General features: G+C 60.8%; 38 protein-coding genes, 2 tRNA genes and 2 pseudogenes (1 of these 42 cut by a window edge). 16 read left to right on the forward strand and 26 right to left on the reverse strand.

Annotated elements, in window-relative coordinates:
- A protein-coding gene (gene metG, locus RID11_RS14860) for a methionine--tRNA ligase (RefSeq protein WP_350140557.1) crosses the window boundary here: on the forward strand, window positions 1-622 show its 3' end. It extends 1,091 nt beyond the left edge of the window; 622 of the gene's 1,713 nt are visible here — the last part of the coding sequence; its start codon lies off the left edge, out of view; the stop codon is at window positions 620-622.
- 92 nt (window positions 623-714) lie between these two features.
- Here metG and RID11_RS14865 read toward each other — a convergent pair whose 3' ends face one another.
- From RID11_RS14865 to dapF, 3 genes are read right to left on the reverse strand one after another with little or no spacing between them, the layout of a single operon-like run.
- A complete protein-coding gene (locus tag RID11_RS14865; RefSeq protein ID WP_350140558.1) occupies window positions 715-1,335 on the reverse strand; it encodes an FMN-binding negative transcriptional regulator in 621 nt (206 codons plus the stop codon).
- Between the two features lie 13 nt (window positions 1,336-1,348).
- A complete protein-coding gene (mtaB, locus tag RID11_RS14870; RefSeq protein WP_350140560.1) occupies window positions 1,349-2,608 on the reverse strand; it encodes a tRNA (N(6)-L-threonylcarbamoyladenosine(37)-C(2))-methylthiotransferase MtaB in 1,260 nt (419 codons plus the stop codon).
- Window positions 2,605-3,438, reverse strand: coding sequence for a diaminopimelate epimerase (gene dapF, locus RID11_RS14875; RefSeq protein WP_350140562.1), 834 nt, complete (start codon window positions 3,436-3,438; stop codon window positions 2,605-2,607). The genes mtaB and dapF overlap by 4 nt, the downstream gene beginning before the upstream one ends.
- A 108-nt stretch (window positions 3,439-3,546) precedes the next feature.
- Here dapF and RID11_RS14880 point away from each other — a divergent pair.
- The 5 genes from RID11_RS14880 (at window position 3,547) to RID11_RS14900 (ending at window position 9,082) form a co-directional block, all read left to right on the forward strand.
- Window positions 3,547-3,622 (forward strand) — tRNA-Lys (locus RID11_RS14880).
- A gap of 770 nt (window positions 3,623-4,392) precedes the next feature.
- Window positions 4,393-5,136, forward strand: coding sequence for a biliverdin-producing heme oxygenase (locus RID11_RS14885; RefSeq protein WP_350140564.1), 744 nt, complete (start codon window positions 4,393-4,395; stop codon window positions 5,134-5,136).
- Window positions 5,133-7,427: an ATP-binding protein gene (locus RID11_RS14890; RefSeq protein WP_350140566.1), complete on the forward strand. Its 2,295-nt coding sequence runs from the start codon at window positions 5,133-5,135 to the stop codon at window positions 7,425-7,427. The genes RID11_RS14885 and RID11_RS14890 overlap by 4 nt, the downstream gene beginning before the upstream one ends.
- Window positions 7,411-8,019, forward strand: coding sequence for a response regulator transcription factor (locus RID11_RS14895; protein WP_350140568.1), 609 nt, complete (start codon window positions 7,411-7,413; stop codon window positions 8,017-8,019). Before RID11_RS14890 ends, RID11_RS14895 begins: the two co-directional genes overlap by 17 nt.
- A 145-nt stretch (window positions 8,020-8,164) precedes the next feature.
- Window positions 8,165-9,082 carry a cobalamin B12-binding domain-containing protein gene (locus tag RID11_RS14900; protein ID WP_350140570.1) on the forward strand — a complete coding sequence of 306 codons (918 nt, stop codon included), beginning with the start codon at window positions 8,165-8,167 and terminating at the stop codon, window positions 9,080-9,082.
- 364 nt (window positions 9,083-9,446) lie between these two features.
- Here RID11_RS14900 and RID11_RS14905 read toward each other — a convergent pair whose 3' ends face one another.
- The 6 genes from RID11_RS14905 to RID11_RS14930 all read right to left on the reverse strand — a co-directional run bounded on the left by RID11_RS14905 (window position 9,447) and on the right by RID11_RS14930 (window position 15,046).
- Window positions 9,447-10,262: a phosphodiesterase gene (locus tag RID11_RS14905; protein ID WP_350140572.1), complete on the reverse strand. Its 816-nt coding sequence runs from the start codon at window positions 10,260-10,262 to the stop codon at window positions 9,447-9,449.
- A complete protein-coding gene (locus tag RID11_RS14910) occupies window positions 10,262-11,293 on the reverse strand; it encodes an ABC transporter ATP-binding protein (protein ID WP_350140574.1) in 1,032 nt (343 codons plus the stop codon). The genes RID11_RS14905 and RID11_RS14910 overlap by 1 nt, the downstream gene beginning before the upstream one ends.
- Window positions 11,290-12,078: an ABC transporter permease gene (locus RID11_RS14915; RefSeq protein WP_350140577.1), complete on the reverse strand. Its 789-nt coding sequence runs from the start codon at window positions 12,076-12,078 to the stop codon at window positions 11,290-11,292. Before RID11_RS14915 ends, RID11_RS14910 begins: the two co-directional genes overlap by 4 nt.
- 4 nt (window positions 12,079-12,082) lie before the next feature.
- Complete coding sequence (locus RID11_RS14920) at window positions 12,083-12,886, reverse strand: ABC transporter permease (RefSeq protein WP_350140579.1); 804 nt, start codon at window positions 12,884-12,886, stop codon at window positions 12,083-12,085.
- 62 nt (window positions 12,887-12,948) lie between these two features.
- A complete protein-coding gene (locus RID11_RS14925; protein WP_350140581.1) occupies window positions 12,949-13,944 on the reverse strand; it encodes an ABC transporter substrate-binding protein in 996 nt (331 codons plus the stop codon).
- Window positions 13,945-13,948: 4 nt separating this feature from the next.
- On the reverse strand, window positions 13,949-15,046 hold the full coding sequence (locus RID11_RS14930; RefSeq protein WP_350140583.1) for a LacI family DNA-binding transcriptional regulator: 1,098 nt from the start codon (window positions 15,044-15,046) through the stop codon (window positions 13,949-13,951).
- Window positions 15,047-15,169: 123 nt separating this feature from the next.
- Here RID11_RS14930 and RID11_RS14935 point away from each other — a divergent pair, with 123 nt between their 5' ends.
- From RID11_RS14935 to RID11_RS14945, 3 genes are all read left to right on the forward strand, one after another.
- On the forward strand, window positions 15,170-15,433 hold the full coding sequence (locus RID11_RS14935; protein ID WP_350140585.1) for a LysR substrate-binding domain-containing protein: 264 nt from the start codon (window positions 15,170-15,172) through the stop codon (window positions 15,431-15,433).
- Window positions 15,434-15,919: 486 nt separating this feature from the next.
- Window positions 15,920-17,251, forward strand: a complete 1,332-nt coding sequence (locus RID11_RS14940; protein ID WP_350140587.1) for an MATE family efflux transporter — start codon at window positions 15,920-15,922, stop codon at window positions 17,249-17,251.
- 135 nt (window positions 17,252-17,386) lie between these two features.
- Window positions 17,387-18,010, forward strand: coding sequence for a cyclic nucleotide-binding domain-containing protein (locus RID11_RS14945; protein ID WP_350140589.1), 624 nt, complete (start codon window positions 17,387-17,389; stop codon window positions 18,008-18,010).
- 234 nt (window positions 18,011-18,244) lie between these two features.
- Here RID11_RS14945 and RID11_RS14950 read toward each other — a convergent pair whose 3' ends face one another.
- Window positions 18,245-18,532, reverse strand: a complete 288-nt coding sequence (locus RID11_RS14950) for a hypothetical protein (RefSeq protein ID WP_350140591.1) — start codon at window positions 18,530-18,532, stop codon at window positions 18,245-18,247.
- Window positions 18,533-18,844: 312 nt separating this feature from the next.
- Between RID11_RS14950 and RID11_RS14955 the strand changes: the two genes are divergently transcribed.
- Window positions 18,845-19,477: a DUF2306 domain-containing protein gene (locus RID11_RS14955; RefSeq protein WP_350140593.1), complete on the forward strand. Its 633-nt coding sequence runs from the start codon at window positions 18,845-18,847 to the stop codon at window positions 19,475-19,477.
- A gap of 111 nt (window positions 19,478-19,588) precedes the next feature.
- Here the strand turns inward: RID11_RS14955 and RID11_RS14960 are convergent, their stop codons facing one another.
- From RID11_RS14960 to RID11_RS14985, 6 genes are all read right to left on the reverse strand, one after another.
- Entirely contained in the window at window positions 19,589-21,388 is a 1,800-nt protein-coding gene (locus RID11_RS14960; RefSeq protein WP_350140595.1) for a CHASE2 domain-containing protein, read from the reverse strand.
- Window positions 21,389-21,450: 62 nt separating this feature from the next.
- Window positions 21,451-22,011 (reverse strand): FecR domain-containing protein, encoded by a 561-nt coding sequence (locus RID11_RS14965; RefSeq protein ID WP_350140597.1) that lies wholly within the window; start codon window positions 22,009-22,011, stop codon window positions 21,451-21,453.
- Between the two features lie 642 nt (window positions 22,012-22,653).
- Entirely contained in the window at window positions 22,654-23,685 is a 1,032-nt protein-coding gene (locus tag RID11_RS14970; protein WP_350140599.1) for a glycosyltransferase family 2 protein, read from the reverse strand.
- A gap of 35 nt (window positions 23,686-23,720) precedes the next feature.
- Window positions 23,721-24,704: a UDP-glucose 4-epimerase GalE gene (galE, locus tag RID11_RS14975; protein ID WP_350140601.1), complete on the reverse strand. Its 984-nt coding sequence runs from the start codon at window positions 24,702-24,704 to the stop codon at window positions 23,721-23,723.
- Between the two features lie 21 nt (window positions 24,705-24,725).
- Window positions 24,726-25,619 carry a UTP--glucose-1-phosphate uridylyltransferase GalU gene (gene galU, locus RID11_RS14980; protein ID WP_350140603.1) on the reverse strand — a complete coding sequence of 298 codons (894 nt, stop codon included), beginning with the start codon at window positions 25,617-25,619 and terminating at the stop codon, window positions 24,726-24,728.
- Window positions 25,620-25,751: 132 nt separating this feature from the next.
- Entirely contained in the window at window positions 25,752-26,990 is a 1,239-nt protein-coding gene (locus tag RID11_RS14985; RefSeq protein WP_350140604.1) for a urate hydroxylase PuuD, read from the reverse strand.
- Between the two features lie 110 nt (window positions 26,991-27,100).
- Here RID11_RS14985 and RID11_RS14990 point away from each other — a divergent pair, with 110 nt between their 5' ends.
- The gene (locus RID11_RS14990; RefSeq protein ID WP_350140606.1) at window positions 27,101-28,006 is read left to right on the forward strand and encodes a LysR family transcriptional regulator; all 906 of its coding nucleotides are present in this window, start codon (window positions 27,101-27,103) and stop codon (window positions 28,004-28,006) included.
- Between the two features lie 242 nt (window positions 28,007-28,248).
- Here the strand turns inward: RID11_RS14990 and uraH are convergent, their stop codons facing one another.
- On the reverse strand, window positions 28,249-28,602 hold the full coding sequence (uraH, locus tag RID11_RS14995; RefSeq protein ID WP_350140607.1) for a hydroxyisourate hydrolase: 354 nt from the start codon (window positions 28,600-28,602) through the stop codon (window positions 28,249-28,251).
- A 171-nt stretch (window positions 28,603-28,773) separates the two neighbouring features.
- On the opposite strand from uraH, the gene puuE reads away from it, so the two are divergent.
- Together puuE and RID11_RS15005 are read left to right on the forward strand one after the other, a co-directional pair.
- A complete protein-coding gene (gene puuE, locus RID11_RS15000; RefSeq protein ID WP_350140609.1) occupies window positions 28,774-30,189 on the forward strand; it encodes an allantoinase PuuE in 1,416 nt (471 codons plus the stop codon).
- Window positions 30,186-30,686, forward strand: a complete 501-nt coding sequence (locus RID11_RS15005; RefSeq protein WP_350140611.1) for an ureidoglycolate lyase — start codon at window positions 30,186-30,188, stop codon at window positions 30,684-30,686. Before puuE ends, RID11_RS15005 begins: the two co-directional genes overlap by 4 nt.
- A 247-nt stretch (window positions 30,687-30,933) precedes the next feature.
- Here RID11_RS15005 and RID11_RS15010 read toward each other — a convergent pair whose 3' ends face one another.
- On the reverse strand, window positions 30,934-31,770 hold the full coding sequence (locus tag RID11_RS15010) for a bifunctional allantoicase/(S)-ureidoglycine aminohydrolase (protein WP_350140613.1): 837 nt from the start codon (window positions 31,768-31,770) through the stop codon (window positions 30,934-30,936).
- A 212-nt stretch (window positions 31,771-31,982) separates the two neighbouring features.
- On the opposite strand from RID11_RS15010, the gene RID11_RS15015 reads away from it, so the two are divergent.
- Together RID11_RS15015 and RID11_RS15020 are read left to right on the forward strand one after the other, a co-directional pair.
- Window positions 31,983-32,058 (forward strand) — tRNA-Thr (locus tag RID11_RS15015).
- Between the two features lie 250 nt (window positions 32,059-32,308).
- Window positions 32,309-33,014: pseudogene (locus tag RID11_RS15020) on the forward strand (IS6 family transposase).
- A gap of 231 nt (window positions 33,015-33,245) precedes the next feature.
- On the opposite strand, the gene RID11_RS15025 reads toward RID11_RS15020, so the two are convergent.
- The 7 genes from RID11_RS15025 to RID11_RS15055 are packed head-to-tail and all read right to left on the reverse strand — an operon-like array spanning window position 33,246 to window position 39,881.
- Window positions 33,246-34,259 (reverse strand): TRAP transporter substrate-binding protein, encoded by a 1,014-nt coding sequence (locus RID11_RS15025; protein ID WP_350140615.1) that lies wholly within the window; start codon window positions 34,257-34,259, stop codon window positions 33,246-33,248.
- 28 nt (window positions 34,260-34,287) lie between these two features.
- Window positions 34,288-35,574: a TRAP transporter large permease gene (locus RID11_RS15030; protein WP_350140617.1), complete on the reverse strand. Its 1,287-nt coding sequence runs from the start codon at window positions 35,572-35,574 to the stop codon at window positions 34,288-34,290.
- A complete protein-coding gene (locus RID11_RS15035; protein ID WP_350140619.1) occupies window positions 35,571-36,158 on the reverse strand; it encodes a TRAP transporter small permease in 588 nt (195 codons plus the stop codon). The genes RID11_RS15030 and RID11_RS15035 overlap by 4 nt, the downstream gene beginning before the upstream one ends.
- A gap of 14 nt (window positions 36,159-36,172) precedes the next feature.
- On the reverse strand, window positions 36,173-37,033 hold the full coding sequence (locus RID11_RS15040) for an HpcH/HpaI aldolase/citrate lyase family protein (RefSeq protein ID WP_350140621.1): 861 nt from the start codon (window positions 37,031-37,033) through the stop codon (window positions 36,173-36,175).
- Complete coding sequence (locus RID11_RS15045; RefSeq protein ID WP_350140623.1) at window positions 37,033-37,497, reverse strand: MaoC family dehydratase; 465 nt, start codon at window positions 37,495-37,497, stop codon at window positions 37,033-37,035. Before RID11_RS15045 ends, RID11_RS15040 begins: the two co-directional genes overlap by 1 nt.
- Window positions 37,498-37,508: 11 nt before the next feature.
- Window positions 37,509-38,675, reverse strand: coding sequence for an acyl-CoA dehydrogenase family protein (locus tag RID11_RS15050; RefSeq protein WP_350140625.1), 1,167 nt, complete (start codon window positions 38,673-38,675; stop codon window positions 37,509-37,511).
- Window positions 38,676-39,881: a CaiB/BaiF CoA transferase family protein gene (locus RID11_RS15055; RefSeq protein ID WP_350140627.1), complete on the reverse strand. Its 1,206-nt coding sequence runs from the start codon at window positions 39,879-39,881 to the stop codon at window positions 38,676-38,678. It abuts the gene before it with no gap.
- Between the two features lie 190 nt (window positions 39,882-40,071).
- Between RID11_RS15055 and RID11_RS15060 the strand changes: the two genes are divergently transcribed.
- A complete protein-coding gene (locus RID11_RS15060; protein ID WP_350140629.1) occupies window positions 40,072-40,884 on the forward strand; it encodes an IclR family transcriptional regulator in 813 nt (270 codons plus the stop codon).
- A gap of 84 nt (window positions 40,885-40,968) precedes the next feature.
- Here the strand turns inward: RID11_RS15060 and RID11_RS15065 are convergent.
- Window positions 40,969-41,187 (reverse strand): annotated as a pseudogene (locus tag RID11_RS15065) (gamma-glutamyltransferase); the annotation flags it as partial.
- Window positions 41,188-41,197 lie beyond the last annotated feature (10 nt).

Genomic DNA, 41,197 nt, shown 5'->3' on the forward strand with positions numbered 1-41,197 from the left:
CGATTACTGGCGCTGGTGGCTGTTGAGCCATGCGCCCGAAAGCTCGGACGCCGAATTCACCTGGGAGAATTTTCAGACCTCGGTGAACAAGGATCTGGCCGATGTCCTGGGCAATTTCGTCAGCCGCGTGACCAAATTCTGCCGCTCCAAATTCGGTGAAGAGGTGCCAGCGGACGGCGAGTATGGCGCGCAGGAAATGGCGCTGATCGACCGTCTGACAAACCGCATCCGCGACTATGAAGGCCATATGCAGGCCATGGAGGTGCGCAAATCCGCCACCGCCCTTCGCGCGATTTGGGTCGAGGGCAACGAGTACCTGCAAGAGGCGGCACCGTGGTCCACCTTCAAGCAAGACCCCGAGCGCGCCGCCATGCAGATCCGCCTGGCACTCAACCTCATTCGCCTCTACGCGGTGCTGTCTGCCCCCTTCATCCCCGATGCCGCCGCCACGATGCTGTCGGCGATGAAGACCGACGATGCCTCTTGGCCCGATCAGGTGCCCGGCGCGCTGGAGATACTCACCCCCGGCCATACCTTCGAGGTGCCCGAGGTGCTTTTCTCCAAGATCACCGATGATCAGCGCGAAGACTGGCAGGCCCGGTTCTCCGGCACGCGGGACTGAGCGGCGAGGGGTGGTGTTTGACCTCAAGCTGCCGTTGAGATGAACCGCGCATCGTCGGTCCGTTCATGCCACGGTTCGAACAGGCAGAGCCTTCAGGCCGGCGGGGTCCGCATCAGGCGGGCAAGCGTCGCCACCTCCTGCCCCTGACCCGCCGCCTCCAGCGGATCGGCGGCGCGCAGGCGCACGTCCTCGGGTTTGTTCTGGCCCAGCTTCCAGGTGCCCGCGATCTCGTCCACCCGCATCTCGCAGGGCACGATCTGCCGCATCATCCGCTCCAGCACCTCGGGCGTCATCTTCTCCGCCCGCCACTCCGGCTTGGGTGCCAGCCGCGACTCGAACCCGGCCGACTGCCGGTCGAGCAGATCGCGCATCCGCTCCTGCGGCTGCAAGCGCACCTGCCCCACCAGATGCACGGCGACGTAATTCCAGGTCGGCACCTGATCCTCGACGCCGTACCAATCAGGCGAGACGTAGGAATGCGGCCCCTGCACCGCGAGCCGCGCAGGCAGCGGATCGGACATGAGCCGCGCGATGGGGTTGGAGCGCACGAGGTGAAACTCGGCCCGCGTGCCGTCCTCCGACAACAGGAAAGGGATATGGCTGATCAGCGGCGCATCCCCGGTGGCCACCGCCAGAAGGCCAAAGCCCTGCGCGCGCGCAAAGGCGATGTTGCGCGGCGCGTCGGCCTGACGAAAGGCGGGATTGGGATGCATCGCAACTGACCTCTCAGACGGCAGTAAGCTGCGTGCCGGTATGGCCGGTCACGGTCGCACTGACGATCGCACCCTCGGGACGGTCGCTGTCAAAGGCGACCTCGGTGAACTGCTCGGTCCGGCCCATGCGCGGGTTCTCCATCAGCACGGCATGGCGACGGCCCTGCTGCGCGACCAGATGCGCCGCCACGCGCGCCTCACCCGCCGCCCGCAGCCGTGCCGCCCGGTCCTTGATCGCCCGCCCGTCCACCTGCGGCATCCGCGCGGCAGGGGTGCCGGGGCGGGGCGAATAGGGGAACACGTGCAGCCAGGTGAGGTGACAGTCCTCCACCAGCCGCAGCGAGTTCCCGAACGCCGCCTCACTCTCAGTCGGAAACCCGGCGATGATATCGGCGCCAAATGTCATCTCGGGGCGCAGGTGCCGTGCCTCTTCGGCGAAACGGATCGCATCGTCACGCAGATGCCGCCGCTTCATCCGCTTGAGGATCAGGTCGTCACCATGCTGCAGACTCAGATGCAGATGCGGCATCAGGCGCGGCTCGGTGGCGATGGCCTGCATCAGATTGTCATCCACCTCTATGGAATCGATCGAGGAAATCCGCAGGCGCGGCAAATCCGGCACCAGCTTCAGAATGCGCATCACCAGATCGCCGAGTTTCGGCTGCGACGGCAGATCCGCGCCCCAGCTTGTCAGGTCCACGCCCGTGAGCACCACCTCGTTATAACCCGTGCCCACCAGCCGCTTGATCTGATCGACCACGACGCCCGCAGGCACCGAGCGCGAATTGCCCCGACCATACGGGATGATGCAGAAGGTGCAGCGATGATCACAGCCGTTCTGCACCTGAACATAGGCGCGGGAGCGGGTGCCGAATCCGTCGATCAGATGCCCCGCCGTCTCGGTCACCGACATGATGTCGTTGACCTGCACGCGCTCGGCGTCGCCGATGAAATCGGCGGCAAGACGTCCCCATGTCTCGCCCTGCATCTTCTCGGTATTGCCGATGACGGCATCGACCTCTTCCATCGCGGCAAAACTCTCGGGCTCGGTCTGCGCCGCGCAGCCGGTCACGATCAGGCGCGCGCCCGGATGCGCGCGGCGCAACCGGCGAATTTCCTGCCGCGCCTTGCGCACCGCCTCGGACGTGACCGCACAGGTGTTGACGACGACGGCGTTCTCCAGCCCAGCCTGCCCGGCGAGATCCTTCATCGCCTCGGTCTCATAGGCGTTCAGCCGACAGCCCAGGGTGGTGAATCGCGGCGCGCCGGTCATTGGAACCCCGCCAGGAAGTCGGGCGTCAGATGGCCGCTCGCGACATGCGCCGTCTGGCCGGTCATCCAGACGCCATCCTCCCGCCAGTCGACGTCGAGCGTGCCGCCATCAAGGGTGATCCGCACATGCCGCCCGGTCAGCCCTCGCCGCGCAGCGGCAACGGCCACGGCGCAAGACGACGAGCCCGACGCGAGCGTGACCCCCACACCCCGCTCCCACACCCGCATGCGCAGATGATCGGGGGCGATCACGCTCGCCACCTGCACATTGGTGCGCTCGGGATAAAGCGGGTGATGCTCATAGCGCGGCCCGAACCGGTCAAGCTGCACGGCACAGGCATCCTCGACGAAAAACGTGCAATGCGGGTTGCCCATGCCGGTGGCGGTAGGGCCGCCCTCTATGGGCAGTTCCAGTGTCTCCATCGCCTCCGCCAGCGGGATCTCGCCCCAGCCCAGCTGTGGCTGCCCCATATTGACCGAGGTCAGCCCACCCCCCGCATCGACCGCCTGCAACACCCCGCGCGCCGTGCTCAGCGTCAGCGCGGTCTTGCCGGTCTCCTCCATCAGATGCCGCGCGATGCATCGGGTGGCATTGCCACAGGCAGCCGAGGTGGAGCCATCGGCATTGTAAAAGGTCAGATGCGCATCCGCCTCGCCCGCCCCGACTACCGCAAGCTGATCGAATCCGATACCGCGATGCCGGTCCGCAATCCCCGCCACCAGCGCCGGAGAAAGCGCAATATCACCGGCACGGGCATCGAGCACGACAAAGTCGTTGCCCAACCCGTGCATCTTCATGAAAGCCAGCCCTGTTTCGCGCATATCGGTCATGCCCGGGCATATAAACCCGCGCGCCGGATGAATCCATACGATCCTTTGATCAAGCGTCACTTTCGGGGTTGACCCCCCGCCCCGCTCTTTCTAGATACCGCCCCTAGTGGGCCGTTAGCTCAGTTGGTAGAGCAACTGACTTTTAATCAGTGGGTCGCAGGTTCGAATCCTGCACGGCTCACCACTGCATAAAGCGCTGATAATAAAGGATATTATCGGTTAAGAACTCCTGCAAAATGCCGGTTACAACACCGCCTTCAAGCCCTTTTTTGCTACAGTATTTGCTACAAGTGCAAACAATCGGCACGATAGCCCAACCCTGAATCAGCCAACTTTTGTAGCTCTGAACTGAAAAGGTTAAAGGGTTTTAACCTTTCACTGAGTCGGCTTTAACTTTTCAGACTTTAGGCCCACTCGACTGCATCGACCGCCGCCAGGCATCGAGCACTTTTTCGGCATAGAGCGGGTCATCAGAATCGATGGATGACGGCTCGGGACTTGATGAAATCGCGCTCAAGAATTGTGAACTTGTCTGATTTCCAAACTTCTTGCTCTTCACGGATTTCGTCGCTGCTGATCTCAGAGCGGCGGCGCTCAGGCGTTGTTTTGCAAGTTTTCGATCATTGAGTTGAACGCTTCTGTTAGACTATCCATCATCCAGATGTTTTTGGGCAAACCCGTAGCTTTTCGCATCCGGCGAAGTTCGATGTCCCGCATGCGGCGCACTTCAACTTTCTGAGCGGGCGTTAGGGCGGGAGGCCTGCCACCGACCCCGCCCCGCATCCGAGCGGCCTCCAGCCCCTCCTTTGATGGCCCTCAGCGTGATGAGCGAGGAGGACAGGCTTCAAAGCGTTGGATACAGAAGCTGATCAGCGCGAGCCGTAAGGTGCTCGTTTGCTGGAGACAAGACTTATGACCGCTGGGTCGACACTTGCTACACGTTATCAAACGTGGATGTTGGATTCCTGCCATTCAATTTTTGGGATGCGTGAATTTCATGCTACGGTCTTCCAAGAAATGGTATTCTCAATATTGGAGCGACGCGTGTTTACAGCCAAGGGTTCACCTCGGAATATCTCGTTGCGCGACCAACTGCGCGCGGCTACGCATCAACAACACGAGCGGTTACACGAGCACCCTTGTTTTCTGGCGCTGTTCAACGAGAGTCTCTGCATCGGTGATTACCGGGATCTGATCTTACGGCTTTACGGGTTTTACCAGCCGCTTGACCGGGCGATTGGGCGCGCGATTTCATGTGGAGCGGCCTGCACGGCCGGTTACGATTACGCGGAACGAGCCGGGTATCTGGCGCAAGACCTGGCCGATCTGGGATGGAGCGCCGAGGCCATCGAAGAGAGTCCACGATGCAACGAGGCCTTTGATATCGTGTCTCCGGCGTCGCTGGGCGGAATACTGTACGTGATTGAGGGTGCCACACTCGGGGGCGCACGCATCGACCGCGCCGCGCGTCGGTTGCTTGCGCGTGAAGATCAGGCCGGTCGGCGGTTCTGGTCATGGTGCCGCACTGTGGGTGGCCACCGTTGGCCCATGACCAACAGATACCTCGAGGATCTGGAGGCCGACGGGGCCGCCGTCAGTGACCTTAGGGAGGGTGCCCGTGACACGTTCCGGCTGCTGGCCGACTGGCTTGCGCCGCTGGACCATTCAACCCCTCTTGCCGTTGCGAGGGTGCCGTGACGCTGGATACTGTCAACCTGGAAACCTGCGATCAGGAGCCGATCCACCTGATCGGCGCGGTCCAGCCGCATGGTGCCCTGATTGCAATCGACGCGGACCGCTTCACCGTCGAATTCGCGAGCAGGAATACGGCGGCGTTCATCGGGGTGGGGCCCGAGCGGATCCTCGGAAATGACATCGCCAAGCTTATCGGTGCGGCGAATACACGGCAATTGCGGAACCTGAGGCTTGGCCCCTCCAATCCGGAACTTATCAGCCCGTGGTTCATCAGTTTCTCCGGGCCGGATGGCTCGCAGATAGATCTGGAATGCCTGCCACACCGGAGCAACGGTCATATCATCCTCGAACTGATGCATCCCGAGCCGGCTCCGGCGCGCATCTGGGAGGACGAATATCTGCGCCGGGAGTTCATTTCGGAACTTGTCAAGCCGGGTGCGCTCGAGGAGCTTGCGAATGCGAGCGCGCGGATCATCCGCGATGTGACCGGGTTTGACCGGGTGATGATCTACAGGTTTGCAGAGGACAAGCATGGCGAGGTCATCGCCGAGAGTACCAACCGCCCCGACAGCTTTCTCGGACTGCACTATCCCGCGTCCGACATTCCCGATCCGGCGCGGCGGCATTTTCTGCTGAATGTCGTGCGGGCGATACCCGACATCAACAGCGTGCCGGTGCCGATCATCAGCCGCAAGGGAGGCGTCGCCGACGCTGAATCCGCGTCTCCACTGGATCTCACGTTTTCCAAGCTTCGCGCCGTCGCCCCGGTACATGTCAAGTACCTCAACAACATGGGCGTGGCGGCAAGTCTTTCCATTTCGCTGGTCACAAACAACCAGCTCTGGGGTCTGGTCGCCTGCCACCATTACGAGCCGCGCGAGATCTCGTCGAGCCGGTTGCGGTTTGCCGAACTCCTGGGGGGCACCACTTCTGCGTTGCTGCAAAGTATAGAGAGCACCGACCAGCTCCAGAAGAGCATCACTGCCGAGAAGACAGCCTTTCGCATAGAGCAAATGGCGCGTGGCGGCACGTCGCTGGGGTCACTCATAAACGACTGGGCTCCGGCGCTGATGCAATTGATCGGCGCGCAGGGGATGTTGGTTTTTCTCGGCGATGGCGTCGTCGCATTCGGAGCGGTGCCGGACGAGCCTCTGGATTTTTCCGGTCTTTGCAAGCTGCAGGCGGACGGCGTAGCAACGACCGCGCAGCTCTCGGACCATATCGACATGGACACAGAGCAGGTGACAGTGGCCGCCGGCGCCGCGCTTCTTGACCTGTCCGAAGATGGCCGGGATTTTCTGGTTTTTCTGCGCAGCGATTTCGAGCAGACGATCCGCTGGGCCGGCAAGCCTGACAAGGTCGAGACGACCACGGAAGACGGGGTCACGCGACTGTCGCCGCGTGGCTCTTTTGCGCTTTGGCGCGAGGAGCGACGCGGCCAGAGCCGTCCCTTTTCGGCGATAGATCGTGATGTGCTGCGCATCCTGCGCCGGGCGCTTTTTGCCCTGAACAGCCTGGAACACGAGCGCGCCGCGCGCGAGGCACAAAGGACTGCGGAAGAGAAGGAAACCCGCATGCGGCACGCGCTTCTCGATGCCTCGCGCGCCAGCTCGATGGGCGAGCTTGCCTCGGCAATCGCGCATGAATTGAACCAGCCCCTGTCGGCGATTTCCAATTACATCAGCGCGTGCCGCCAGGAGTTGAGGAACTCCGACGTCGAAATCCCGGACCGGGTGGCGCAGCTCATCGACGAAGCCGTCGCCGAAACCACACGGGCCGGCGACCTGATGCGCCGCATGCGCAACTTCATATCCGCTGGCGATTTGAACGCCGAGTATATCGATCTGAACAGGGCCATCCAACAGGGCATCGACCTTGCGCTCGCTTATGTCGATCTGCCGAGACTTCAGGTCAATCTGCTGCTGGATCAGGGCATCCCACGGGTTCTTGCAGACCCGGTGCAGATCGGTCAGGTCATGCTTAACCTGGCCCGCAACAGCATCGCGGCGATGCAAGGGGCAAAGGTCCAGAAACTGACCGTCGAAGTGATAAGATCGGACAGGTCGGTCAAGGTGTATGTCCGCGATACAGGGCACGGAATTCCAATGGAACAGTACAAGTACCTGTTCGAACCGTTCAACACATCTACCACGCAGGGCATGGGTATAGGTCTCTCTTTGTGCCGGTCGATCATCGAGGCGCATGAGGGCCGGATTTGGTCTGAACCCGTAAAAACCGGTTCAGTATTCGTGTTCCAACTACCAATCGAGGGGGGCCATGGCGAACACGCCTGATCAGGGATTTTCGGTCTATGTCGTTGAAGACGACGAGTCCGTGCGGAAATCCTTCTGCGCGCTATTGAATGCGCATGGCTATGCGACGGTGTCTTGCGAGTCGGCGGAAGGCTTCCTCAAGGAGTTCGACCCGGACCAGAAGGCGTGCATGCTCCTAGACGTTCGGCTACCGGGAATAAGTGGCGTTCAATTGCAGGCACAGCTTGCCGAAATGGGCATGGACATTCCGATCATCGTCGTCACCGCGCATGGCGACGTTCCCATCGCGGTCCAAGTCATGCGGAACGGGGCTATTGACTTTATCGAGAAGCCGACAGAGGTGGGCCGGCTTCTCGAAGCGATCGAAATGGCCGGGGGCCTGCTGGCCAACCGGGTCCCCTCCGAGCTTCCCAAGAAAATCATTGCCGACCGCTTGGCGAAACTGACCGACCGGGAGAAAGAAGTTCTCCGCCATATGCTCGAGGGAAAGCTGAACAAGGAAATCGCCGCGGAGCTTGGTGTAAGCCGACGGACCATCGAGGTCCACCGCTGGCGTATCCGAGAGAAAATGCAGGTGCGCGGCATTGCCGAATTGATCAGGATGCTAGGCTAATTCCAGCGCCGGGCCATGTACGCATAAGTACGTAGTGGTAATTCCCAACTATCCCACCGACGCACTATCACCCTACGCTCAATTGTCTCGATCACGAATTTGAGACACCTCGATTGGTCTGGCCTTGGGCCGTCGAAGGGGAGGAATGCCGATCCTCGAGGCGATATGGATGTCGGGAGGGGAACGCTTGTATACTGCAGCACCACTATTGATTTACGCGGGCACCGGGAACGATGACTCGGCCCCGTGCGACACCGCTCATATCAAAGGCAAGCCGCCTTTGCACCTGCTAGCCGGGCTGGCCCATGAAGTCGTGCGACGCATTGCCTATCGGGAAAAAGACGCCGTTGCGCTGCCACACGCCCCTTCCACAGAGGAGGTCGAGGAGCTCTGCATTGCGCTGCTTTTGAACGACGACGCGGCATCGGCGGAGGAGATCATATGCAGCCTCGCGAAAGACACCACGACGGAAGTGATCTACCTTAAATACCTCGCAGCCGCCGCGCGCATGCTCGGGGATTGGTGGACCGAGGACCGGGTGAGTTTCACCGACGTGACAGCAGCGACCGGGCGCATTTTCGAACTGCTGCGGAGAATCACCATCGCCGCGCATCCCGGCTCAAACAGGCAGGATCTCACTGTCGTCTTTGCCTCTGTCCCGGGCGAACACCATACGCTCGGCATCCGTATGGCAGCAGACCTGTTTCGTGATGACGGATGGGAGATCGCGCTCAAGATCGGTTTGAGCGAAGCGGAACTGGTTGCTGAGATCAAGAAACTGCCGCGCTGCATCGTCGGGTTATCCATTGGCGGGCGGCACTCCCTGGGCCGGCTTGCCGGACTTGTAAAGGCGCTGCACACGCATTGCCCCCAAGCCGGCATAGTCGTGAGTGGGCAAGACGTAGACGAGCTCAGACCGCGCCTGTCCGCGATGGGCCTTGACCGTGTCGCAGGTGAAATAAACGAGGCGAAAGAACATATCTCGGCCTTGTGGGACCGCGAAATGGCGAGAAATGCCTTTTGCACGCATAACGGCGGAGAGCCTGAAGATCGTCGCTCCTGAAGGAGCGGAAGGGTTCGGGATCAAACGCTCGATACTGCCGATCAGCGTGAACATACGGCGCGCAGTTCAACCATCATGGTATCAGTCCCGTCACGCAAGTCCAACCAGCCCCCGAAAGTCAGAGCTTTCGGGTCAGCAAGTGGTCACATATGGAACGGCCACAAATGACCGGTCTGGCGAAGTTGCATCGTAGTGACCTCCAATTTCTCCAGTGACCACCTATGGCCAATCACATGCAAACAGGGACGGCGGAATCCGACATTCGCCGCACGCGCAAGCCTTCGTGCCAGTTTTTGCAAGAGCGGACTTTTGGAACGCCGGTGACCGTCTGCACCGACTACTGCCTTTCCTCGCTCCGAAGCGGTCAATCCTGAAATGGCCATGGACCGGGGAACAGGCCCGTGGGAATGATATCCGAGACCAATCCCGCTCTGGGCAGCTCAAGCCAGTGATGGACCGTGACGGCACCGGGCTCAAGCACCAGGTGCGGGTCCCGCCTGGCCCGATGATCGGTCAGGACCGCATGGCAGGTCGCTGGGGAGATCTGGCAAGTCACGCGTCCGATCTGGCCGGTCACCGCCCTATGGACGTGGCCGGACATCATGCGAACCGACCCGGGATGCGCCTCAAGCCGTGCGATCACCGCTGCGCCGTTACGCAAATTGTCCGCATCCATCGCGGGAATCCCTGCGTGCATGAACGGGTGGTGCGTGGCCACGATGGCGGGTTGGTCGCCCAGGGCGGAAAGCGTGGAATCGAGAAATCCCATACCTTCATCGCAAAGTACTCCGTGATGGGCACCTTCCAGGAGCGTGTCGAGCCCGATCACCGAGAACGGGCCGAAGTTCCGCACCCAGTTCACCGGACCTTCACCGGGCATCCAGGGCGCATCTGCAAACGCCTTGCGCATCGGAGCGCGCTGATCATGGTTGCCAGGAACGGCGCACCACGGCAGTGCCAGGTCGTCCATGATCGAGAGGAAATGAGCGTATTCCTCGGGCGTACCGTGGTCGGTCAAATCGCCCGTGACGATGGCACAGGCGATCCCCTCCCACAGCGGCAGCTTCGCGTTGATTGTCTCGACCGCTCGGCGCAGCGCCTCGGCTGTGTCGGAGCGTCCGTAGGCCAGCGCGCCGGGTGCGACGATATGCGTGTCGGTGATCTGGACGAACCCGGGCATCACGTGGCCCTTTCCACGGGCAGGACCAACAGCGCCTCTGCAGGGATGGACAGACGCACCTCGTCTCCCGGCTTGGGTGCGCTGAACCCCGGATGCAACATGAAGAGAGGCTTGGCCATCGCACCGGACAAAGCGACGCGATAGTGCGTGCCGAGGAAGGTCACGGTCTCGACCCGGGCCGTGATCGGGCCCTGCATGTCTATCCGGATATCCTCGGCCCGGACCAGCACCTGCTGGCCATCGCCCGCTTGGGGCAGGTCAAGAACGCCGCCCGGAAGATGCAGTTGCGCGCGCTCGATGCGCCCCTCCAGCGGCATCGCATCGCCGACGAAGCGCGCGACAAAGCCGGTGACCGGATTGCGATAGAGCGCCTCGGGCGTGCCGATCTGGGCGATCTGGCCCTGGCTCATGACCGCCACGCGGTCTGCGATCGCCATCGCCTCGTCCTGATCATGGGTGACGAAGATCGCCGTGATCCCGAACTGGCGCAAAAGCAGCGCCAACTCGTCACGCAAGTGGTTGCGCAGCGCGGCGTCCAGCGCCGACAGCGGCTCGTCCAGCAGCAAAACCCGGGGGCGCGGCGCCATCGCGCGGGCCAGCGCGACGCGCTGCTTCTGGCCACCGGACAGGGCGGTGATCGCGCGGTCGGCACAAGGCTCGAGACGACACAGCGCGATGACCTCGTCAACCCGCGCGGCAATCTCTGCCCTTGGAAGCCTCTGCATCTTCAGCCCGTAGCCGATATTGCCGCGCACCGACATGTTGGGAAACAGCGCGTAGGACTGGAACACCATGCCAATCCTGCGGCTTTCGACCGATTGATGGCTCACGTCCTCACCATCGAAAACAATGGAGGCCCCCGGGTCCGGCACCTCAAGCCCGGCGATGATGCGCAGCAGCGTGGACTTGCCACAGCCGGACGGCCCGAGCAGCGAGAGGATTTCGCCCTTGGCGATCTCCAGATCGGTGGGCAGCAGCGCCCTTGTGCCGCCGGGAAAGGTCTTGGCGATATTGCCGAGTGTCAAAGTCATTGCATGATCCTTTGTGCGCGGGCGCTGGCCCATTGCATGGCCATCAGAAGCGGGACGATCATCACGAAAAAGACCAGCGTATAGGCCGAGGCTATTTCGAGCCGCATCGAGGCATAGCTGTCGGCAAGCCCGACAGGCAGCGTCTTGAGATAGGGGGTGTGCAGCATCCAGGTCAGGTTGAATTCGCCGATAGATAGGGTCACCACGGTGAGCGCACCGGCAAGAATGCCGGGCATGGCGTTCGGCACGACGATGTCGATGAAACGCCGCGCTGGGCTGGCCCCCAGAGAGGCAGCGCCTTCCTCGAGCGTCTTCAGGTCGATAGCGGCCAGGACCGACAGGACAGAACGCACCATGAAGGGCATCGTGTAGAGGACGTGTCCGACGAGGATGAAGGTCCAGCTGGTCCGGAAGCCCTGAACGGTCCCATAAAGCTGCAACAGGGCCAGCGCCAGCGCGAGGCCTGGAATGGCCAGCGGGAGCGAGATGAATTCCTCCAGCACCCGAGAGACCCGGCCGGGATTGCGCGCCAGCACGTAGGCGGCCGGAACCCCGAGCGCGAGCGTGACGACAAGGCACGCCAGCGCCAGCCAGATCGACAGGAAGATGCTGCCGGAATAAAGATCCCAGACCTGGCCGATCCATTTCAGCGTCAGGCCCGAGGACAGGCCGCGGAAATAATTCACCGTGAGACCAGCCAGGATGGACTGGATGATCGGGATCAGGAGGAAGGCGCAGGCCAGCAGCGTGACGGCAAGCGGGATGTGGCGGGTGATGCGTCTCATCCTGTCAGCCCCCGGCCGCCACGGTGCCGCCGGAGAAGCTGCGCGCGATCAGCAGCATCGCCCAGGTCACCAGCCCCAGCACCACCGACAGGGCCGAGGCCATGGCGATATTCGCCGACAGGGTGAACTCTGTGTAGATCACCATGGGCAGCACATCGATATCCGTGGCCAAGGTGAAGGCGGTGCCGAAGGCCCCCATGGCGGTGGCGAAGGCGATGGCCCCGGCCGCGATCAGCGCCGGCGAAAGGCCGGGCAGTAGCACGTCGACCACGATCCGCCAGGGCGGCGCCCCAAGCGTGCGCGCGGCCTCTTCCAGCGCCGGGTCGATCTTTTCCGCCGCGGCCATGACGGTCAGCAGAACGCGCGGGATCGAGAAATAGAGGTAGCCCAGGAATAGCCCGATGATCGAATAGGCGAAAACCCAGTATCCCGGCAGAAGCTGGTTCACGAGGCCCTGACGCCCGCCCAGCAGGATGATCATGAAGCCCACCACGACGCCGGGAAACGCCAGGGGCAACGTCAGGATAGACAACAGCACATTGCGCCCGGCAAAGCGGTTGCGCACCAGGTAGAGACCGGCGGTCGTGGATATCGCCAGCGCCGCTGCGGTGACGGCAAGAGAGACGACGACTGTCTGCACCAGCGTCGACAGGTAGCGCGGGGTCTGAAGGATCTGAAGGTAGATGCCCCAGCCTGCCTCACTTTCGCCCGAGGCCAGAATCAGCCGCCCAAGCGGGATCGCCAGGAACGCCAGGGTGAAGATGGCGAGGGGAAGCAGGCAGAGGAATATGAAGTGCCTCTGGGACATTCTCGGCTCCGATGCAGGGAGGTGCCGGGCAGGAGCGTGCCTGCCCGGCGTGTCGTGCGGGGTTACTCGACTTCGTTCAGGTAGCGCTCGCCAAAGGTGGCCTGGGCGCGCTCCATCTCAGCATAGTCCACGGCCACGGCGCGCTCGTAGTCGGAGGCTGGCAGGAACTTCTCGGCCACCTCGGCGGGCAGATCGACCGGTCGGGCCGGCTGAAGATAGGCATTGGTCCAGATCGCCTGGCCCTCATCCGACAGGATGAAATCCAGGACGCGCTTGCCGGCTTCTGCGTTCGGCGCGCCGGCCACAAGGCTCATGACGTAAGGCACGCGAACGGAGCCTTCGCAGGGCAGCACGAACTCGAAATTGCCGTCCTCCTCGTATTTGCCGCGGTAGGCGTTGAAGTCGTAGTCGAACAGGATCGGAATCTCCCCCGAGACGACGCGCGCGTAGGAGGTCTGCTTGGGCACGATCGGATCGTTCTCGGCCAGCGTGTTGAAATAGTCGATGGCTGGGTCGAAGTTTCCGAGGTCGCCGCCATTAGCGAGGTTCACGGCCACAGCACCGGCATAGCCCACGAAGGCTGAGGACGGATCGAGATAGCCCACCATGCCCCGATATTCGGGCTTGGTCAGGTCGGCCCAGCACTGCGGGACAGGTGCGCCGGCCAGCGCATCGACATTCACGAACAGTCCCAGTGTGCCGTAGTGAATGGCGAACCATTTGCCCTCAGGGTCTTTCAGGCCTTCGGGGATGTCGTCGAAACCGGCGGGCTTGTAGGCCTGCGCAACACCTTCGTTGCCAGCCTTGATGCCGGTGGTGACACCGTAATAGGCCACGTCGGCCACCGGGCTGGCCCGCTCGGCCAGAAGCTGGCTCAGCGTCTGACCCGAGTTCTTGTTGTCATGCGGCATCTGGATGTCGAGCTCTTCGTCGATCGCTTCCAGCATCGAGGCCCAGTCCGCCCATTGCGGGGGGCAGTTATAGCAGATGGCATCCTCGGCCAGCGCGGGCGCGGCGATCACGGTTGCGAGGAGTGCCGAAAGAACGGTATGTTTCATGGGTTCATCCTTGTTTGAGATCGGTCTTGAGCGAGTGAACAGACGGCGGCCAGGTGGCACCCTGGTCGTCGTCTCGGCTTTCCGTTCGGGGGGGAGCAAGCGTGCCCCCCGCACGGAAATCGAAGGGCAAGGGCGGCTGCTGGGTGCACGGCCCCCCTTGCATCAGGTCCAGTAAGGTGTGCGCGGCCTGGCGCCCCATGGCGTCGGGCGCGGTTTCGATCGTCGCCAGCGGCACGTCCAGCAGGCGTCCGATCTCGATGCCGTCGAACCCCACCACCGACAGGTCCCGCGGCACGCTCTTGCCCATGAGCCGCGCGGCCTTTTGCACCGCGATGGCCAGAAAGTCGTTCGAGGCGAAGACCGCGCTCAGCCCGCCCAGAGTGGAGAGGATCGCGGCCAGCAGCCTGGGCGTATTGGCCTCGGCCTCGCTCAGTTCGATCAGGGCCGGGTCCGGCAAGCCCCTTGCACGGCATTCGGCGTGAAACCCAGCGTAGCGGTTGCGTGACCGGTCCGAGGTGGAGAACCTCAGCGCCAGGAAGGCCGTGCGCCTGTGGCCCAGATCGGCAAACCGGCGGGCGACCTCCCGGGCGGCCTCGAAATTGTCCACATGGGCGGTGGGCAGCCCATCGATGGGGTCATGGAACATAAGCGACACCGGCGTTCCACGCTGACGCGCCTGCTTCAGCACGGCACTGCTATCCGGCGCAGCCATAGTGACGATCAGGCCGTCGACCTCATTCGCCAGCAGGGTTGCAATGGCGTCGTTATCGGCATCGCCGTCATAGTTCGAGCTTGCAATCAGTAGCTGATAGCCGGTGCCTGACAGAGCCTCCTGCACACCCTGAACCGCTTCGGCAAAGACGGGATTGGCAAGCGAGGGCACGAGGCAACCGATTGTCATGCTTCGGCTGCTCTGAAGGGCCCGCCCGATCGCACTGAAGGAAAACCCCAGATCGCGCGCAGCCTTCTCCACGCGTTCGCGCACATCGGCGCTGGCAGGCCCGGATCGGTTGAGCACCCGGCTGGCCGTCGCGATGCCGCAACCGGCCTCTCGCGCGACGTCCTTGATGGTGATCTTCTGCCTTGAGCTCACGCGATACATCCATGTGAAAACGTTTCCACTAGCCTGATAGGGGAGATTCATCACGAGAGTGTGACACCCTTGCCTTGGTGCCAACCCAGCACGCCGGAGCGGGCGCTTGCGGGGCTCGACGGATTGGTGGCGTTGAACACCGTCGATTTCGACAGTCGGGCCTTCGCCTTCGACGCGGCACTTTCGGGACAGGCCGTGGCGATCTTCGACACGCGGATGACTGCGGCCGACGAGGCGAACGGGCACCTCGTGCGCCTTCACACCCTGACGGTGGAGCGGCCGCAGGGTATCCACGTGGCATTCCCCAAGGCGCGGCACCCGGATCCGCGCATCGAGGCTTTCGCCGCTTGGCTCCAAAACGAGGCAAACCTGTCCGGCAACGCGTCGACGGGGTGAGACGCTCATTGAAGGGACCGGCAGCCTCTTCGTAGAGATCGTTCTTATCCACCAGCATCTGCTCGTTGCGGGTCTGGATGACACCGTCGAAGAACCATCCATCCTTGGCCAGTGTCTTCAGATAGCAACTGTTGATCTTGCCGGTATACCTGTGAACCAGGGCATTGAAACGCAAGCACACGAACAACGGCATGCTGTCGCCCGTTGACTTTGCAGCAAGACAGCAGACACTGAACGAGGCAGGTGTCTAGGAAACTAGGGGCACCTCAGGAGGCCTGTGAAACTTTAGGCTACCAGCATCTGCGTAATCTTCGTACACTAGTTGCTTGCAACGGAGAATTTATGCAGCCCTGAAATGCTTTTGCTGTCGATGACCGGCCCAATTACGAAAGGCCTGAGATGACGAGAGGGAAAAACGCGAAATTCACGACCGGCAATATTATGCGTCACGTTTCGGTTTCATCGTTTACGGCTAGCATCGGCCTGATGGCGATCTATGCGGTCGATCTGATTGACCTGATATTCATTTCGATGCTCGGGTATGAGGAAATGGCCGCCGCGGCGGGCTATGCGAGCGCCCTCATGTTCTTTACCAGCGCAATCAATATTGGCCTGTCGGTCGCAGCTAGCGTTTTGGTATCGCGATCAATCGGCGAGGATGATGAGCTGGAGGCCCGTGAATACGCCACAAGCACAGCGATGCTTGTCATGGTGGTCGGGATCGCCATACCTCTGGTTCTGTTGACAAATATTGAGTTTTTCGTGGGCCTTCTCGGTGCCACGGGACAGGTGGCTGAACTTGCAGCGACCTATCTTTGGATTGTCTTGCCATTCACTTGGGTGTCGGGCCTTTCGATGGTCACAGTCGTCTCATTGCGGTGCTACGGTGAGAACCGGCTGGCAATGTACCCAGCACTTTTCGGAGCTTTAACAAATGCGGTGCTTGACCCAATTTTAATCTTCGCCTTGGGCATGGGCTTGCCGGGCGCGGCCTGGGCAACGGTGGCGGCACGGCTCGTGACGCTCGGCCTTGCCCTTTATCCAGCCTTGCGCAAGCACAATGCGTTTGTCCGTCCACGCTTGCGCTTGCTCTGGCGTGACCTCCAGACGGTGACACATTTTGCAAATCGGGCCGTGCTGGCCAGTGTGGCCACGCCCATTGGCACGGCGATCGTGACCCGCGAAATGTCGAAATACGGGCCAGAGGCGGTGGCCGGGATGGCCGTGATCGGGAGAATGGCGCCGGTCGCCTTCTCTGTAATCTGGGCGCTTTCGGGTGCCATCGGGCCGATCATCGGACAGAATTTCGGTGCCGGCCATGTTGATCGGGTTAGACGCACGTATCTCGATGCCATCAAGTTTGTTGCGATCTATGTGCTCTTTATAACCATGATACTGTTCGCCTTCCGTGGCCCGATTTCTGATCTCTTCAATGCGGAGAACCTGACGAGGGACCTGATTTACCTCTACTGCTTCCCTCTGGCACTGTCATCGTTCTTCAGTGGCTCGGTCTTTGTGGCAAGCGCGTCCTTCAACACGCTGGGCCGCCCATCTTATTCGACTTGGTTGAATTGGGGGCAACACACCCTGGGCACTTGGCCATTTGTCGTCGCTGGCGGGGTCTTGATGGGAGCGCATGGGGTTTTGATCGGACAGGCGCTCGGCAGCGTCATCTTCGCATCAATCGCGATATGGTTGGGCTGGCGGCTGATAAAGAATCCCCCGCAAGAAAACATGCGGCATCGCAGCCATAGCGCGCTCTTTGGCCATGGCAGCCTCATTGCCCATACCCTCCAAAAGCATATGGGAGACAAATGATCCTGACCGTGGGGCCAAAACCTTGGTATCAAATATTAACTCATAATTCCGAATCGAAGCGACACTGATACGGTAGCGTTTGACCAAATCCTTGACATGGTTTTGGCTCGAAAGGCGCACCAGGAAGGTAAGCCAATGGAATTCATCACCACACACCATATCATTGAGGCCGTTGGCTGGCTCGCTGTTCTGTTCAAATTGGCGACTTTCTCGATACATTCGACGATCTGGCTTCGTGTCCTCGTGATTTTGTCTTCGGTCTGCTTCATCATCTATAGCGCCTTGTTTCAGATCTGGCCGCTTCTGGCGATTGAAGTCATCTTGCTCTCCATCAACGCCTATCGCCTCTACGAACTCATCGCGCTTCGCAGGTTGGTGACGCATATGACGGACGAGTCGGAACCCGATTTCTCCGCCGCTATGGCTTACGGTAAAAAACGCGTCATTCCGGCGGGCAATGTCATTTTCAAGAAGGGCGATCCGGTCGACAGCCTCTATTACCTGGCCGAGGGTCGCGTTGAAATCGAGGATCAGAATGTATCCGTGGCCGCCGGAAAGATTTTCGGCGAGATGGCTTTCTTCAATAAAAGTGCCGCGCGGTCGGCGACGGTTCGATGCCCGGAGGATACGGTTGTCTACGAACTCGACGAGAAACGCTTTACGCGATTGCAATATGAAGATCCCGAATTCGCCATGGCCGTGATGCGCTTGGTCACCAAGCGGATCGTGGCAAATGCCGCGCAAACCCACGAAGGCTGACCCGAGCGAAGTCAGATTGAGTCTATTCCCTTCTCAATAACTTTCTGCTTTGCCATGGTGCCTTCAAAACGGCGGGTCTGTTGAAGCTGCGGTACGGCATCCGCGCAACTGATGACTGGCAAGTTCGGGCCGAAGCTATGAATGACCCGCAGTTGGTTGAGGGTATTCTGTCCGGCTCCGTGCAGTCACCTCACACAGGTCGGCGGGATACTCCCGCCGACCGAGCCTTTGACCTCAGTTCGCCCAGTTGGCGATGACGTCGTAGCTCTCGGTTGCAGGTGGGCCTTCCAGATGCTCCGCGAACTGGCACCATAGTGCCTGCACCTGTTCCGCGTTCGCATCTGATGTCTCTTCGCTCTCAACCACCGAGATCACGTAGCCACTGCCGTCCTCGTTCATCACGTTGACGAAGTTGTGCACGCCGTTCATGCCCATGATCGAGTCCTTCAACCGGTTCAGCAACACGGTCGCGGCATCCCGTGATCCAGGCTTCATCTTGTACTTCGTCACGCGTGCAAACATCGTCTATCTCCTCAAGCTTTTCGTTGGGTATCAATCCGCCGCAAGCAGCCCGGCATATGCACCTTAGCACATGGCGCCCAACCGGCTCAGAGAATTAAGATCGAAATCAATAGAACGCGGCACGGGGTACGAAAGGCAGACTTGCGAAAGTTGCACTGCAGCGTCGATCCGTAGCGGTGGCGAAAGGTCCGGGACGGTCGAGACCCGCGTCCATCGAGGAAGCCGCCGCTATGAACTCGACAGTGGTTTTGATCCTGGCAGTGCGCTATTTGATCTCGTATGCGGCGCGCCCTTCCGACTTTGTTTCTTTTGATGCTGGCCCTGAGCACGGGTTGGTTCGTGGTGTATTCCGGTCATCTTGGCCTACGCGGCCTGATTTCCCCTGCACCGGGAGAGATTGCGCGTGTCTTTCAGAAGGATGGCATACTGGCCAATGCCTCGATCTCCGTGCACATGATCTTGGGGGCCGTTCTGACGTTTGGCGCACCACTTCAGGCTCTGCCTATCGTCCGACGCCGCTGGCCCGGCCTGCACCGGCGCTTCGGGTATGTTCTTTTTGTGCTGGCCATCGCCACCGGGCTCGGCGGGCTCGTTTATATCATGCTGAATGGAACTATTGGCGGCTGGTGGATGAGCATGTGGTTCGCGATTTATGGCGCAGCCATGATCTGGACGGCAGCCAACACCGTCTACTACGCGATGGCAAAGGACCTTCGTCGACATCTCGCCTGGGCCGTGCGCTTGGTCATCCTCGCGGTCGGCTCATGGATTTACCGCATGCACTACGCCATCTGGTACGCCGCGACTGGCGGCATCGCCTCGAACAAGGACTTCACAGGGCTATTCGACCAGATTCAAGTTGTCGCGTTTTTCGTGCCGTATCTACTCATCGCTGAGTTCGTGCTGCGATTGCGGGACGCGCAGCGACGCCTCACACCCGCTTGACACCCTATCGGCGCGGTTTGATTTGGTCAGGGTCGGGGGCGGACCACGTCATTCAGCTTCGAGGATAGCTGCTTATTCATCGCTGTCAGGTTTAAACTGTTGCTTCGGTTTTTACTTGATCGCATTGCTTGTCACGGTGCTGCGCTTTGGCACCTCACCGATCCAAATTTTCTCTGTGGAGCTCCGGCCACGCAGCGATTGATCGGCTAGTGGGGTCAGGTGAGCCGTCTCGGCCCAGGCTAGCGCCCGGCTTTCGCTGGCAATCAGGGCATCCGACATCGCCAACTCTACACCCTGGGATTTGGCAAACTCCTGCAACCTGCTGGCCATGTTGACAACATCGCCACTGATAGAAACAACCCTGTGTCGCTTTCCGCCAAGAATGCCAAGCTGCACTTTCCCGGCGTGGCCACCGATGCGTAAACTCACACTGTCCTTTGCCACCGCATGGAATAGTCTTTCCGCGAACTCCAGTGCATGAATGGCATCTCCCTCAGCCGGCTCTGGAAGACCGAAGACAACAAGAAGACCATCGCCTGAGAAGTCCAGGATTGCCCCGCCCAGCGGATCGGCAGCAGCCTCTACCTGTTCGTGAAAGGCGCTCAAGAAGTCGGCCGTGCCGGCGGGCCCGATACGTTCGGCCATCGTGGTAAACCCGGCTACATCAACGAACAGGACGACGGCTTGCTGAGGCGCACGACTGCTCAGCGGGTTAGTTTGGGAGGCGATGGCTTCGACCAAGCGCGGTGACTGAAAGCGCGCGAGATTGGTCGCACGACGTCGTGTGTTCAGAAAGCGTAACGTCCCTCCGGCCACCAGTCCCAACAAAAGCGCCGCCAGCACGGTTGTGGCGTCGAGCCACCAGCCCACTTCGAACGCCGCTTGCAGTGCAGACAGCGTTGCCGCCGCCAAAAGGGCGCTGACCAGCAAGGCAAGCCATGGTCGCGCAAGCCCCCCGGCCAAGAACCCTGCCAAAGCAACAGTAAAGGCCAGTGCCCCGCCGAGTCCCAAGGCTATCAAATCGCGGCGCAAAACCCGCCCGTCGAGCAGGTTGCCGGCGAGGGTCGCATGTGCTTCCACACCGGGCAGCGTTGCGTCAAGACTGGTGGCATGGCGGTCGCCAAAGCCCGTCGCGGTTGCGCCGATGAATACGATCTTGCCATGCAAGTCGGCTTCGGACAACGCGGCGGCGGAATGGATGGGAATGGTTCCACTAGGGCCGTAGAAATTGAGTGGCAGCGCACCCTGCAGGTCCAATCTTGCCGTGGGCCATGCCCCCTCCAACCGTCCCCCGGGAAAACCGCCTGATAGGATCAGGTCGGGCCGGGACCGTTGCGCTGAAATCGCTGCGATTGCCAGCCCTGGCACGGTGATCAACCCGTCGGGCGTCTGCACAGTCAAAGCAGGCCACATTCGGCGAAGCATACCGTCGCTATTGTGCTGGACCGTGACATGTCCCATGGCTGCACGCCCTTGCAGTCCGGGAGCTGGCCCCATCGCGGGCAAGGCCGCCGTTGGGCGCGGGCCGACCACCAATCCAAAGCCGCCGGGATTGTTCAAGGCCGATGGGGTGGCCTCTGAGCGTGCCTCAGCGACAGCCAAAACCGTGGGCCCCAGTTTGAGCGCCTCGGCCAGCGTTGGGTCATCGTCGCGCGGGTCCACCAAAAGCAGGTCAAGCGCGACAACCTCAGCACCGGCGGCGAATGCCTGCCGAACGGTTCTTGCGATATCGGCGCGGCTTGGTGGAAACGCCTCCAGTGTGGACACCGCAAGATCGTCGAACACCACAATGGCCACCGAATCGGGCGGCGGCAATGGCCCCCGCACCGCAAAGCGCAGATCAAGCAGACGCCCCTCAATGCCCGCGCCAATCCTGCCTTTTTCACCCGGATGCCATATAACGAGGATCAAGGTGCCTATCACAACCAACAGGCCAACGCGTGCCCAGCGTGCAACGGCTAGGCCGCGGCCTGTCACCAATCAGACCCCAGCAACTCATCAAAGCGGTCAATCCGCTGTTGGCCCCATTGGACAACTGAACCGACTGTGCCGTCCGCCGTGACATCGACACCGTCCCCGGGGCCTAACTGCACCGTTTCGGTCTCGCCAAAGACAAAGACTGCTCCTTCGCGCGCGAAAACTGCGCTGGCACCCTCGGTAACACGCATGGCCCATTCAGTGGACCGCACGGCGGCCACGGCCGACGGCGTTCGAATCTGAATGGTCTCGCCGGTATCATCGCCATCGGAGAAAAACCCCGCGATACCCTGCATTAACCGCATACCGAATGTTTGCTGTGCGTCGTCCACGAGTCGCGCGACAGCGATTTCGGAGGAAGGGCCGACAACGACGCGCAGGTCGCTATCACACTGCAGCGTAACGCGGGCATTGTGCTCGGTGCGCAGCGTCGCCCCACGGCCCAATCCAAGCCCGACCTCCGCTGCCCTGCGCCCGCTGCCCGACGCAGACACCACGCTGGCACCCTCGACAGAAAGAACAACGCAGATACCCCGGCCATCCGTCTGCGCCAGCACGGGGACGCCGAGGGTACAGACCAGTGCAGTGGAAAGGCATATTGTGCGAAACATATTTCTAAACATATGCAAAAACCGTCCCGGAAAGGTGACCAAAGCCGGTGCTTAAGTCAAAAGAACTTGGCACCAAACGGAAGCCAGACAATTACCCAAGCGGGATAGATCCGACATTTCCCAAGTTATGATGTCTTGAGGCGAGGGTGGTCGATTTTGCGACCGTTTTCAAGCTTGCTCACGCTGAATGAGGGCGACTCGCTGACATTGACGGCCATTGAGGCACCATAGAGCAGACGTCTAACTCTGATGTTTTGGGCCGGACGTTTGAAAGGATCAATAACCTCTTGAACAATTCCATCCTGTGTCAGGCCCTCAATCTTGAATAATTCAGGACTCTACTGAAGAAATTGCTTTTGAGCCACAGGTGGCAATCACAACCTCCAAAATACGATCTCACTGCCATTGATTTAATTGAACTCTTGTCAGACTTTTAATCAGTGGGTCGCAGGTTCCAATCCTGCACGGCTCACCACTGTCATCCTGAATGCAAAGCGTTTTCGCGGCGATGCCTCGGCGTCCGGTCTTGCCGGAAGCTTTGGGCGCAAGGGGCCTCGGGCGGGTCGATTAGCCAATGGCGCAGCCCAATCAGATCCACCCGCCGCGTGACATCAGACCCATCGCTTCAAGCTGCCGCCATCCGGTGATCCGGGTCGAGGCGTCGCACCACAGCTCCGGGTCCCCGGTCAGCGCGTCGTAATAGCCTTCGTAAAGGGCACTGTTGGCAAAATGCTCCTGCCGGGCCTTTTCCTCGGCAGAGCGGTCCACGACCGTGTTCAGGAACTTGCTGTGCAACAGCACGCCCGAGGTCAACTCTCCCCCCTGCCGGTCATAGACGTGGTTCAACCGCCGGGGCAGAAGCGAATGCGCGGAACTGACATAGGCATAGCGCCGGTTCCATTTGACCAGCGGCACCTTGCCCATCGTGGGCGCGCGACGCGGCTCGGAGGCAAAGAACATCCGCGCACGCGGCCCGCCCTGTATCCACAGGGTCTCCAAGTCCGGCTTGCGCCGCATCGAATAATTGCCGCCATCGAACCAGCACAGCCGCTCGAACGGATCATCCCCCGGCAGGTAAGGTTGCGCCGAGATCCGCCCCTCGGGATACATGTCCAGCATCAGCGCCCCGAAGGACGCCCGCCCCTGCCGCTCCAGCCAGTCACACAGCGCGGGCAGAGGCCGGGTTTCGTGATAGGGATAGAGCAGACATTCATCGGCATCGAGCGTCAGGCACCAATGGCCATGCCCGTGCCGCATCTGCAACCAGGTCAGCCAATCGACCCCGAAACGCGACAGCTTGTAACTCTGCGCCGTGCTCCAGAGCGAGACATCGGGCTGCGTGGCCAGATACTCGCGCGTGCCGTCGGTGCTGGCATTCTCGACGATCAGGAAATGCCGAACGCCCAGTCGCCGGTGATGTTCAAGGAAGTATGGCAGCCGCAGCGCCTCGTTGCGCATGGTGCTGAAACACAGGATATCGCCGGGCCCGATCTGCGCCGTGCGATCAACCACCGCGCATAACTGCCGACGCTTGCGAACACTGCGCCAGAGCAGGCGGCGGCGCTTCCACCGCAGGCGATAGGCCATCGCCATGTCGCGTATCCCGTCGCCTCTGCCCATGCGGCCCTCTTGATCCCCATCCGGCAGGGTCGGTGCTATTTCGTGTAATGTCCAGACTGATGCCAGCGCCACGCATCGCCGATCATCTGCGCCAATGTCGAGCGGCTTGGCCGCCAGCCCAGATCCGCCTCGGCCCGGGTCGAGCCGGAGACCAGCCGCGTGCAATCGCCCGGGCGGCGCGGCCCCTCGACAATCGGCACGGCGTGGCTCGTTACCGCCGCCGATTGATCGATCACCTCGCGCACGGAAAACCCGGTGCCGGTGCCCAGATTGAACACCCGGCTCTCGCGCCCGTCCTCCAGCCAGTTCAGCCCCAGCACATGGGCATCCACCAGATCACAGACATGCACGTAATCGCGGATGCAGGTGCCGTCGGGCGTATCGTAATCGGTGCCAAAGATCGTCAGCGCGTCACGTTTGCCGTCGATCGCATCCAGCATCAGCGGGATAAGATGGGTCTCGGGCTGGTGAAACTCGCCCACCTCGGCCTCGGGATCGGCCCCCGCCACGTTGAAGTAGCGAAAGATCACGTGACGCAGGCCATATGCCACCTCGAAATCGCGCAACATGTCCTCGATCGCACGTTTTGACGCGCCATAGGCGTTGATCGGATACTGCGCGCATCCCTCATCCAGCAGCACATTGTCCTGATCGCCATAGGTGGCGCATGTCGAGGAGAACACCATGTCGAGACAGCCCGCCGCCACCGCCGCCTGCATCAGGCAGAGCGATCCGGCCACGTTGTTGTGCCAGTAGAGCCCCGGTTCGCGCATGCTCTCGCCAACCTGGCTGAGCGCGGCGAAATGCATCACCGCCTGCGGCTGATAGGCCGCGAATATCTGGTCGAGCCGGGCCCGGTCGGTCAGACAGCCCTTCTCGAACGGGCCGAACTTGACCGCGTCCTCCCATCCCGTGCTCAGATTGTCATAGGTGACGGGGGTATAACCTGCCTTGGACAGGGCCTTGCAGGCGTGGCTGCCGATATAGCCCGCACCGCCAGTGACCAGAACATTTGTCAAAGCGCGCCCCCGTGCGTGCGGTCATTGCGCGGCTTTTTCGGCATGAACGATATCCGAGATGTAGTTCCACAGCTCGTCGCGCAGCTCGTCGCGGGCGAGGGCAAAGGCCACCGTCGCCTGCAGGAACCCCGCCTTGGACCCGCAATCAAAGCGTTGCCCGCGAAAGCGAAAGCCATGCACCTCCTCGCCCTCCTCGCGCGCCGCGTCGATGGCGTCGGTCAGCTGAATCTCACCGCCCGCGCCGGTCTGCTTCTTGTTGAGCTTCTGCAGGACCGTGGGCGTCAGGATATAACGCCCGATCACCGCAAGGTTCGACGGCGCGCTGCCCGGTTCGGGCTTTTCCACCATGCCCTTGGTCGAAACAATGCTGCCCATGTCCTCTTTCACGTCGAGGATACCGTAGGATTTCGTGGCCTCGTCCGGCACGTCCATCGCCGCGACCATGTTGCTCTGGGTGTCCTCGAACGCCTCCACCATCTGTTGCAGGCAGGGCTTTTCAGCGGCGATCACGTCATCAGGCAGGATCACGGCAAAGGGCTCGTTGGCGATGAAGCGCCGCGCGCACCACACCGCGTGACCCAGGCCAAGCGGCTTGTGCTGGCGCATATAGGCGATCTCGCCGCTGTCCATATTGGTGGACTTGAGGATTTCCAGCAGCTCGTCCTTGCCCTTGCGGCGCAATTCCTGCTCCAGCTGCGGGGCGTTGTCAAAGTAATCCTCCAGCGCGCTCTTGCCGCGCGGGGTGACGAAGATGAACTCCTTGATCCCCGCCGCACGCGCCTCGTCGATGGCGTACTGAACCAGCGGGCGATCCACCAGTGTCATGATTTCCTTTGGAACCGATTTCGTCGCCGGCAGGAACCGTGTTCCCAGCCCCGCTACGGGAAAAATCGCCTTCGTCACCTTGCGACGCATCACCTGCACCTCAACTGATTATTTTTGCGCTATTATACACAACAACATGGGGGTTTGTATGTAGTTAAGGGAAAAGTTTGAAATTTTTTTGGCAGAATCACGCTACCCGTTTGGCCGCGGCACAAGGCGCGCCTATCCACCGTCGGCTTTTGCCGCGCTATACCAGCGGCGCACCGCCCGCCGCTCGGCGTCTTCCATGTAACTGAGATTGGCAGGCGGCATCGCGTGGGTAACTCCAGCCTGCATGTAAATAGCCCGCGCCGCATGGGCGATATCGGCCTCGGTCTCCAGCAGCACGTTTTTCGGGGCATGGTGGATACCTTCAAAATAGGGCGCGCGCGCATGGCACATGGAACAGCGCCCCGGAATGATCGCCGCCACCTCGTCAAAGCCCTCTGCCTCGGCAAAGACCCGCTCGCGCGGGCTGAGCGCGCGCGCGGCGCTGTCGTCGAACGCATCATGACGCAACGGGGCCATCGACAGCCAGATGATCGCCGCGAAAATCAGCACCGTCACCGCCCATGTCCACCAGCGATAGCCGCCGCCCGCATGCATCGTGTTGAAGAAATGCCGGATCGTCACCCCCATCAGGAACACCAGCGCCGCAATGATCCAGTTGTATTCCGTGGCAAAGGCCAGCGGATAATGATTGCTCAGCATCAGAAAGATCACCGGCATCGTGAGGTAATTGTTGTGGGTCGAGCGCAGCTTGGCGATGCGGCCGTATCTGGCCTCCGGCACGCGCCCGGCCTTGAGATCGGCCACCACGATGCGCTGATTGGGCATGATGATGAAAAATACATTCGCCGTCATGATCGTGGCGGTGAACGCCCCCAGATGCAGCATCATCGCGCGCCCGGTGAACACCTGCGTATAGCCCCAGCCCATCGCGACCAGCAGCACGAAGAGCACCAGCATCAGCAGCGTCGGCCGCCCCGCCAGCCCCGATTTGCACAGCCAGTCATAGATCAGCCAGCCAAGGCCCAGCGACGCGGCGGAAATCGCGATCCCCTGCCCCGTGCTCAGCCCGCTTTCAGGCGCGATCAGGTAGATCTCGGCCCCCGCCCAGTAGATCACCATCAACAGCGCCGCCCCCGACAGCCATGTCGAATAACTCTCCCATTTGAACCAGGTCAGGTGCTCGGGCATCCGCGCCGGGGCCACGAGGTATTTGCGGATATGATAGAACCCGCCGCCATGCACCTGCCATTCCTCGCCCTGCGCCCCCTCGGGCAGGTCATCCGCCCGGCGCAGCCCTAGATCGAGCGCGATGAAATAGAACGACGATCCGATCCACGCCATCGCCGTGATGACATGCAGCCAGCGCAGCGCAAAGCCGAACCAGTCCCAGATGATGGCAGGATCGAGCATGTCGCGATCTCCTTGGTCTCTTCGCACCCCCTGCATGCCACAAGACGCGATTGCCCTGCATCCGGGAAAAATCCCTAGCTGTTTCAAGAGTACGCTAATAATCTCGGCGCATGGCCTATCTGGAGAATATCAGGACATTCGTGCGCGTCTATGAATTGGGCAGCATGTCCGCCGCCGCGCGCGATCAGCGGATTTCGGCGGCGGTGGCCTCTGCCCGGATCGCCGCCCTCGAAGAACATCTCGATATCCGCCTGTTCCAACGCACCACACGCAAGCTCAACCCCACCGAACAGGGCGCGCTCTTCTACCACAGCGCCCTCAGGATCATCGAGGCGGTGGACGAGGCCGAGGCCGAGATCGGCCAGGTCACCCGCAGCCCGCGCGGCACGCTGCACATTGCCGCCCCGCTTGGTCTAGGCCAAAGGATCATCGCCCCCGCCGTGCCTGACTTCAAGGCGCTCTACCCGCTCATAAACATCCGCCTGCGCCTCTCCGACCGCAGGCTCGATCTGGCCACCGAGGGGCTCGACGCGATGTTCTTTCTCGGCGTGCCCGAGGATTCGTCGCTGCGCATCCGCAAGATCGCCGATTGCGAGCGCATCCTGTGCGCCGCACCCGCCTATATCGCGCGCAAGGGTCTGCCCGAGACCAGCGACAGCCTCGCCTCAGGCGCGCATGACTGTCTGAACCTGCGCTATGCCGGCGCGCCGGAATTCCAGTGGCCGCTGCGCACGCCCGACGGGGTGCGGCGCATCTCGGTCTCTGGGCCTTTTGAGTCGGATCATGGCGATGCGCTGACGCAATGGGCGCTCAACGGGCACGGCATCATCCTCAAACCCCGGTTCGAGGTGCATGACCATCTCGAGGCGGGCCGCCTCGTCCCGGTGCTGGAGGGTGAGCCGCCGGTGCCCATTCAGATGGCCTGCCTTTATCCGCATAAACGGCGGCAGGACCCCAAGGCGCGGCTGCTGATCGAATTCATGATCGAGCGTATTCTCGGGGCGATGCCGGGGTGACTTTCTAAAGGTGCCGTTGCGGTGTGCCGCGCCATCGCATGTCCGCGGGCAGGCGATGCTACGGTGTTTCAACGCGCTTTATATCTGCTGTCCCGCAAAAGACCTGATCGGCGCGCTCACTTGGACAAATCGCCTGTCCGGGGGGCGGACATGCGATGGCGCGGCGGCCTTCGGCCTCGATTCCGCGCCGGGCCTGCCGAACACGTGCAGGATCGCCGCACCGCAGCCCGCCGATGCCCCGCTCAACTTCCCCGATAGGTCGAATATCCGAACGGCGACAGCAGCAGCGGAACATGGTAATGCGCGGCCTCCGCCATGCCGAACCGGATCGGCACCAGATCGAGAAACCGGGGCCCATCTTCGGCCAACCCCACCGCCTCCAGATAGGCTCCGGCATGAAACACCAGCTCATAAGTGCCGGGCGCGAACGCATCCTCGGGCAGGATCGGCCCGTCGGTGCGGCCATCGGCATTGGTCGTCAGCGTGCGGATATGCGTGCGCGTCTCGCCCTGCATCCGGAACAGCTCAATCGTCAGCCCGGCAGCGGGCTGACCGCGTGCCGTATCCAGAACATGCGTCGTCAGATAGCCTGTCATCTCGCTCCCCTTCGTCGTCTCGTATCATGGCGCAGGCCGCGCGCCCTGCACAAGGTGGCGGCACGCATATTCGGAAACAACTCTTTCAAGTGATATTGGAAAGTGCTTTTGATCGGCTTGCCCTAGACTGGCGTCGCCGGACATCCGGCGCGCAACAACCGGTGGAGACTTATGCAACGTTACCCTCGTGATCTTCGCGGCCACGGCCCGAACGCCCCCGATCCGCACTGGCCGGGCGGGGCGCGCATCGCCGTGCAATTCGTCCTCAACTATGAAGAGGGCGGCGAGAATTGCGTGCTGCACGGCGATCCCGCCTCCGAGGCGTTCCTGTCGGACATCCCCGGTGCCGCCCCCTGGCCCGGACAGCGCCACTGGAACATGGAATCGATCTACGACTACGGGGCGCGCGCCGGATTCTGGCGGCTGCATCGCCTCTTCACCGGCGCGGACATTCCCCTGACAATCTACGGCGTCGCCTCGGCCCTCGCCCGCAGCCCCGAGCAGGTGGCGGCAATGCAAGGTGCCGATTGGGAAATCGCCAGCCACGGCCTGAAATGGGTCGAACACAAGGACATGCCCGAGGACGAGGAACGCGCCGCCATCGCCGAAGCGATCCGGCTCCATGAAGAGGTGACCGGCGCGCCGCCACGCGGCTGGTATACCGGGCGGTGCAGCGCCAATACCGTGGGGCTGGCCGCCGAGACCGGACAGTTCGCCTATATTTCAGACGCCTATGACGACGACCTGCCGCATTGGGTAAACGTGTCCGGGCGCGATCAACTGATCATTCCCTACACGCTCGAATGCAACGACATGCGTTTCGCAACCAGCCCCGGCTGGATCACCGGCGAACAGTTCGAAAGCTACCTGCGCGATACGTTCGACACGCTCTATGCCGAGGGCGCGGCAGGCGCGCCGAAGATGATGACCGTCGGCCTGCATTGCCGCCTGATCGGACGCCCCGGCAAGATCGCCGGGCTGCGGCGCTTCATCGAGCATATCCAGGGCTTCGACGGCGTCTGGTGCCCGCGCCGCATCGACATCGCCGAACATTGGGCACGCGTGCATCCGCCCAAGCGGCCCGAGCGCCCCAGCGACATGGATCAGGCCCGCTTTGTCGCGCGCTTCGGCGGGGTGTTCGAACACTCGCCCTGGGTGGCCGAACGCGCCCATGCGTTTGAGCTGGGCCCGGCGCATGATTGCGCAGCGGGGGTGCATAACGCGCTCTGCCGCGCGTTTCGGACGGCAAGCCGCGAGGAGCGACTGGGCGTCCTGCGCGCGCATCCCGATCTGGCCGGAAAACTGGCCGCCGCCGGACGCCTCAGCCCCGAGAGCGCGACGGAACAGACAGGCGCGGGTCTTGACCGCCTCAGCGATGCAGACCGCGCCGCCTTCGAACGGCTCAACGCCGATTACATGGCGCGGCACGGCTTTCCCTTCATCATCGCGGTGCGCGACCACGACACCGCAGGCATTCGCGCCGCGATGGAGCGGCGGTTGGCCCAGGACAGCGAGGCCGAGTTCGCCGAGGCCTGCCGTCAGGTCGAACGCATCGCCGCCCTCCGCCTGCGGGACATGCTGGTATGAACAGCCCCGTCCCGCTCACCGCGGCACCGTTGACCGCTTCGGATTTCGCCCCCTTCGGTGACGTGATCGAGGCCCGTGCGACGCCCACCGTGATGATCAATCAAGGGCTCTGCGCCCGGCATAGCGACCTGGCACAGCTCGATTTCACCGACGGGCGTGCAGGCCTCAGCCTGTTCGACGCACAGGCGCGCCACCTGCCGAATCTGGTAGAGATGGTCGAACGCCACCCGCTTGGCAGTCAGGCCTTCATCCCGCTCGGCCCGTGGCGCTGCCTCGTGATCGTGGCGGCGGATGCAGACGGCGTGCCGGACACACCGCGCGCCTTCGTCACCGATCCGGGACAGGCCATCAACCTGCATCGCGGGGTCTGGCACGGCGTGCTCACCCCGCTTGACACGGCCGGACAGTTCGCCGTGGTGGACCGGATCGGCACAGGCCCGAACCTCGAGGAACACTGGTTCGGGCGGCCCTATCTGGTCAAGGGGCCGGAGGTATAGAGGGCTGGTGATGTTGGCCTGGAGCTGTCGTTGCCGCACCCCGCGCGAAACGCACCGAAGGTGCCGCGCGATCGCCGGGCCGTCCCGCGGCCTGGCGATTTGATAAGGCGTGCAACATATCAAGGTTACAATGACTTGGCTGGCATAAAGCGCCCGCCACACCCGTCGCATCGCCAGTCCCCGGCCCTGCGATCACGCGGCACCTTCTGGCGGGGTGCTATGACCCCTTCCAGGCCACTACCCCCCTTCACCCCCAACCAAGCGTCAGCGGCATGTGCCGGTTGACGTCCTTGTAAAGCAGGTAGCGAAACGGCCCCGGCCCGCCCGCATAGCACGCCTGCGGGCAAAACGCGCGCAGCCACATGAAATCGCCCGCCTCGACCTCCACCCAATCCTGATTGAGCCGGTAGACCGCCTTGCCCTCCAGCACATAGAGCCCGTGTTCCATCACATGCGTCTCGGCAAAGGGAATGACCCCCCCGGGCTGAAACGTGACGATGGTCACATGCATGTCATGGCGCAGATCCTCAGGATCGACAAACCGCGTGGTCGCCCAGACCCCGCCGGTATCGGGCATCTCGGTGGGCGCGATATCGCGCTCGTTCAACACCAGCGCCTCCGGCGCATCAAGCCCGTCCACCCTCTGATAGCGCTTGCGAAACCAGTGAAACCGCACCGGTTCCGCACCGGTATTGCGCAGCGTCCATTTGGCCCCGGGCGGGAGATAGGCATAGCCCCCCTCGCCCATCTCATGCGCCTCGCCCTCAACCGTCAGAGACAGCCGCCCCTCAACCACGAACAGCACCGCCTCGGCCTCCGGCTCGGTCTCTGGTCGGTCGCTGCCACCACCGGGCCCCACCTCTGCGATATATTGCGAGAACGTCTCGGCAAACCCCGACAGGGGCCGCGCGACCACCCAGAACCGCGACTTTTCCCAGAACGGCAGCAGGCTGGTCACGATGTCGCTGAAGGTTCCCTTGGGAATGACGGCATAGGCGTCGGTAAAGACGGCACGGTCCGTCAAAAGCCGCGTTTGCGGCGGCAGGCCGCCTGTCGGTGCATAATAAGAGGGGGGGCTGCTCATGTCCGGGCCTTTCGTCTGATCGTCACGCATGACCCTCTATGCCATGCCCGGCCCGGTCAGGACACTACCGGTATTATTTGAAAGCCTGTCAGGAAAAGCCGGAAGGTGAATTCCGCCTGACAGCCCGCGCAACGGCCCTTGCGCGGTGCCGGGGGATCGTTTAATGGGCTTGCGTCATGCCGCCCCGCGCAGGCGTGCGACACGAGAAGAAGGCCGCTGTAGCTCAGCTGGTAGAGCACGTCATTCGTAATGATGGGGTCGGGGGTTCGAGTCCCTTCAGCGGCACCATTCTTCTCTAGAAATATATTTAAAATCAAATCATTGGGATATTTTACGTTCACCCAGACCACCTTTCTGTCCACCTCATGGACACTTTCTTTGGGGCGGATTGGAATATAGTCAGCTTTCGAAGCTTTCGGCATCTTCACCCAGCGCATCGGTGGAAACGTCGTCTCCGCTTGACCGGAGACAAGACCCATGACCGCTGGGTCGGCACTTGCTACACATCTTCAGATGAGGACACCCTACTCTCCCCCGTATGACAAAACGCGACCCGTTCAAGTACTTCAGAACCAGCCGCGAGATCATCCGCCTGGCAGTCATGCTGTATTTCAGGTTTCCGCTTTCATTGCGGAACGTCGAGGACGTTGCTCCATGAACGGGGCATCGATGTCAGTCATGAAACGGTGCGGTATTGGTGGCATCGGTTCGGGCCATTGTTTGCAGCAGAGATCAAAATGCGCCGTGTGGCCGGACTGAGATCCAGCCGTTGGCGCTGGCACCTAGACGAGATATTCGTGAAGATAAACGGTGAGAGGCATTACCTCTGGCGGGCTGTGGATCATGAAGGCGAAGTTCTGGAAAGCTTCGTAACAAAGAGGCGCGACAAGAAAGCTGCCTTGAAATTCTTAAAGAAAGCAATGCGCAAGCACGGTCGCCCAGACGTCATTGTCACAGACTGGCTGCGTTCGTACGGCGCTGCAATGAAGGAGATCGGCAATGCCGATCGACAGGAAATGGGGCGTTGGTTGAACAATAGGGCAGAAAATTCCCACCTGCCTTTCCGAAGGCGAGAGCGGGCGATGCAGCGCTTCCGGCGATTGCAAAGTTTACAGAAATTCGCCGCCGTACACGCCTCTATCTACAATCTGTTCAACTCGGAGCGCAGCCTCTCCTCAAGATCGAATTTCAAACGGAACCGCGCCCTCGCTCTTGCCGAGTGGCGCAATCTCTGCACGGCGTAAAGGGCAGCAACCCTGCCCTTCCTGAGACGAGTTCGAATTTGTCTGACACCACCGCGCGAAGGTGTAGTTGATCCAGTTTGTTGCGAGCTTAACGGCTTCTGGAAGAATGCACTTTCAATTATTTTCCCGCATTTTGTTTGACCTCTCAGGATGGCTTTTTTTGGACGCTGCGTCTGTCTATGAAGTAAGGCAATCCACCCAACTTCGCCAGCGCAACGCCCAATTTAGAGCTTAGTTCAGAGCTGCTGTGAACGCAGAAAGCACCTCCGAGCCGGGCTTGCCACGGGCATCAAGCTCTGCCGCCCATTCCTTACCGACGCCATCGAGAATTTTCCTGATTTCAAGGACGTCAGCTTCGGACATTGTTACGAACCGGACACCATCGTCCGCGATGGCCTGCTTGTCGACGCCATCAAGCTCGTCCACTCGTGCGCAGGCTTGCCGGGTCGCATTTTCACCAGCTTCGGTCAGCGTTGCCTGAAGCTCGGCGGGCAGACTGTCGAACTTGTCTTGGCTGATCATGTAGCCAAGCACGAAAGACCCCAGGTTCAACCCCTCGGTCGCGGATTTCAGATGCGGCGTCAGATCGTAGGGGGGCACCGAGCTGTGCGGAAAGACGACCGCGTCCAGTGTGCCGCGTGACAGAGCCTCGCGCGTTTCAGGAGCGGACATTTGCACCGGCACCCCCCCGAGCTTAGTCATGGCAAGCGCCTGGGTGCCTCCGCTTGTCCGCATCTTCTGTCCCTGGAAACTGGCGAGGTCACTGATCTCTTTGGTCGAGAACAGCTGATAGGGTGCCAATGCGAGAACCATCAGCGCACGCATGCCCTCGGGCGCATATTCCGTCTTGTCGAGCACACCGCCCGGTTTGGCGAGTTCCCAATAGGCCATCGTACCTTCGCATGACGAGTCGAAAGCACCCGGAAGCTGTGCAACCGCGCTGAGCGGAAGCTTGTCGGCCAAATAGGAAGCCCCGATATACCCGATATCGGCAACACCAGTCTGGGTCAGCGACAGCATATCCTTGGCCTTACCCAGCTGTTGCGCGGGAAAATAGTCAAAGCTAACCGTTCCGCCGGATTTCTCTTCGACCTCCGCCAGGAAAGGCTTGAGCAGGCTTTCGGCAATGTAATGGTCCACCGGCAGGCTATCCGCCACGCGCAGGGTGATGTCCTGAGCCGTTGCCGCGCCGGTGCTCACGCCAAGCGCCATTCCGGCCAGATATCCGCAAACTCTCTGTTTCATTGTAGTCTTCTCCTCCTTGGTTGTGTTTTCATTGCATTGTGGCTGGCAGCCACAGAATTATTCCGGGGAAAGCAGCAAGCAGCGCGATGATCAACAAATGCGCCCAGACATGGGGCATGACGCCCCGGAATATCTCTTCCAGTGGTCGGCGCGTATAGCGCGCAACGACGAAGACGTTCATGCCCATCGGCGGGGTTACCATGCCAACCTCTGCGGTAACAACGATCAGCACGCCGAACCAAACCGGATCGAACCCAAGCTGATAGACCAATGGCAGGACCACTGGCACAGTCAGGATCAGGATGGCGATCTGGTCCATGAAGAAACCCAGGATCAGATAGCCGAACAGGATCACGGCCAGGATCACCCAGCGCGAGGTCTCCAACGCGCCGACCCAGCTTGTCAGATCGTTCGTCACCCGTGTCAGCGTGAAGAAATAGCCGAACACATGCGCCCCCAAAATGATGAAAAGGATCATGCAAGTGGTTTGTGAGGCCGACCGCAGCGCCGTCCAGGCACTCGCAATCGACAGCTTGCGTTCCCAAGCAGCAATCAGCATGGCGAAAAATGCCCCGATTCCGGCAGCCTCGGTGGGGGTGGCAATGCCGGAATAGATCGTTCCCGTCACGGCAAAGAACAAAATCAGAACCGGGCCGACCCGTTTGAGAGACCGAAACTTGTCGGCAAAGCTATAAGCCTTGCCGAAGGGTGCTGCCTCGGGATCACGCCAAACCAGATAGGCGATGGTCAGCATGATCGTTGCCGTAACCAGTATGCCGGGGATTACGCCCCCGATCAGCAGCTTGGACACCGGAATGTCGGCAATGATCCCGTAGAGGATCAGCGCGATGGACGGTGGGATCAGCATGGACAGTGTGCCAGAAATGGCTACCACGCCGCCCGCCAGCTTGGGATCGTAGCCCTCTTTCAACATTGCGGGGATCGAGGTTGAAGCCAATGTTGCCGCCGCCGCCGTAGACGACCCAGAGATGGCGCCAAAGCCTGCCCCCGCGAGAGCGGTAGCCATGGCAACCCCGCCGCGAAGGCGGCCGACCCACACAGTCGCCGCGCGGAACAGGTCATCGGCGACACGCGAGATGATCACGAATTCCGCCATTAGGATGAACATGGGGATCGTGATGATCTCGTAGTCATTAGCGGTGGAGAGCGGAGTTGTCTTCAGTATGCCTTCGAGGATCGGCCAACCGCCGAACATGTAGAGACCCACTGCCCCCGAGATTCCCATAGCCAGAGCTACGGGCATCCCGACCACCAGCATTAGTGCCAGGAGGATAAGTACGATCGTCACGCTCATTCGCCATGCTCCCCCGACTTTATGTCCGTATTCGGTGGTGGAGGAAGTTCAACAAGGTCGGATGGGGAAAAGACCGAGAGCAGATGAAAAATCGCCCGATAGCCGCAGCGCAGAGCCAATGTAGCCATTCCCAACGTCAGGAAAGCATGGGCGACCCATGTGGGCCAAGGCACGATTTCCGCCGCTCGATGGTCGGAGACCAGTGCGTCTTGCGCCTGAACAAAGCCGAGCCAGGCTATCACGACGACAAAGAACGTGGCCGCGCCATAGCCCGCCGCCTGTGAAAGATGCCGTATGGGGCGGGGCAGCAACGGCACGAACACATCCAGCGCGATATGACCGTGATGGTGCATCGTGTCCGACAGAGCCAGAAAGAACACGGCACCCACGAGGTACAGACCGATCAGGCTGTAGGACCAAACCAGAGGGGCTGCAAACATGTAGCGCATGGCGACGTCGAGCACGACAATCAGCATGATCGCGGCCATTGCCGCCGCCGAAATGCTGATCATCACGGTTTCCACCCGTGCTAAGAGCGCCGATAGCGCATTAGCGGGTCGGTTCTCCTCGATCACTCCTCCCATAGTTTCCTCCATTTCTACGTTTGAGTTGGTCCGCGTGCGGCCATTATTTTTCGCGCGGCGCGTTCGTGTGGTTTGTCGATCATCTGCCCGTCGATGCTGATGACCCCAGCATTCGAGTTCGCCTCAAAACCGTCGAGAACCTTTTGCGCCCAGATCAGTTCTTCTTCGGTAGGTTGAAACGCGCGGTTCACCGGTGCGATGTGGTTGGGATGGATCACGGCCTTGGCCCCAAACCCGTCACGTCTTGCAACTCTGGCCTCCGCCTCCAGAGCCTCAAGATCATTCAACGCGGCACAGATGGTATCCACGGCCACAACACCCGCCGCCGCAGCCCCGGCAAGACATAGGTTGCGCGCCAACCGGAAGGGTTCGTGGTAAACACTGCTTTCCGCATTTTCCCGTGCGCCGAGCGAGGCGGCCAAGTCTTCAGCGCCCCACATCATTCCCCAAAGGCGGGGGTCAACATTGCGATACCGCCCAAGAGTAAACAGCGATGCCGCGGTTTCGGTCACGATCGCCAGTATCCGCGTTTGCGGCAGTGCATGCGCTGCCTCGAAGGCGGCCAAATAATGCGCCAGCTGGCGCAGATCGTCGGGTCCTTCGCATTTGGGCAAGACAATTCCGTCCGGCGCATGGGGCATGACCGCCGCAAGATCAGCGAGCGTCAAATCGGTATCCAGCGCATTGACGCGCACGAACGTCGCCTTGTCGCCGCGTTCCTCGCGCAGCATGTCCGCCACGCAATCGCGGGCCTCCGCCTTGGCCGAGGCCGCGACCGAATCCTCCAGATCGAGGATCAACGCATCGGCCTCGCCAACTCTGGCCTTGGCGAATTTGCGGGTGCTGTCGCCGGGAACAAATAAAAAACTGCGCATCAGGCCTGCGCCTCAACAGGGCGCTTGCGCATCAAGGCCATGCGCGTGCATTTTGCCACGAGAACGCCGTCTTGATTGAAGCAGCTATGCTCGAACTCCACCAGTCCGGCATCGGCTCGTGACTTGCTTTCGCGCTTGGAAATCACCAGCGTTTCTGCTCGCAAAGTATCCCCATGAAAGACCGGAGCGGGGAACCGTACATCTGACATACCAAGATTGCCGATCGTCGTGCCCAGCGTTGTGTCCTGTACCGACAGGCCAATCAGAATCGCCAGCGTGAACATCGAGTTGAACAGCCTTTGCCCCCATTCCGTGCCTTCGGAAAACGCCGCGTCAATGTGCAGTGGCTGCGGATTCATCGACATCAGGCTAAACATCGTGTTGTCAGCATCGTTGACGGTGCGAGACAGCTCGTGGCGAAAGTGGTGATCCACCTCGAAATCCTCATAGTAAAGTCCAGGCATGGTCGCTCCTGTCAGTAGGATTTCGGTAGGCCCAGCGCCTTTTCGGCGATGAAGCACAGGGCAAGCTGGGGCGAAACCGGGGCGATGCGCGGGATCAGGCTTTCGCGCAGATACCGCTCGACGTGATATTCCTTGGCATAGCCAAAGCCGCCATGGGTCATCACCGCCGTCTGGCACGCGTTAAAGCCAGCCTCACCGGCGAGATATTTTGCCGTATTGGCCGAAACGCCGCAGGGCAGGCCGTTGTCGTATTCCCAGGCCGCTTTCATGATCATCAGCCAGGCCGCTTCCAGTTCGGCATAGCTGATAGCCAGCGGGTGCTGGATCGACTGGTTCTTACCGATAGGCCGGTTGAAAACCTCACGTTCCTTTGCGTAATTTACGGCACGTTCCAGCGCGGCAAAGCCCAACCCGACCGCTTCGGCCGCGATCAGTATTCGTTCGGGGTTCAGCCCGTGAAGGATATAATCAAATCCACGCCCTTCCTCACCGATCCGGTCGCTTTCGGGGATCTCGAAATCCTCAAAGAACAGTTCGTTGGAATCTACCGCCTTGCGGCCCATTTTCTCGATCTCGCTGACCTTGATGCGCTCGCGGTCAAAGGGCGTGTAAAAGAGGGACAGACCGTGCGTCGGGGACTTCACTTCTTCCAGCGGCGTTGTGCGCGCCAGAAGCAGAATATTGTCTGCCACCTGGGCAGTGGAAATCCACACCTTCTGGCCGTTTACCACATATTTGTCACCGCGCTTGTCGGCGCGCAGCTTCAGCTGGGTGGTGTTCAGGCCCGTATTGGGTTCGGTTACGCCGAAACAGGCCTTTTCCTTGCCCGTTGCCATCGGACGAAGCATGCGCTGTTTTTGCTCTTCAGAGCCAAACACGGCCACAGGGTTCAAGCCGAAAATATTGATGTGGACAGCCGATGCACCAGACAACCCCGCGCCGGACTCCGAGATGGCGCGCATCATCACAGCAGCTTCGGTGATCCCCAGCCCGCTGCCGCCATACTCTTCAGACGTGCAAATGCCCAGCCAGCCTTCTGCTGCCAGAGATTCGTAAAAATCTTCCGGAAACCCCCCGTCTCGGTCGCGGCGCAACCAATACTCAGCATCAAAGCCCGCGCAAATCCGGTCAACCGCATCGCGGATAGCGTTTTGATCATCGGTCAAGGCAAAGTTCATTTATTGGTCCTCTTTGGTGCAATGCAACGTGCCGTTGCGCTGAAGCGCGGCGATTTCAGCGTCCGAGAATCCCGCCTCGGACAAGATTTCTGGTCCATGTTCGCCCAAGCGTGGCGCATAGCGTTTCACCTTGGCCGGCGTGCGCGAAAAGCTGACCGGAACGGCCATCTGGCGCAGTTTGCCTTCGCTGGGGTGATCGACCGATTGAAAAAAACCTGTCTCGACCAGATGCGGATCCTCGATGACGGATTCAAAGCTGTGCATCGGCATGGCCGGCACATCGGCCTTGCGGAACACCTCCAACCACTCTGCGGTTGTCTTGGTCAGAATGATCTCCCCAAGCGATGCATAGACAAAATCGATGTTGGCCATCCGGTTGGAAAAGCTGGCAAACCTGTCATCGCTCTGTGGAATGTCGGAGCGACCGATCTGGTCGAAGAAACGCTGCCAATGGCCGTCGTTATAGATGAGGGCGCAGACATAGCCGTCCATGGTCTTGTAGGGACGACGATCCCTTGAGAGGTGGCGCGAATAGCCTCCAGCATCCATCGGAGGGTCAAATGTGAGGCCGCCCAAATGGTCACCCAAAATCATCGAGACCATTGTCTCGAACATGGGGATCTCGATCTTCTGGCCCTTGCCAGAGCGCTCACGCTCAAGCACCGATGCAAGGATCGCGTTATTGGCGGCAATTCCGACAATCCGGTCGGCCACGGCGGCCGGTACATAGGCCGGCTCCCCGCCAGCACGCGTGAAGCTGTGCGAGATGCACGAACCGCCCTGGATCAGATCGTCATAAGCCGGGCGCGCTGCATAGGGTCCGGTCTGCCCGTAGCCCACCAGTGCAGCGTAGATCAGGCGCGGGTTGATTGCTGAAAGCTCTTCATAAGACAGCCCAAGCCGCGCCATGGCCTTCGGCCGGATATTTGTCACCAGCACATCGGTGCTCTCGACCAGCCGCAACATTGCTTTACGGCCGTCTTCCTTTTTCAGATCAAGCGCGATGTCACGCTTGGACCGGTTCACGTTCATGAACAAGGGCCCCATTTCTTTGTGCCGCGCCGGACCGATCTGCCGGATCACATCGCCGGTCGGAGACTCGACCTTGATCACCTCCGCGCCAAAATCGCCAAGGATCTGCGTTGCATATGGTCCCATCAACACCGTTGTGAGGTCCAGAACTCGCAGTCCTTCCAATGGTCCCATCGTCGCACTCTCCAGTTGATCTTAAATATGGACAAAACGTCCATAATAATGAACAATTGTGGGATGGGTACCCTGATGTCAACGAATTTTTTGGGGATAGTTCCGGAATGCTGGCAAAACAGCTTCAGGACCGACGCTGGACAAAATCGTAATGGACAGGGCACAGTAGGACACTGGGCGGAGAGAAAACATGGCCGTAAAACAAATAGAAAATTTGTTGGATTTGCTTGAGTTTTTTGCGGAGCGGCAACGTCCAGCAACGCTTGCAGATGTTGTGTCACACTTCGATTGGCCAAGATCCAGCGCGTTCAACATTCTTTCGACACTGTCAGAACAAGGCTATCTCTACGAACCCCGTGCGCGCGCCGGCTACTATCCCACACCGCGCTGGTCTCAGCTCGCTGCAGGATTTGCTCAAGGTGAACCGATTCCCGGACGATTGATTAGGGTGATGATGGAACTGGCAGCCGAAACGAATGAGACCGTCTGCATATCTGCGCCCAGTGGGCTACACGCCGTTTTTCTGGATGTCATCGAGTCACCCGCAAGCATCCGTTACGCAGCGCAGCCGGGAAAGCGCGTTCCTATTCACGCCACTGCATCGGGACAGGCCTTGCTGTCACAATACCCCGAAAACTCTCTGGATGTGTTGCTGCGCAAGGTGAACTTTGAGCGGTACGGCCCGGGCACCCCGATCTCCAGCGATGAAGTATTGGCACAGATAGAAACCGGGCGCCGGCGCGGATGGTTCCAGTCCGCCTCCCACTTCTCACCCGATCTCGGTGGGGTAGCTGTTCCAGTTGCCGACAATTCGCGCATTTTCGGGATCACAATCGCTGGTCCGCTCTTTCGCGTTGGCGACAAGGCTGAACACCACGCCATATTGCTTCACAAGGCGATTGACCGCATTTTTGGAGAAGGCCACAGCCTGAGAACACTTACAAACTTTGATGTTCCAGTGCTTACTCAGCCGACACGCATATATAAATCCGACCAGCGGTAGCACCCGATCTTCGCCTCTCGGAAAAATCACTCTGCGGTTCGAAATAGTCCTTCTGGGTCGAGGACCACCTCTTTTGCCAGAGGTCAGGCCAATCGCATGCACCCAGCCAATCGTATGGCTGTAAGGATTGCGGATCGCCGGACGACCCTCCGCCTCGAGTGATCTGGTCACGGCGCGCGGAATACGGTTCGAGACATCAATGGCATTGCTGGTGGAGGAAAAGCGCGGGGCGATGACCGCCTCGGCAACTGACATGCCGAAATCTACGGTGTTCAAGATAGTCTGAAGTACCCCCATAACGATTTGCGTGCCT

The organism is Roseovarius sp., from assembly GCF_040219995.1.
Taxonomy (GTDB): domain Bacteria; phylum Pseudomonadota; class Alphaproteobacteria; order Rhodobacterales; family Rhodobacteraceae; genus Roseovarius.

What these genes read in the sequence shown, in the direction of transcription:
- RID11_RS14865 (WP_350140558.1), bottom strand. Translation starts at nt 1,335, where the DNA reads ATGCATCCCAATCCCGCCTTTCGTCAGGCCGACGCGCCGCGCAACATC.
- mtaB (WP_350140560.1), bottom strand. Translation starts at nt 2,608, where the DNA reads ATGACCGGCGCGCCGCGATTCACCACCCTGGGCTGTCGGCTGAACGCC.
- dapF (WP_350140562.1), bottom strand. Translation starts at nt 3,438, where the DNA reads ATGACCGATATGCGCGAAACAGGGCTGGCTTTCATGAAGATGCACGGG.
- RID11_RS14885 (WP_350140564.1), top strand. Translation starts at nt 4,393, where the DNA reads ATGTTGGATTCCTGCCATTCAATTTTTGGGATGCGTGAATTTCATGCT.
- RID11_RS14895 (WP_350140568.1), top strand. Translation starts at nt 7,411, where the DNA reads ATGGCGAACACGCCTGATCAGGGATTTTCGGTCTATGTCGTTGAAGAC.
- RID11_RS14900 (WP_350140570.1), top strand. Translation starts at nt 8,165, where the DNA reads ATGCCGATCCTCGAGGCGATATGGATGTCGGGAGGGGAACGCTTGTAT.
- RID11_RS14905 (WP_350140572.1), bottom strand. Translation starts at nt 10,262, where the DNA reads ATGCCCGGGTTCGTCCAGATCACCGACACGCATATCGTCGCACCCGGC.
- RID11_RS14910 (WP_350140574.1), bottom strand. Translation starts at nt 11,293, where the DNA reads ATGACTTTGACACTCGGCAATATCGCCAAGACCTTTCCCGGCGGCACA.
- RID11_RS14915 (WP_350140577.1), bottom strand. Translation starts at nt 12,078, where the DNA reads ATGAGACGCATCACCCGCCACATCCCGCTTGCCGTCACGCTGCTGGCC.
- RID11_RS14920 (WP_350140579.1), bottom strand. Translation starts at nt 12,886, where the DNA reads ATGTCCCAGAGGCACTTCATATTCCTCTGCCTGCTTCCCCTCGCCATC.
- RID11_RS14925 (WP_350140581.1), bottom strand. Translation starts at nt 13,944, where the DNA reads ATGAAACATACCGTTCTTTCGGCACTCCTCGCAACCGTGATCGCCGCG.
- RID11_RS14930 (WP_350140583.1), bottom strand. Translation starts at nt 15,046, where the DNA reads ATGTATCGCGTGAGCTCAAGGCAGAAGATCACCATCAAGGACGTCGCG.
- RID11_RS14940 (WP_350140587.1), top strand. Translation starts at nt 15,920, where the DNA reads ATGGCGATCTATGCGGTCGATCTGATTGACCTGATATTCATTTCGATG.
- RID11_RS14945 (WP_350140589.1), top strand. Translation starts at nt 17,387, where the DNA reads ATGGAATTCATCACCACACACCATATCATTGAGGCCGTTGGCTGGCTC.
- RID11_RS14950 (WP_350140591.1), bottom strand. Translation starts at nt 18,532, where the DNA reads ATGTTTGCACGCGTGACGAAGTACAAGATGAAGCCTGGATCACGGGAT.
- RID11_RS14955 (WP_350140593.1), top strand. Translation starts at nt 18,845, where the DNA reads ATGCTGGCCCTGAGCACGGGTTGGTTCGTGGTGTATTCCGGTCATCTT.
- RID11_RS14970 (WP_350140599.1), bottom strand. Translation starts at nt 23,685, where the DNA reads ATGGGCAGAGGCGACGGGATACGCGACATGGCGATGGCCTATCGCCTG.
- galU (WP_350140603.1), bottom strand. Translation starts at nt 25,619, where the DNA reads ATGCGTCGCAAGGTGACGAAGGCGATTTTTCCCGTAGCGGGGCTGGGA.
- RID11_RS14985 (WP_350140604.1), bottom strand. Translation starts at nt 26,990, where the DNA reads ATGCTCGATCCTGCCATCATCTGGGACTGGTTCGGCTTTGCGCTGCGC.
- RID11_RS14990 (WP_350140606.1), top strand. Translation starts at nt 27,101, where the DNA reads ATGGCCTATCTGGAGAATATCAGGACATTCGTGCGCGTCTATGAATTG.
- uraH (WP_350140607.1), bottom strand. Translation starts at nt 28,602, where the DNA reads ATGACAGGCTATCTGACGACGCATGTTCTGGATACGGCACGCGGTCAG.
- puuE (WP_350140609.1), top strand. Translation starts at nt 28,774, where the DNA reads ATGCAACGTTACCCTCGTGATCTTCGCGGCCACGGCCCGAACGCCCCC.
- RID11_RS15005 (WP_350140611.1), top strand. Translation starts at nt 30,186, where the DNA reads ATGAACAGCCCCGTCCCGCTCACCGCGGCACCGTTGACCGCTTCGGAT.
- RID11_RS15010 (WP_350140613.1), bottom strand. Translation starts at nt 31,770, where the DNA reads ATGAGCAGCCCCCCCTCTTATTATGCACCGACAGGCGGCCTGCCGCCG.
- RID11_RS15025 (WP_350140615.1), bottom strand. Translation starts at nt 34,259, where the DNA reads ATGAAACAGAGAGTTTGCGGATATCTGGCCGGAATGGCGCTTGGCGTG.
- RID11_RS15030 (WP_350140617.1), bottom strand. Translation starts at nt 35,574, where the DNA reads ATGAGCGTGACGATCGTACTTATCCTCCTGGCACTAATGCTGGTGGTC.
- RID11_RS15035 (WP_350140619.1), bottom strand. Translation starts at nt 36,158, where the DNA reads ATGGGAGGAGTGATCGAGGAGAACCGACCCGCTAATGCGCTATCGGCG.
- RID11_RS15040 (WP_350140621.1), bottom strand. Translation starts at nt 37,033, where the DNA reads ATGCGCAGTTTTTTATTTGTTCCCGGCGACAGCACCCGCAAATTCGCC.
- RID11_RS15045 (WP_350140623.1), bottom strand. Translation starts at nt 37,497, where the DNA reads ATGCCTGGACTTTACTATGAGGATTTCGAGGTGGATCACCACTTTCGC.
- RID11_RS15050 (WP_350140625.1), bottom strand. Translation starts at nt 38,675, where the DNA reads ATGAACTTTGCCTTGACCGATGATCAAAACGCTATCCGCGATGCGGTT.
- RID11_RS15055 (WP_350140627.1), bottom strand. Translation starts at nt 39,881, where the DNA reads ATGGGACCATTGGAAGGACTGCGAGTTCTGGACCTCACAACGGTGTTG.
- RID11_RS15060 (WP_350140629.1), top strand. Translation starts at nt 40,072, where the DNA reads ATGGCCGTAAAACAAATAGAAAATTTGTTGGATTTGCTTGAGTTTTTT.